The sequence below is a fragment of the Gordonia sp. 34D genome (assembly GCF_056682775.1).
In genome coordinates this window covers 1,331,090-1,388,445 of sequence record NZ_CM155293.1, presented here as the reverse complement: position 1 = coordinate 1,388,445, position 57,356 = coordinate 1,331,090, and the positions used below count along the sequence as shown (strand labels likewise).

Here is a 57,356-nt window from a genome sequence, read left to right as displayed (position 1 = left end):
GCTCTTCGGCAGCATCTACCTGACTGAAAAGCAAGGGCAGCCAGCGTTTACTGCGCTCGATGAGAAGATCGTTGCCGTGTTGGCGGTCGCCGCGGGGATCGCCGTTGACAATGCGCGAGCTTTCGAACGCGCTCAGGCGCGGCTCCGCTGGATGCAGGTCATCGCCGATCGTGGCTCTGAACCCCTCGCGGGCACCGACCTCACGAGAACGCTGGACGGATTATGCCGCGACATTTCGGCGTTGACCGGTGCCGTCGACGTCATGATCATGTCCGGCAGCGAAGTGGTCGGGCATACCGGATCCGAACCGGACACTGAAGACCTCCTCAATGTCGTCGACCCCGATGGCGAAGTAGCCAGCGGCAGGCTGATCTTGCGTGAATTGGCGGCCGGCTCCCAGAAGTGGCTGCGACGCGGAGCCCGCTGGGTCACCGTCCAACCCTTGCAGGCCGGACAGGGGACCAGTGCCATCGTCCTCACCAACGTCGACCGGCGGTATTGGACCGGCGAAGAAGTCGCCGGGTTGCAAGGGGCGGCGCGAGTTGCGTCGTTGGCGCTGGCCTACGCCGACCAGCAGCAACTGGCACACGACCTGCAACTCCTCGAAGACCGGCACCGGATCGGCCGGGATCTCCACGACCTGGTGATTCAGCGGCTGTTCGCGATCGGAATGTCGTTGCAGACAATGCAGGCCACGCCCGTGCGCGACGAAGCACGCATGGAGCAGGTCATTACCGACCTGGACAGCACCATCGCGCAAATCCGCACGTCGATCTTCGACCTGCAGGGTATGCCGTCGCACGGTGGGGCGGTGACCCTGCGACGCCGCGTGCTCGACGTAGTTGCCGAACTGGCCGCCCATGCGCCGATCATGCCGAGTGTCACGTTCCACGGGCCGGTCGACACCCTCGTGCCCGACGCCCTCGGCCCGCACATCGAAGCGGTTCTGCGGGAAGGGATCTCGAATGCCATTCGACATTCGGGTGCCGAACAGATTGCCGTGCGAATCGTGGCCGACGACGTGGTTGTTGTCGAGATCGCCGACAATGGCCGCGGTATTCCGCCGTTGGCCGAGCACTCCGGGCTGTCGAACTTGAACCGGCGCGCCGACGACTGCGACGGCGTGTTCACGATCGCTAGCTCTGCGGCGACCGGCACCACGCTGACCTGGACCGCGCCGCTGCAGTAGGGCCGTCGGTCTTGCCGAGGTCTACCGGTCTTTCGACCGCAACTCCGTCGCGAGCACTGCCACCTGCGTGCGGCGCTGCATGTCGAGCTTCGACAAGATTCGGGAAACGTAATTCTTAATCGTCTTCTCCGCCAAGAACATTCGATCGGCAATCTGCCGATTCGTCATGCCCTGGCCAATCAACGTGAAGACCTCACGTTCCTGGCCGGTCAGACGAGCGAGGGGATCGGATGGTTCGCCGTCGCGCAGACGCGTCAGAAGCGCCGCCGTACTGCGGTCATCGAGTAGCGATCCGCCAGAGCCGACAGTCCGTACCGCGGCGATCAGATTGTGGCCGAGAATCTGCTTGAGAACAAAACCGGACGCACCGGCGAGCACTGCGGCCAGGAGAGCGTCGTCGTCGGCGTAACTCGTTAGCATCAGACAGCGCACGGACGGCTGTTGACTGCGTACCGACCGGCACAGTTCCACACCGTTGCCGTCGGGTAGTCGTACATCCAGGACCGCGACGTCGGGGGAGGTCGCGGCGATCCCGACCTCGGCTTCGGCGACCGTGGCGGCTTCGCCGACCACTTCCAGATCGCCTGCGGTGCTCAGGAGATCGCGCAAGCCCCGGCGAACCAATTCGTGGTCGTCGACAAGGAAGACGCGATATTTGCGTTGGGGGTCAGCCATGCCACCACGCTACAACAGGCAACTTCGCGACTGGTGGCCCAATCCTAAAGGGACCTTTGCCCCCTGAAAATCCTGGTGGAAACCATGAAGCTGGGAACATGACCACTCTGATTGGAAAACCAATGAGCGGGAGCGACCTGCTCCGCGAACTTCTTCCCGTGTGCGAGACCGAGGTTGAGCGGCACATGAAGATGACCCGCGATTGGAACCCCCACGACTACGTCCCGTGGGACGACGGTCGCAACTTCGCCGCTCTCGGCGGCGTGGATTGGGATCCGGAGCAGTCGCAGCTGTCGGAGACTGCGAAAGCCGCGATGATCACGAACCTGCTGACCGAAGACAACCTGCCGTCATACCACCGGGTCATTGCCGACAACTTCAGTCTCGACGACGCCTGGGGCTACTGGGTGGGCCGCTGGACTGCCGAGGAAATGCGACATTCGATCGTGATGCGCGACTACCTCGTCGTGACGCGCGGGGTTGATCCCGTTGAGCTGGAACAGACCCGTATGGCGCACATGATCGGCGGCTTTAATCCGCTGCCCGAGGACGACGGCATGCGCGATCACAGCTACGACATGCTATTCGCCGTCGCCTACGTCTCGTTCCAGGAACTGGCGACTCGCGTCAGTCACCGCAATACGGGCAAGGCCTGCGGCGACCCGATCGCCGACCGGATGCTGCAGCGTGTCGCCGCCGACGAGAACCTGCACATGCTGTTCTACCGCAACGTGGTCGCTGGCGCGCTCGACCTGGTGCCCGACGAAGCCATGACCGCGATCTATGCGATCGTCGCGAACTTCCAGATGCCCGGCGCAACCATGCCCAACTTCCGCCGCAACGCAGTGCTGATCGCGAAGGGCGGCATCTACGACCTTCCCCAGCACATGACCGAAGTGGTGATGCCGGTGCTGCGCAAGTGGCGCATCTTTGAGCGGACCGACTTTGGTCCGGTCGGCGAGATGTACCGGGAAAAGCTTGCCGATTTCCTTGGCGAAATGGACATTAAGGTCGCTCGTTTCGAGGCATCGCGCGAGCGTGCCCTGGACCGGCAGCGACGACGCGGCGTGCCCGTCTAGCGATACCGGGCCACCGGTAGGCTGGTACCTCATGCAAGCCCATTACCTCGCTGGCCTGGATTTGAGCGGTCGCAAAGTGGTCGTCGTCGGTGGCGGCAGTGTCGCTCAGCGGCGCCTCCCCAACCTGATCGCCTCCGGTGCCGATGTACATGTGATCGCGATCGACCCCACGCCATCGATTGAGTCCGAGGTGGCGGTGACGGTTCACCGTCGGCCATACGCCGACGGTGACCTCGACGGGGCCTGGTATGCGATGGCATGTACCAACGATCCTGAGGTTAACGCCGCGGTGGGCACCGAAGCCGAGTTGAAACGGATCTTCTGCGTCCGTGCTGATGATGGCAAGGCGGGCACAGCCGTCACCCCCGCATCGGGTGTCTACCGCGACTTGCGTTTTGGGGTGCTCGCCAACGGTGACCACCATCGGTCGGCGGCGGTGCGCGCGGCCATCGCCGAGGCTCTCTCCGACGGCACCGTGCTGAAGATCGACAGCGATCGTCACCACGCTGCGGGTGTGGCTTTGGTGGGTGGCGGTCCCGGTGACGCCGACCTCATCACCGTCCGCGGTCGCAAGATGCTTGCCGAGGCCGACGTTGTCGTCGCCGATCGACTCGCCCCGTTGGCACTGCTCGATGAACTCGGACCCCAGGTGGAGATCATCGACGCCGCGAAGGTGCCCTACGGGCGCGCCATGCGGCAAGAAAAGATCAACGAGATCCTCGTCGAACGTGCCAAGGCCGGTAAGTTTGTCGTCCGACTCAAGGGCGGCGACCCGTACGTCTACGGTCGTGGTTTCGAGGAACTGCAGGCGTGCGTGGCCGCGGGCGTACCGGTGACGGTCGTCCCCGGCATCAGTAGTCCCATTGCTGCTCCCGCTTTGGCTGGCATCCCGGTGACGCATCGGAGCGTGACGCATGAGGTTGTCATTGTCTCCGGGCACGTCGCACCGGACCATCCGGACTCGCTGACCAACTGGACGGCGTTGGCGCAGATGCGCGGCACCATCGTGCTGATGATGGCCGTGAAGCGGATCGACGACTTCGCGACGGCACTGCTCGAGGGTGGCAGACCTGCCGATACGCCGGTCGCCTTTATCGAGAATGCCTCGCGCCCCGATCAACGTCTGCTGCGCACAGATCTTGCCCACGCGGCGCAGACCGCAACCGATGAGAAATTGATTGCCCCGGCGATCGCCGTGATCGGCCCCGTGGCGGGGTTCACCGACGCCGAACGAGTGGTGGAGTTTACGCAATGACAGCACGTGTGGCTGCTGGAATCTCCGGGATCTTGCTCCTGTGCGCGGCGATTGGCTCGTGGACCCTGCATCCGGCAATTACTGCCGTCATCGTGGGGTTTGCCGTCGTCGTGATGTCGCTGTGGCAGGTGTATCGCAAGCGCGCGGGAATTGAGCCGCTGCCGTCGACGGTGTGGACAACTTATGTGTGGCCGTTGACCTTCGGTGGTTTGGCAGTGGTCGCGTTGAACGGCTGGATTTACCGCATATCGGCCGACGCGGGTACCGACTCTGGCGAACTGCAGATGATCGTCGGACTCCTCACCGGCGTCGTCGGTATGGCTTCGGCGTACGGCTATGGCCGCATCCAGGCACAGAAGGCGCAACTCGGCGAAGTCGTCGAAGTGAACCTGGCCGACGACAAGAGCAAAGAAGTCGACGACCAACAGTGGTTCTTCCCGCAGTCGAAGTAGCCCCCGCACCCCGCCCCGGCCGTTCTCGCATGATGCGTTGATTCCCGCACTATGTCAGACATAGTGCGGGAATCAACGCATCATGCGAGAACGCCAGGGCGGGCTGGGTCGCTGGGCGGCTGGGTGGATGGGGGCTAGTGCGTGACGACGGTGATTTCGGTGGGGCCCGAGATTTCGATGCGTTGACCGGCGTCGGAGAGGACTGCGGCGACGGTGTTGATGTCGCGCACATTGCGGCGGGTCCGAACTAACTCGGCCGCCACCAAGCCCTTGTAATGCTTATTGAAATGGCTGACGACCTTGCGGGAACCGTCGGGAAACTCCGTGACGACCGTTGCTGTCACCGCCGCGTCGACCGGCCCCAACTTTTGGTAGACGCCAGAGCGTAAGTCGACGACGAAATCGTCGATCGAATCGAGCGCGGGCGACAGGCTCGGCTTCCACAGGGCGCCCAGTGTGCCGAAGCCCGGCAATTTCGATCCGCCCGACAGCCGATACGCCGGGATCAAGTCATTCGCACCGACAACACCGAACAGGGCCGAACCAATCATCAACCGGTCGCCGGCCTTGGTCTTAGTGGCTCGCGTCATGCCCGGGTAGTCGAGGGCGTCGTACAGGACACCCGTGTAGCGGGTGATCGCTGAACGCGTTGGGGCGTCCCACAGATCGGCATTGCGTTGCACTTCGTCGACCGCCGACGCGCCCAACCCCAGTGCCGTCCGAGACGTATCCAGATCGGCGGCCAAGTCGACGATCGCGTCAGCCAACTTTCGGCGAATTGGGTTCAACGACGGCAACACCAACGTGTCAAGGTCGAGGGGTGCGGCTTTGCCGCCGTCAGACTTGGTCTCCGAAGGAGGCAGGATCACGAACACGCGATCACCCTAACGAACCCCGCTGAGGAGCCCACAGTACCGGCCCCCGCACTGCGGCAGAATCCACCCGATTAAGCTGGTCATCGTGATCACACGGATGTCGAACCTCTTCCTGCGTACCCTCCGCGACGACCCCGCCGATGCCGAAGTGCCAAGCCATAAGTTGCTTGTGCGCGCCGGCTACATCCGCCGGGCCGCTCCCGGCGTTTACGAATGGCTCCCGCTGGGACTGAAGGTGCTCCGTGCGGTCGAGAACCTGGTACGCGAAGAGATGGACGCGATGGGCGCTCAGGAAATCCTGCTGCCCGCGCTGCTTCCGCGCGACCCTTATGAGACCACCGGCCGCTGGACCGAGTACGGTCCCTCGCTGTTCCGTGTCAAGGACCGTAAGGGTGCTGACATGATGCTCGGACCCACCCACGAAGAGGTCTTTACCCAGCTTGTGAAGGGTGAGTACAGCTCGTACAAGGATCTCCCCGTCACGCTCTACCAAATCCAGACCAAGTACCGCGACGAAGAACGCCCCCGCGCTGGACTCCTGCGTGGACGCGAATTCGTGATGAAGGACTCGTACTCCTTCGATATGGACGACGCGGGACTGCAAGCTTCCTACGATGCGCACCGCATCACCTACCAGCGGATCTTCGACCGACTCGGCATCGAGTACGTCATTGTCGCCGCGACGTCCGGAGCGATGGGTGGCAGCGCCTCGGAAGAGTTCCTGGCCGTCGCCGAGGTGGGCGAAGACACCTTCGTTCGCAGCACTGAATCGGACTACGCGGCCAACGTTGAAGCCGTCGTCACTCCGGTGCCCGCGGAGATCCCGTTCGACGGACTGCCCGCGGCGGTCGCACACAACACCGGTGACACACCGACCATCGACAGCCTGGTCGCCTGGGCCAACGAAGCACTTGACGGCACCTACACGGCCGCCGACACCCTCAAGAATGTGATGGTGAAGATCCGCAAGCCGGGCGGCGAGTGGGAAATCACCGCCGTCGCGGTCCCCGGTGACCGGGAAGTGGACATGAAGCGACTGGAGGCGTCCGTCGAACCCGCAGAGGTTGAACTCCTCACCGAGGCCGACTTCGCCGCCAACCCCACCCTGGTCAAGGGCTACATCGGGCCCAAAGCCGTGCAGGCCGCCGAATTTGCCTACCTTGCCGACCCCCGCGTGGTCAGCGGTACGTCGTGGATCACCGGTGCCGACAAGCCCGGCGAGCACTACGTCAACCTGGTGTGCGGCCGCGACTTCACACCCGACGGTGTCATCGAGGCCGCGCAGGTGCGCGCCGGCGATCCGTCACCCGACGGGAAGGGTGTCCTCCAGACGGCCAAGGGCATCGAGATTGGCCACATTTTCCAACTGGGCCGCAAGTACACCGATGCCTTCGCCTTCGACGTGCTCGGTGAGAATGGCAAGCCGGTCCGGGTCACGATGGGGTCGTACGGGCTCGGCGTTTCGCGCATGGTCGCGGTCTTGGCCGAGCAGTGCCACGACGACAAGGGCCTGCGCTGGCCGCGCGAGGTTGCCCCGTTCGACGTTCACCTGGTGATCGCAAACAAGGATGAGGCCGCTGTCGCCGGTGCTCAGCAATTGGCCGCCGACCTTGACGCCGCGGGTGTCTCGGTCCTGTTCGACGACCGCAAGGCGTCGCCTGGCGTCAAGTTCAAGGACGCGGAGCTGCTCGGCATGCCAACCGTGGTGGTTGTGGGTCGCGGGTGGGCCGAAGGCACCATCGAGATCCGTGACCGCTTCGCCGGTGAAGCCAATGCGGTGCCGGTCGACGGCGCGATCGATTCGATCATCGCCGCCGTCCGGGGCTAGAAGCCGCGGTTCGCTACTGGCCGGGGAAAGCCTCGGTCAGTGGCGACTGCTTTGCGATACCGCGCCAGTAGGCGGCGCGCAACGCCGAATCGGTGAGGCCGTCGACGGCAATCTGCCGCACGGGGTTGCTGTCGGCCTGCTCGAGCAGCACTCGGTAAGCCTTCTCGCAGTCGGTTTCGGCCGCCAACGCGGCCTGCGCCGCGGTGTTCTGATCGGTCACGTCGACGGGCAGCTTGTAGCCGGCGGCGGCGATCCGCTCCGGCTGACCTTCCTGGACGAGCACGTCGTTAAGTTGATCGCGCCGTACTCGATGTTCGGCGACCTGTTCAGCGACCGCTGCGCGCACGCTGCCGGTCGTGAACGCGGTAATGACGCCGAGCGTGAACACGGCGGCGTTCTCGGCATCGACGGCATTGTTGAGGGCATCGGTTGAAGTCATGCGAGCTGGACTTTCTGCAGGGTCTGGCACGAAGCGCTGATGGAGCCGAGGAGGCCCGCGGTGAAACCGGATGACGTGACGCACGCACGATTGGCGGATCTGGCGGACGCCGCAATGGCGGTCCGCAGCGCCTCGATCGACGCTGTTGGTGCCGGACTGCCGGCTTCGATCTGGTCGGCCGTGGACGAGTCGAGGCGATTAATTTCATCGCGCAACGCCTGCAGATGCTGACCGCGTTGATCGGCGACCGTCTTGAGGGCGTTCACATACTCGGTGATGCGCGGCGATAGTTCGGTCGCGGCACGCTGCTGCGCGAATGCAGCCTGCGCGTGGGGGAGCAACATCTGAGCGTCGAGTTCCCGTTGCGTCGGACCCGTGTTGCAGGCCGTCAACGACCACCCGGCCATCGCTGCGACGCCGATCACGGCACCGCCGCGCAACACCGCGCGACGGGAAAACCCGGAATCGATAGACCCCGTTCTGGAATTTGCGGAGGCCGCGGGGTGATTGCTGGCAGGGACGTCACGGGCAAGGAGGTGCACGGGGGCGGGGGTCACAAGGTGAGATTCTGCCAGCCCGCCGATCGACTACACTCAAAGCCCGGCCCGGCGCGCGTCGGAGCGATTCATTTTTACGACAACAGGAGGACCGCGGCATGGCAGGCGAAGCCCTGACCGGAAAGCTCGGCGATCTTGTGACGCCGGTGGTTGCCCAGCTCGGATTCGATCTCGAAGAGCTCGCCGTACTGACGCCCCCGGGACGGCGGGATGTGCGCATCATCGTCGACCGTGACGGTGGCAGCACCCTCGATGCGCTCGCTGAAGTCAGTCGCGAACTCGAGACGGTGATCGAGGCCTCGGGCCTCCTCGGCGACTCGCCGTATGATCTAGAACTCACCACGCCCGGCATTGGCCGTCCGTTGACACTGCCCCGCCACTGGCGTCGAAACCAGGGTCGCAAGGTTCATGTCGAGTATTCGCTCGACGGCGTCGACAAGAGTGGCGAGGCGCGCATCGGTGTCAGCGACGACAATCAAGTGACATTGGTGTTGGTCGACAAGAGCCGCATCAGTACCGTTGACGTGCCGTACACCAACATCACGAAGGCCGTCGGCGATGTGGACTTCACCAAACCCGGCGAAGCCGCGCTGCGGGCCTGCGGACTCGACGACGATGAGATCACTCGCCGTCGTCAATCTCCGCAAAACGCCGCGATCGACTAGTGCTTTCACTATTGCCGCACCACCAACAATTCAATCCGACAAGCGAATAGGAGTCGCCACCATGCAAATTGATATCAGCGCGCTCAGACTCATCGAAACCGACAAGGGCGTTCCCGCCGAGACTGTTCTCTCCGCGATCGAGTCGGCTCTGTTGACCGCCTACCGCCACACCGACGAGGCCGCCACCCACGCGCGTATCGACATCGACCGCAAGTCCGGCAAGGTCCGCGTGATGGGTCAGGAACTCGACGAAGACCGCAACGTGGTTCACGAGTGGGACGACACCCCCGAAGGGTTCGGTCGGATCGCCGCGACCACCGCGCGTCAAGTGATCTTGCAGCGTCTGCGGGACGCCGAAAACGAGAAGTCGTACGGCGAGCTCATCGCCCACGAAGGCGAAGTTGTTGGCGGCGTGGTGCAGGCCGACGCGCGGGCTAACGCTCGGGGCATGGTCATCGTCCAGATCGGTAGCGAGTCCAACTCCGCCGAGGGTGTTATCCCGCAGGCCGAGCAGGTACCGACCGAAACGTACAAGCATGGCGACCGCATCAAGTGTTATGTGGTTGGTGTTGTCCGCGGACCGCGTGGGCCCCAGATCACCCTGTCTCGGACACACCCCAATCTGGTTCGCAAGCTGTTCTCCCTTGAGGTGCCCGAGATTGCGGACGGTTCGGTCGATATCGTTGCCGTCGCCCGCGAGGCTGGCCATCGTTCCAAGATTGCCGTCCACACCGACGTTGCCGGGCTCAACGCCAAGGGGGCCTGCATTGGTCCCATGGGTCAGCGTGTTCGTAACGTGATGAGCGAACTGTCCGGCGAGAAGATCGACATCATTGACTTCGCCGCAGAACCGACCGAGTTTGTCGGGAATGCGCTTTCGCCAGCCAAGGTGATCTCGGTAACGGTCATGGATGAAGAGACCAAGGCCGCCCGGGTTATCGTGCCGGACTACCAGCTGTCGCTGGCCATCGGCAAGGAGGGCCAGAATGCCCGCCTGGCGGCCAGGCTCACCGGGTGGCGTATTGACATCCGGTCGGACGCTGGTGACGGCGGCCCGCGCGAAGCGAGCGCTGAGGATAGCGAAGGCGCCGGCGGTGCAGACGGTGATGGGGGCGACGTTCGCGGTGGCACCGATGAGCCCGGCGATACGCTAAACTGACCTGTGGCCCTTCGAACGTCGACACCTCCGATGCGCACCTGCATCGGGTGTCGCCAACGTGAACGAGCATCAGTGCTGGTCAGGTTGGTGGCGCTGCGTGGTATTGCAGATACCGCGCAGGTGACGATCGATGAACGGGGGAGACTGCCGGGCCGGGGCGCCTGGCTGCACCGTGACGAACGATGTTTGTCACTCGCGGTGCGGCGCAACGCTTTCGGAACGGCGCTACGGGATCGCGGCGTCGCCGTGAAACCCACCGATCTCGCCGAGCAACTTGGCGCGATCACGAGTGAGGGCTCCTAAATGGAGTCAGAACAGGTAGCAGATGACATGAGCACACCGTGAAGTCTCCACGATGAGCACGTTTACTGAATAAACCGAGGTCGCGCGGATCGCCCGCTCGACCTCCAAGTGAGGAGAGCAGTGGCAGGCAAGGCCCGCGTCCACGAACTAGCCAAGGAATTGGGGATCGCCAGCAAGGTTGTGCTGGAACGACTCAAGGAACAGGGCGAGTTCGTCAAGTCCGCATCGTCAACCGTTGAGGCCCCCGTGGCCCGACGGTTGCGTGAATCTTTTGAATCCGCCGGTGGTCCTGCCGCTGGCGAAGCCGCACCCGCTAAGGCTGCGGCGAAGCCGGGTGCCAAGCCCGGTCCCCGTCCCGGTCCCAAGGCCGCCAAGCCGGAGCCTGCCGCTCCCGCTGAAGCAGCCAAACCAGCTAGCTCCGGTGGTCCCAAGCCCGGCGCTCGGCCCGGACCCAAGCCGGCACCCAAGGCTCCGGAAGCCCCGGTTGTCGCCGAGGCACCCGCACCTGCGGAGACACCGACTCCGGCTCCGGCCGAAAAGCCTGCTGCCCCGGCAGCGGCCGCCGAGACCGCAGCACCGGCCGAATCGGCAGCGCCCGGCCCGCGTCCGGGTCCGCGTCCCGGCCCGCGCGCACCGCGTGTCGCCAACAACCCGTATTCCTCGGCTCCCGCTCCGCGCCCCACGGGCCCGCGTCCGGGTGCCGCTGGTCCTCGCCCCGGCGGTCGACCAGGTCAGGGCGGTCCTCGCCCCGGCGGTGCCAGTGGACCTCGTCCTTCCGGTCAGGGCTCACGGCCCGGTCCCGGTGCCGGTGGCCCTCGTCCCGGTGGTGCGGGCGGTCCCCGTCCCAACCCGGGTAGCATGCCCCCGCGCCCGAGTCCCGGCGCGATGCCGCAGCGTGCGGCCCGCCCTGACGCCCGTCCGGGTGGTCGCGGCGGAGGCGGCGGCCGCAATGGCGGCGGTGCCGGTGGCGGCTTCCGTCCCGGTGGCGGCGGAGCTGGCGGCGGCGGCGCAGCGCCCGGTGGCGGCTTCCGCGGACGCCCAGGTGGCGGCGGCGGCGGTCGTGGACGCGGTGGCACAGCAGGTGCCTTCGGTCGTCCCGGCGGCGCACCTCGACGCGGTCGCAAGTCGAAGCGTCAGAAGCGTCAAGAGTACGACTCGATGCAGGCGCCGAGCGTCGGTGGCATTCGGTTGCCGCACGGCGGCGGCGAGACTATCCGTCTCGCTCGCGGTGCCTCGCTGTCGGACTTCGCTGACAAGATCAACGCCAACCCGGCCTCGCTGGTCCAGGCGCTGTTCAACCTCGGCGAAATGGTCACCGCAACCGAGTCCGTCAACGACGAGACGCTGGAGCTGCTTGGCTCGGAGATGAACTACGTCGTCCAGGTCGTCAGCCCCGAAGACGAAGACCGTGAGCTTCTTGAAAGCTTCGACCTTTCGTACGGTGAAGACGACGGCGGCGATGACGACCTCCAGCAGCGTCCTCCGGTGGTCACCGTCATGGGTCACGTCGACCACGGCAAGACTCGACTTCTCGACACGATCCGTAAGGAAAATGTCGGCGAGGGCGAAGCTGGCGGCATCACCCAGCACATCGGTGCCTACCAGGTGCTGACGCACCTCAACGACCAAGACCGACTCATCACCTTCATCGACACCCCCGGTCACGAGGCGTTTACCGCCATGCGTGCCCGCGGTGCGAAGGCCACCGACATCGCGATCCTCGTGGTCGCGGCCGACGACGGCGTTATGCCGCAGACGGTGGAAGCGGTCAACCACGCGCAAGCGGCCGACGTGCCGATTGTGGTGGCGGTCAACAAGATCGATAAGGAAGGCGCCGATCCGGCCAAGATCCGCGGACAGCTAACCGAATACGGTCTGGTGCCCGAGGAATACGGCGGCGACACGATGTTCGTCGATATCTCGGCAAAGAAGGGCGAGAATATCGATTCGCTCCTCGAAGCCGTCCTGCTGACCGCCGATGCATCGCTCGACCTTCGTGCGAACCCGGACATGGACGCCCAGGGTGTTGCCATTGAGGCACACCTTGACCGCGGTCGTGGCCCGGTCGCCACCGTCCTCATCCAGCGCGGTACTTTGCGCGTCGGCGACTCCATCGTCGCGGGTGACGCCTACGGTCGCGTGCGACGGATGGTCGACGAGCACGGTGACGATGTCACCGAGGCATTGCCGTCGCGTCCGGTCCAGGTGATTGGTTTCACCTCGGTCCCGGGTGCAGGCGACAACCTGCTGGTCGTCGAAGAAGACCGCATCGCACGGCAGATTGCCGACCGCCGCAATGCGCGCAAGCGCAACGCGCTGGCCGCACGCAGCCGTAAGCGGATCAGCCTCGAGGATCTGGATTCGGCACTGCGCGAAACCAGCCAGTTGAACCTGATCTTGAAGGGTGACAACTCGGGTACCGTCGAGGCGCTCGAAGAGGCACTCCTTCAGATCGAGATCGACGATGAGGTGTCGTTGCGCGTGATTGACCGCGGCGTCGGTGGTATCACCGAAACCAACGTCAACCTGGCAGCGGCCTCGGACGCCATCATCATCGGCTTCAATGTCCGTGCGGAAGGTAAAGCCACCGAGCTTGCTAACCGTGAGGGCGTCGAGATTCGCTACTACTCGATCATCTACAAGGCGATCGAAGAGATCGAAGCAGCGCTCAAGGGCATGCTCAAGCCGATCTACGAAGAGTCGGAACTGGGCCGCGCCGAGATCCGCGCGATCTTCAAGTCGTCGAAGGTCGGCAACATCGCCGGTTGTTTGGTTCAGTCGGGCATTATGCGTCGCAACGCAAAGGCTCGCCTGCTCCGCGACAACGCCGTCGTCGCCGAGAATGTCACGATCAGCTCATTGAAGCGTGAGAAGGATGACGCCACTGAGGTCCGCGAGGGCTACGAGTGCGGTCTGACGCTCACCTACAACGACATCAAGGTCGGCGACGTCATCGAGGCGTACGAGATGATCGAGAAGGCACGGGACTAGTCATGGCAGATCCTGCACGGGCCGCGCGGCTCGCGAAACGGATCACCACCATCGTCGCTTCGGCGATCGGTGGCGAGATTAAGGATCCGCGTCTTGCTCACGTGACGATCACAGATTGTCGGGTTACCGGTGATCTGCACGATGCCACGGTGTTTTACACGGTGATGGGGGACTCAGTGGAGTCCGAACCCGATGTGGCGGAAGCGGCGGCCGGACTGGCCGCCGCGACCGGCGCGCTCCGCAGCAAAGTTGGTGCGGGGACCGGTGTTCGGTTTACTCCGACCCTGCGGTTCGAACTCGACATGGTTCCCGATGCCACTCGGGCCATGGACGAACTCTTGGCTCGAGCGAAAGCTCAGGATGAGTTGGTCGCCCAGGCGGCGCGCGATGCGCGTCCGGCTGGCGAGGAAGATCCGTATAAGCACGATGACCCTTCTGACGAGGAAGAGGACACCGTCGGGTGAATCCCGCGTCGACTGAGACAGTGGCCGCCGTGCTGACTGCTGCGGATTCCGTAGCGATCATCAGTCACGTGCGGCCCGACGCCGACACCATCGGCAGCGCTCTCGGATTGGGCCAAGCGCTCTCGGGGCTGGGGAAACGCGTGTACTGCGCGTTCTCCGGTCCCGAGGCGCTGCCCGGTCCGCTTCAGCGGCTGCCGGGTGTCGAGTTCATGGTCGCTGCCGGCGAGGTACCCGCGACTGATGTCACGGTCGCCGTGGATGCGGCGACGATTGATCGCCTCGGAGATCTGGTGGAGACGTTCCGCGCTGGTCCCCACTCGATTTGCATTGACCACCACGTCTCCAACGGTGGTTTTGCCGACCTGGATCTTATTGATCCGGAGTCTGATTGCACGGCGTCGATCGTGCTGGAACTTGTTGATGCGCTTGGCAGCGAGCTCACTGCAGACATTGCGACCTGCCTGTATGCGGGCCTCGTCACCGATACTGGGTCGTTCAAGTGGGCGCGTCCGGCGTCGTTCGCTGTGGCCGCACGGCTGCTTGAAGCGGGCGTCGACGGTGCCCGCTGGAGTCGCGAACTGCTTGATTCTCACCCGTATTCGTGGCTGCAGATGGTTTCCGAAGTTCTCGGTGCCTCGGTGTTGCGGAGCGATGTGCTTGACGGGCGCGGTCTCGTCTACGGCATTGTGAACGCCGAGCAGATGTCGGGAATGAACTGGGACGAATCTGAAAGCGTCATCGATATTCTGCGCACCGCGAACGAAGCCGAAATGGCAGCGGTCTTCAAAGAAGTCGAGGCGGGATCGTGGACGGTTTCGCTTCGCAGCAAGACCGACGTGAACGTCATGCCGATAGCCCGCAGGTTGGGCGGCGGCGGACATGTGCGCGCCTCTGGTTACAGTGATTCCGGTAGCGCCGAGGACGTTGTGGCGCACCTGCTTGCCGCCATCGAAGCCTGAGTCGGCGGTTTCCGCGACACCATGCTGAGACTGGCAGGTTCCGCTCTGGTCGTCCTGGTCGCGGCGCCGCTATACCTGATGCTCGACCTTGCCGTAGTTGGGCGACTCGGTGCGACCGAACTTGCCGCGCTTTCGGTGTCGACGCTGGTCCTGGCTGTGGTCAGTACCCAGCTCACCTTTCTTTCTTATGGCACCACAGCTCGCTCAGCGCGTGCTTTTGGGGCCGGTGACCGCGACCGCGCTGTCGCCGAAGGCGTCCAAGCGAGTTGGATTGCGGTCGGGGTTGGCGCCGCGATTGTCGCCGTTGTTTACACGTTGGCGCCGTGGATTACCGGTGCGCTGGTGCCCGACGCCGTGGTTGCTTCCGACGCTGCGCACTGGCTTCGAATCGCCGTGTTCGGGGTCCCGCTGATTCTGCTCGCCATGGCGGGCAACGGATGGATGCGCGGAGTTCAAGACACTCGTCGGCCGGTCTACTTTGTGGTTGGGGGACTGGCCGTTGCCGCAGTGCTGTGCGTGGGTTTGGTTCACGGTGTTGGTGGACTGCCACGGCTGGGGCTGAACGGGAGCGCTTGGGCCAACCTCATCGGGCAGTCGTTGACGGGTTTGGCATTTGTGGTGCGTCTCGCCACTGAAGCGCGAGGCAAGTTGGCGCTGGACTGGCCGGTGATCCGCGCGCAGTTGGTGATGGCTCGAGACCTCATCTTGCGGAGCTTGTCATTCCAGATTTGCTTTGTGTCGGCTGCGGCGGTCGCCGCCCGATTTGGGGTAGCGCAGGTAGCTGCGCACCAGGTGGTCCTTCAACTGTGGGAGTTCACGTCCCTGCTACTCGATTCATTGGCGATCGCCGCCCAGCAACTCGTCGGAGCGGCGCTGGGAGCTAAGGCTTTTCGGGGCGCTCAAGATGCCGCAAAACGGGCGACGGTGGTCTCCCTGGCGCTGTCGATTGGGCTAGCCGCAGTATTGGCGGCGACCGTGAACCTCATTCCGCGGATCTTCACGTCCGACCCGGCGATCCTCGAGGCAATGCGGACTCCGTGGTGGTTCTTCGTCGTCATGCTTCCGATCGCCGGTGTCGTTTTTGCCCTCGACGGCGTGCTCCTCGGTAGTGGCGACGCAGCCTTTCTGCGCACCGCCACCCTGGCTGGCGCACTCGGTGTCTTTCTCCCCATGATCTGGCTGTCTTTGGTGTTCAACTGGGGCCTCGCTGGCATCTGGGCCGGCCTGTTGGGATTCATGATTGCCCGACTTGCAGCCGTCGTCTGGCGAGTGCGCAGCGGTGCTTGGGTGAAGTAACTGGGGTTTCGCCCCGCTGTGCGAGCAGGCGAGGGACGACCTCCGGTCGTGTTAATCCTTGGCGACGAGCCGCTGATACTGCGGGAAGCGAGTGAGGAATCCCTGAACGTAGGTGCATACCGGGACGATGGGGGTTCCCGATGCGTCCAGTTCGTCTAAGACTTTCGACGTCAGCAGGCGAGCCAAACCGGCACGACCGTAATTCTCGGTGACGACCGTGTGCAGGAGGATCAGACTGCCGTCGCCGCGACGTTCGTAGCCTTCGACGCCGACCAATTCCTCGCCCGACCACAATTCATACCGGTCGCGGTCGGGGAAATGGCGCAGTTCCGGCACGGGGGACAGGGTGACGGTCGGCGGCGGGACTGGCACTGACGTGGTCATACCTCGAAGCTACCCCGGCGCTTCGGATAAGTCGCTGAGTCGAAGGTCATCTGATTGATGCTGCACAGACTTGTCGCTTGACATCGAGGGCACCGCGGATGCTGGCTCGGAGTCGGAACCGTGATGAGTGTTGGGGGACAAAGACGCACTGCTGCCGCTGCCCGACAGTTCCGATCACCGCAAGGGCTTACCCCACCTCACCGCATCGCGGACCTGACCTTTGACTATCTTGCCACCGGGATTACGGGGGAGCGGCTCGCTGATGACCGAAACATATTGGGGCACTTTAAAGTCCGCAATCTTTTCGGCGACCTGGGCGATCACCTTGCTGACGTCAAGGTTGGCGTCGTCGGTGTAGACCACTGCGCCGACCTTCTCACCAAGAACCTCGTCGGGAACGGCGATGACGGCCGCCTCCAACACTCCGGGCACCGCCATCAGCGCGGCCTCGACTTCGATACTTGAGACGTTCTCACCCCCGCGATTGATGATGTCTTTGGTCCGGTCGACAATCGTGATGCGACCAAAATCGTCGACTCGTACCACGTCGCCGGTATGCAGCCAGCCATCGATGAACGTATCGGCGGACGCATCGGGTCGTTGCCAGTAGCCGCCGGTGATATTGCCCCCGCGCGCGACGAGTTCGCCCAGGGAGGGCTCGTCGTCGTCGAATGGTGCGACGCCGAGTTCCACTGAGGGCACGGCGTAGCCAACCGAATCGGCATGGTCGACGGCATCTTCGTGTGGCAAGACCGTCATCAGGGATGCGGTCTCGGTCATGCCGTAGCCATTGGCGACGCGAGCCTTGGGGAAGGCTTCCTTGAGCGCTTCGACCAGGGTTGGCGCGATGGGGGCCCCGCCGTACGACACCCAGTTGACGATCGAGGTATCGACCTCGGCGAATGCCGGATGCCGCAATAGCAGCGCATAAATCGCGGGCACCGTAACCATGAAGTTAATCCGTTCGGCGCCAATGGAATTGGCGAGCGCGGCCACATCAAGCGTTGGCATGATCACGGCAGTTCCGCCGTAGAGGGCCGCCACCAGCATCTGCGAGTTGCAGCCCGTCACATGGAACAGCGGCACACAGATCAACGTGCGCATGGCCGAACCAATGTCCGACGGGATAGCGAAACACCGCGAGACGTTGGCGGTATTGGTCAGGAACGCTTCGTGCGTGGTCGGCACGCCCTTTGGGCGACCGGTTGTTCCGGACGTGTAAAACAGGGCGGCAATATCGCTGTGTCCCAACGACTCGTCAACGAACGGATCCGCGTCGGGGAGCGGGATCCCCGGTGTCAGGTCGACGATCGCGCCCGAGTCTGACAGCAGAAACTCCACCTCGGTCTCACTTGAGCGGGTGTTCACCGCGACGACGATGGCTCCAGCGAAGATGGTTCCCCAAAACCCGAGAACCCAGTCGACGCCCGCCGCGTATCGGAGCGCGACGCGGTCACCGCGACTCACACCGCCGGCTCTCAGGCCGCCAGCCACCCGTGCGGCCCGGTCCCACAGTTGCCGATAGGTGAGGCGTTCGCCGCCGAGTTCGACGATCGCCTCCGCATCGGGCCGTTGGTCAGCGTGCTCGGCGAGCATGGCGACCAACGACGCGGGAAGGTCGTCGAAGTGGGGGACGCCCGACTCGTCGACGGTGACACCGTCAATCGGAAAGGGATTGTGTTCTCGGCTGATCGGGACGATCGGAGTCATTACTGAGCCTTGGTGAAGTACGCGCGTGGATTGTCGACGAGCATGGTGGTGATCTGCTCATCAGTGACACCGCGTTCACGGAGCGCGGGCAGCACATCGTCGTGGATGTGGGTGTAGTGCCAGTTTGGCAGTGCTGCGGCACGAGCGGCTTCGGGGTAGAAGTCCGAATAGCAGGAGGCATCGTGCGACAGTACGAGTTGCGAGACGAACCCGGCATCCACCATTTCGGCGACCATCCGCACTCGCTCCTCAAACGGCGAGAAGGCGTCGATTCCGAAGCGATCCATGCCGAGGACGGCGCCGGTGGCGGCAAGACGCTTGAGGTAGTCAAGGTCGGTGGTGTCGCCGCTGTGGCCGAGAACCACCTTGCTCATGTCACAGCCTTCCTCGGCGAACACGGCCGCCGCGAGGAGCCCGGTCTCGCCGCCGACGTGCGTGTGGACGGTGATTGGGGTGCCGGTTTCGACGTGGGCCTGAGCGACGGCGCGCATTACGCGTTCGACGCCCGGCGTCATACCGGCTTCGTCGATGGCGCACTTGAGGAGTCCGGCCTTCACCCCGGTGTCGGCAATACCGTCGCGGATGTCGCCGATAAATAGTTCGGTCATCGGGTCGATCCCGAAGTCGAAGACCTTGCCCGGTCCGGTGAAATGAAACTGCACGGGCTCGTCGTGGTAGGTGTAGATGCCCGTTGCGGCCACAATATTGATATCGACCTGCGCATTGATCTGTTGGATTCGCGGGATGTAGCGACCCAGTCCGATCACCGTGGGGTCGACGATGGTTCGCACTCCGCGAGTCGTCACTTCGGTGAGCTTGTTGACCGCGTCGGAAACGCGATGGTCCTCGTCCCAGGGGTCGGGATAATTGGGGTAGTTCTCGCGGATCTCCGTACCGATGGTGAACACGTGCTCGTGCATGAGGACCTGGCCCAGTTCGCTGACGTCGACCTGACCGCGGACAGTTTCAATGCTGCTCAAAGTTCCTCCTGGATCCGGATGGACTACGTGACGACTGTCACTGTCTCCATGATGCACTGTTGGGTTAGAAGATTGCGCCGAACAATGTAACTAAGCGCTTAGTCGCCGGTTTTTGCTGCGAGGGCCTGCGCCAAAAGTTTGTAATACGGCGGCCGTGGCACCATGGTTGGCATGCCAACGCTTTGGGCAATCAGTGATCTGCATGTCTCGCACCGAGGCAATGAATCAATTCTCGAGCAGATCAAGCCGACCGACCCCGGGGACTGGCTCATTGTCGCCGGTGACGTCGCCGAGCGCACTGACGACATCATCGACACCTTGCGCCGGCTCAAGAACCGTTTCCACACGGTGGTTTGGGTGCCCGGGAATCACGAGTTGTACACGACAGCAAAAGACCCGCTGCAAATCTTCGGCGTCGCCCGCTACGACTACCTCGTGCAGGCGTGCCGCGACCTCGGCGTCATCACACCGGAAGATCGGTACCCGCTGTTCGACCCCGGCGACGGCCTAGCGCCGCTCCGAGTGGTGCCGATGTTCCTCCTGTACGACTACACGTTCCGCCCGGCAGGAACGTCGACGGCACTCCAGGCGTTGGCCGTCGCGCGGGAAGCGAACGTAGTCGCGACTGACGAATTCCTGCTGTCGCCGGAACCCTTCGGGACGCGAGATGCCTGGAGCAGGGCGCGAATTGCCGCGACGCAGGAGCGGCTTGAGGCATTGGACCCGAGTGAGCAGACCATCCTGATCAACCACTGGCCGCTGCGTCGTGAACCGTGCGATGCCCTCATGTATCCGGAGTTCGCTCTGTGGTGCGGGTCCGAACTGACAGACAACTGGCACACCCGATTTAACGCCGCGTGCTGCGTATATGGTCACCTCCACATTCCGCGGACCACCTGGTACGACGACGTCCGCTTCGAGGAAGTGTCGGTCGGGTACCCGCGCGAGTGGAGCAGACGGGGACTGCCGAAGCCGCTGTTGCGGAAGATTGCCCCCGACGATGGTTTGCGACCGGAAGATCTGCACGAGTTCGGTGCCCGCTTCGACCTGCCTCCGGACTATGCGGAACGAGCCGCTGAGTTTCGGGAAAAGGTGGAGCGGAATCGGGCTCGCCGCGACGAGGCGAAGAAGGCGAAAGCTTTGAAGCTCGCAGCGGAGAAGGAGGCCGGCCAATGATCGAAGACCTTATGCCCAAGGGCGTTGGGACGGCGGAGGCTTTCGGCGACCCCGAGGGACTCACGGTATTGCCCGCCGAGGAACCGCTCATTTCGCAAGCCGTCGAGAAGCGGCGACGTGAGTTCACGACCGCTCGACACTGCGGTCGAATGGCGTTGGCCGAGTTGGGTATTGAGCCCGTCCCAATCTTGCGCGGCGAACGCGGCATGCCGCTGTGGCCCCGGCAGGTGGTCGGCAGCATGACCCACTGCGACGGTTATCGCGGTGCCGTCGTCGCCTATGCCATGCAGGTTCGTTCGCTCGGGATTGATGCCGAACCGCATCAGGCCCTGCCCGACGGAGTGCTCGACCACACGAGCCTCGAGGCCGAACGCGAAGTCCTCGCCGCCCGCGACAATGAAATCCACTGGGACCGACTGCTGTTCTGCGCCAAAGAAGCCACCTACAAGGCGTGGTTTCCACTAACGCAGCGCTGGTTGGGCTTTGAAGACGCCCACATCACCTTCGAGCGCGATGACACGATTGGCACGGCGGGCGAACCTGCCGGTACCTTCACCTCGACCATCTTGATCGACGGCGCGACGATCGACGGCGGACCCCCGCTGTTGACGATGCCCGGCCGCTGGCAGGTTTCCCGCGGTTTGATCCTCACCACGATTGCACTCACCTGACATGGCAGACGCCTCCATCGAAAACGCCGGACTCCTCGTCATCGACAAGGATGCCGGAATGACCAGCCACGATGTGGTTGCCAAGTGCCGCAAGGCGTTCAACACTCGGCGCGTGGGTCACGCGGGCACCCTCGACCCTATGGCGACCGGTGTGCTCGTCATCGGTATCGAACGCGCCACCAAGCTCCTCGGATTGCTCTCGCTCACCACGAAGTCGTATTCGGCAACGATCCGGTTGGGGCAGTCGACCTCGACAGACGATGCCGAAGGTGACGTCCTGACGGCGGCAGACGCTTCGGGGGTTCGGGATGAGGAGATCGCAGCGGTGATCGCCACCTTGACCGGCGACATCGAACAGATTCCAGCAAGAGTCAGTGCGATTAAGGTCGACGGTCAGCGCGCCCACAAGCTCGTCCGGTCCGGCGAAGACTTTGAACTCAAAGCGCGACCGGTGACCGTGCAGAGATTCGACATTGCGGAGATCCGTAGGAGCGGTGAGTTCGTCGACATTGACGTGGCAGTCGACTGCTCAGCGGGTACCTACATCCGCTCGCTCGCACGCGATCTCGGTGGCGCTCTCGGCGTCGGCGGGCATCTCACGAGCCTGCGGCGTACGGCTGTTGGACCGTTCACGCTGGAGCATTCACGCCGCATGGATGAGGTGTCCGCTGAACCGGGCCTCAGCCTGGGGATCGACGACGCCGCCAAGCTGTGCTTTCCGCACCGCGAGATCAGCGACGATGACGCTGAGTCAATTAGTCAGGGCCGCTGGCTCACGCCGGTGGGCATGAAAGGCATCTACACCGTGATTGACCCGTCGGGGCACGCCATCGCCCTGGTCCAAGAAAAAGGGCGCCGAGCGAGTTCAGTGATGGTCGTGCGGCCTGCCACCTTGCGCTAGGCACCCAGTCGAGGCGTGACCTATCCGTCCAAGAAGATGGCGCGGGCGGCAATATCGCCGAGGTGGATTGGCTCGGCATCGTCGACGCAGATGGTGATGGTCCCGGCGAACGGTCGCTTCTCGGTGACCCGAACCTGGCAGTCGAGGTTGATCCCAATCTCTTGGAAGTAGCGCAACATCTCGGGGTCGGCGTCGGAAATGCGTGTGATGACTCCGGTTTCGTCGACTTCCAGGTCCGACAGCAGGGCGGAACCGGCTTGGGGGACGGTGCCGTCGTCGGCGGGGATGGGGTCGCCGTGCGGGTCGCGCTTCGGATGGCCGAGTTTGGTGTCGATATGACGCAGCAATTGTTCGGACACGGCGTGCTCAAGGATTTCGGCTTCGGCGTGGACTTCGTCCCAGCCGTAACCCAATTCGCGCACCAGGAAGGTCTCGAGGAGACGATGCCGACGAACCATGCCGACGGCAGCCACGCGCCCGGTTTCAGTCAGGGTGACGGCACCGTAGGGTGCGTGATCGACGAGGCCCTGGTCGGCGAGCTTCCGGATTCCCTCCGACGCTGTTGAGGGAGACACGCCCAGGCGATCGGCGAGCAATTTGGTGGTGACCTTGGTGTCCGACCACTCCTGAGCGGTCCAAATGACCTTCAAATAATCCTGGGTAACCGAGGTGAGTTCGTTCACCGGGCGAGCGTCGGGCATACGTATGACCTTACCTATCCCTGCACTGACTGGCGCTGGGTCGTACTCTTGGAGGCGTGTTGCGTTGGCGAGGGTTGGACGAGATTCCTGCGGGCTGGGGTCGGTGCGTGGTCACGATCGGCGTATTCGACGGCGTGCACCGAGGTCATGCTCAGTTAATTGCGGCGGCCACCAAGGCTGCCGCTGAGCGAGGGGTGCCATCGGTGGTGATGACATTCGATCCCCATCCCTCCGAAGTGGTGCGGCCGGGCACGCATCCGCCGCAGCTGTCTTCTTTGCGTCGACGCGCCGATCTCGCCGAGGAACTCGGTATTGACGTCTTCTGTGTTTTGCCCTTCACGGCGACGCTGCAAGCTCAATCGCCGGAAGAGTTCGTCCACTCGGTTCTCGTCGAAGAACTGCACGCCGCCGAAGTGGTTGTCGGTAACAACTTCACCTTTGGTCATCGGGCTGAAGGAAACGTCGACAAACTCCGCGAGCTGGGGGAGCGCTTCGGCTTTGAGGTGACCGGCATTTCCCTCTTTGGCGAACACGCCGTTACCTACTCGTCTACCTACATCCGCTCCTGCATTGCCGCTGGCGATGTGGAACTGGCAGCAGAAGCGCTCGGCCGCCAGCATCGGGTGGAAGGCGTTGTGGTGCACGGTGAACGGCGCGGCCGCGACCTTGGATTCCCGACGGCCAACGTTTCGCCACCGATTCACGCGGCCATCCCCGGCGACGGTGTGTACGCGGCGTGGTTCACCGTCCTCGACAGCGCAACCAAGCCGCAAGGCATTGTCCTCGGCGAGCGCTACCCGGCGGCTGTTTCCGTCGGCACCAACCCAACGTTCTCCGGCCGGAACAGGACGGTCGAGGCTTACGTCATCGACGTCAATGCCGATCTCTATGGACAGCACGTGGCTGTCGATTTTGTTGCACGACTGCGCGGGATGGAACCCTTCGACAGCGTCGACGCGCTCATTGCCGCCATGGGCAATGACGTCGAACGGACCCGCACCCTGCTCGACGGACAGTGACGGTCGTCTCGCCCGAGCATTCCCCGCCCGACGATTTCCCTGCCCGACGATTTCCCCGCCCGACGATTTCCCAGCGCTGCGCCGTGACTGGTAACGTAGCGCGCTGGTGCTAGCTGCGGTCCGTGGCGGCGCGCCTTCCGCCGGTGCGGAATTTCTTGTACACGGGACTGAAAAGGAGACTCACATGGCATTGACCACTGAGCAGAAGAAGACCATCTTGGCCGAGTACGGCCTGCACGAGACCGACACCGGTTCTCCCGAGGCGCAGATCGCGATGCTCACCAAGCGCATCACCGATCTGACCGAGCACCTCAAGTTCCACAAGCACGACCACCACAGCCGTCGTGGCCTGCTGCTGCTCGTCGGCCGTCGCCGTCGCCTGCTCAAGTACTTGGCCAGCGTCGACATCACCCGCTACCGCTCGCTGATCGAGCGCCTGGGCCTGCGTCGCTAGTCGCACAGATTTCAGAACCGGCCGCATCACCACACGGTGATGCGGCCGGTTCTCTTTTGTCCATGAGTCGCCATTGGACGTTCGTTAAGTACGTCTTGATATCACCGAAGCCGAAGTGGTGAAGCGGCCATTGGGAGGCCGGTGATGGCGGCCGATTGGAACGGAGCTCTCACAAGCCGGGCAGTTAGCTGCGGAAATGCTAGGCTGTTATGCGGACGATCGGTGCCTGACGGCACATCGGATGTGATAGTTGGATCGGTCCTCGGTAGTGGCCGCCGGAAATGTGTTTCAAAATGTTCCGGCCGCTTCAATCGAAGGCCGTCTGCTCACAGCGCGGGTGCGCTGTACTTCCGGTGCGAATCTAGCGCCAATCATCTTGAAGACTCGACGCGTCTTGCGTGAGTCGCATGCTGCATACCCGGTCGCAGCCCCACCCTTGAGGTGCACTGTGGCCGCAATGAAAGGGAATACCTCTTGACTGATGTCAACGCCGACTTCGACGATTCGATCACCGAAGTCTCCGCCGTCATCGATAACGGATCGTTCGGTACTCGGACGATTCGTTTCGAGACTGGCCGCCTGGCCCTGCAAGCTGCGGGCGCCGTCGTCGCGTACCTCGATGAGGGCACGATGATCCTCTCGACCACGACGGCTTCGAAGTCGCCGAAGGAGCACTTCGACTTCTTCCCCCTGACCGTCGACGTCGAAGAGCGCATGTACGCCGCGGGACGCATCCCCGGATCGTTCTTCCGCCGTGAAGGTCGCCCGTCAACCGACGCCATCTTGACCTGCCGCCTGATCGACCGTCCGCTGCGCCCGTCGTTCGTCGACGGCCTGCGTAACGAGATCCAGATTGTCGAGACCATCCTCTCGCTCGATCCCAAGGATCTCTACGACGTCCTTGCCATCAACGCCGCATCGGCATCGACCCAGATCTCGGGTCTGCCGTTCTCCGGTCCGGTCGGCGGCGTTCGCGTCGCACTGATCCCGACCGATGAGAACAAGGCCGGCCAGTGGGTTGCGTTCCCGACCGTCGAGCAGTTGGAAGGCGCCGTGTTCGACATGGTTGTCGCTGGCCGCCTCGTCGAGAACGATGTCGCGATCATGATGGTCGAGGCGGAAGCTACCGACAATGTGCTCGCCCTGATCGCCGATGGCGCACAGGCTCCGAACGAAGCCATCGTCGCCGAAGGCCTCGAAGCTGCCAAGCCGTTCATCGCTCAGCTGTGTGAAGCACAGAAGAGCCTCGCCGACGCCGCTGCCAAGGAAACCCGCGAGTTCCCGCTGTTCCCGGCCTACCAGGAAGACGCTTTCGAAGCTGTCTCCGAGGTTGCCGCGGCACGCCTGGGCGAAGCCCTCGCAATCGCTGGCAAGCAGGAGCGCGACAACGCTACCGACGCACTCAAGGGTGATGTCCTCGAGGCCCTGGGCGAGCGTTTCGCCGGCCGCGAAGGCGAGCTCGGTGCTGCTTACCGCTCGCTGACCAAGAAGCTGGTCCGTCAGCGCATCCTGACCGACCACTTCCGCATCGACGGCCGCGGCATCACCGATATCCGCGCACTGTCGGCGGAAATCGGCATCATCCCGCGTGCACACGGCAGCGCCCTGTTTGAGCGTGGCGAAACCCAGATCATGGGCGTCACCACCCTCGACATGGTCAAGATGGCCCAGCAGATCGACTCGCTCGGACCCGAGACCAGCAAGCGCTACATGCACCACTACAACTTCCCGCCGTACTCGACCGGTGAGACCGGTCGCGTCGGTTCGCCGAAGCGCCGCGAAATCGGCCACGGTGCTCTCGCTGAGCGCGCCCTGGTTCCGGTGCTCCCGAGCGTTGAAGAGTTCCCGTACGCGATCCGCCAGGTGTCCGAGGCTCTCGGCTCCAACGGCTCCACCTCGATGGGCTCGGTCTGTGCCGCAACCATCTCGCTGCTGAACGCGGGCGTCCCGCTGAAGGCACCGGTTGCCGGTATCGCCATGGGCTTGGTTTCCGATGAGGTCACCATCGACGGCAAGACCGAGACCCGTTACGTTGCCCTCACCGACATCCTCGGTGCGGAAGACGCCTTCGGTGACATGGACTTCAAGGTCGCCGGTACCAAGGACTTCGTGACGGCCCTGCAGCTCGACACCAAGCTCACCGGCATCCCGTCGAAGGTGCTCGCCGGTGCCTTGAGTCAGGCCAAGCAGGCTCGCCTCACCATCTTGGACGTCCTGGCCGAGGCCATCGACGAGCCCGATGAGATGAGCCCGTTCGCTCCCCGCATCACCACCATCAAGATCCCGATGGACAAGATTGGCGAGCTGATCGGCCCCAAGGGCAAGACGATCAACGGCATTACCGAAGAGACCGGCGCCAACATCTCGATTGAAGATGACGGCACCGTGTTCGTCGGCGCATCCGACGGTCTGTCGGCTCAGGCCGCGATCGACATGGTCAACGCCATCGCTAACCCGCAGTTGCCGAAGGTCGGCGAGCGCTTCCTCGGCACTGTCGTTAAGACGGCGGCCTTCGGTGCATTCGTCTCGCTGCTTCCGGGTCGCGACGGTCTGGTCCACATCAGCAAGCTGGGCAATGGCAAGCGAATCGGCAAGGTCGAAGATGTCGTGAAGGTTGGCGACAAGCTTCAGGTTGAGATCGCTGACATTGACGAGCGCGGCAAGATCAGCCTCGTCCCGGTTCGCGAGGAAAAGGCTGAGGCTGACGCCTAAGCGCCAGCTGCTTTAACGCAAGCATCCGCGTCGTACACACGGTGTACGACGCGGATGTTTTTGTTTGTCGGGCAGCGGGTAAACCCGGCATCTGGCGTTTGGGCCCAAGGGGGAGTCGAAGCCGGGGCGGTCGTGGCTCACGGGCTGCCTCGGAAGCAGAAATTCCCCGCTCAGCGACGGCGTCGCTGGGAGGGACGACGCCGTCGCGGAACGGGGATCAATTCGTGACCGCGGTGGTGCGAAGCTCTTGGGAGGGCTCTGTGATGAGACTATCCTGACTTGATCGTTCGATCAAGAGTCGACTGTATTGGTTTCTGTGACAAACCTCGGTGGATCGGGTGACACCGGAGCGTTGACCTGCTTGTCGCAGGATTCGAACGCTAATTGCCTGCTGAAGCGGCCCTTTCGTGAAAGGCTGGTGGACGGCGGACTTGCGAAAATGGTCCGCCTTGCGCGTACCTTCCCCTTGCGAACCACCTTGAGAGGACAGCAATACTGTGTGCACCCGTGTGATGTGGCCGGACGCCGACGGCTCAGTAATCGTCGGTCGGAATATGGATTTCCACCAGGATCTCCACACCAACCTCTGGAAACTTCCTCGCGGAATCAACCGTGATGATCGTGTCGAGGGCAACCTCAGTTGGACGGCTAAGTACGGCAGCGTCATCGCCGGGGTCTACGACATCTTGTCGACGGACGGGGTCAACGAGCGGGGCCTGGCCGCGCACCTACTGTGGCTGGCCGAGTCGGACTATGGAACCGCCGATGAGTCACGGCCGCAATTGGCTATGTCAGTCTGGCTGCAGTACTACCTCGACAACTTCGAGACGGTCGGTGAAGCCGTTGCCTGGTCGCAGAAGCACCAGCCGCAGGTGATCCCGATGGCCGACCCGACCGGTGGCAGCAAGCCAGCACTTCACCTGGCCATCGAAGATGCGAGTGGTGACTCCGCGATCTTCGAGTACATCGATGGCGAGCTGAAGATCTATCACAGCCGCGACTACTTGGTCATGACGAATTCACCAACCTACGATCAACAGCTAGAACTGGTCAAGAAGTACACCGGACTCGGCGGAGACCAACCCCTGCCCGGTACCTGCGCGGCCGCGGATCGGTTCGCGCGGGCCCTCTACTACGTCCAGGACCAGCCGGTGCCGACGTCGCAACTGCAGGCCATGGCAGCAATGTTCAGCATTGTGCGCAACTGTGCGCAACCCTTCCGCAATCCGGAGCCGGGGAAGCCCGACGCATCGCAAACCCTGTGGTCGGTCGTGATCGATCTGACCAACCTGCGTTATGCCTTCGAATCAACGACGCGGCCCAACGTCGTCTGGGTAGACCTCAAAGACCTCGACTTTTCCGAGGGGGCGGGTGAAGCCAAGCTCGACCTGCTGAGCGATCTCGCGCTGGAGGGCGGCGTTGCCGGAGAAGTTCACGACCACTTCGATAAGCATCACCGGTTCCACATCGTGTCGATCAAGCAGGCCGAGCTGATCGGTGAAGCCGTCGGGAAACTCCTGTCTGCGGTCGACGGCGCAAAGCAAGACGAGATCCGTGCTCAGGAGATCCAAGATCGGGTGCAAGCGAAACTAGTCGAGTTCGTTAAGTCCGAGTAGGTCCGCAGCAAGGCCTAGGCGCCCCTGCGTATCGGCAAGACCGGCGGGAATGAGTGGCCATCGGCCCGCGGCACTAGACTGGTGGGCGATTCTCCACACGAAAGGTTCCTCCATGGGCAGCAGCATCCGCGTGGGTGTGTTGGGCAGTAACGGCAAGGTTGGCAAAGCCATCGTCGAAGGCGTCGAAGGCGCGGCCGACGCGGGATTTACCGTCGGCGTCGACAAGGGTGATGCGCTCACTGACTTCGTCGAATCCAAGACGCAGGTCGTCGTCGACTTCACCCATCCCGATGTTGTGATGGGCAACCTGGAATTCCTGATCAACAATGGGATTCATGCGGTTGTCGGTACGACGGGCTTCACCCAGGAGCGCCTCGACACGGTTCAAGGTTTGGTTGACGCCAACCCCGGTGTCGGTGTCCTGATCGCCCCCAACTTTGCCATTGGCGCAGTCCTGTCGATGCACTTCGCGCAGCAGGCAGCCCGATTCTTCGATTCGGCCGAGGTCGTCGAACTGCACCACCCCTTCAAAGCCGACGCACCGTCGGGTACCGCTGGCCGCACGGCACAGTTGATTGCTGCTGCCCGCGCCGAAGCCGGTTTGGGCGAGTGCCCGGACGCGACCTCGACCGGGCTGGAGGGCGCTCGAGGGGCCGACGTTGACGGCGTACGGGTGCATTCGATTCGCCTTGCCGGACTCGTCGCACATCAGGAAGTTCTCTTCGGCACGCAGGGGGAGACCCTGACAATCCGCCACGACTCGATCGACCGCAACTCGTTCGTCCCCGGGGTTTTGTTGGGTGTCCGCGAGATCGTTGGTCGTCCGGGCCTGACGGTGGGCCTCGAATCCTTTATGGATCTGTAGGTCGTCGTGGCAGCGAAGAAGAAGTCGGACGCGCGCCCCGTTATATGGGTGATTGCGTTCCTGGTGGTCGCGCTCTGCGTCTACTTTGTGCTCCTGAGTCGCACGGCGATCGGACTGATTGGGACCGGAACCGTGGTGTCCATTGGTCTCGGGATCGGCGTGCTATTGCTGCCGCTTCTTGGCGTTTGGATGGTCGTATCGACGCTGCGTTCGGGAATCGAACATCAGCGGATGGTGGCCGCAGCCCAGGAGTTGGGTCGCGACCTCGACGTCGACGATCTGCCACGCCGACCATCCGGGCGCATCGAAAAGGATGCGGCACTCGCGCGATTTGAAGAGGTGAAACTCGAGTGGGAAGCCGACCCGTCTGACTGGGTCAACACCTACCGCATCGCCCGTGCCTACGACTATGCCGGCGACCGGTCCCGTGCCCGCGAGATGATGCGGCGGGCTGGCGAGCAGTACCGGTCGGCGAGCGAGAAGTCGGCCAACTAATGGCGCGCCTGCTGGTTGTGCACCACACACCGTCGCCGCACTGTCAGGAAATGTTTGAGGCCGTGATTGCCGGGGCCACCGACCCAGAAATTGCTGGCGTCGAAGTGATTCGACGTCCGGCGCTGACGGTGTCGGCGGTGGAGATGCTCGATGCGGATGGCTACCTGCTGGGTACCCCGGCGAACCTCGGGTACATGAGCGGTGCGCTGAAGCACGCATTCGATACTTGCTACTACCCGATCTTGGACTCCACACGGGGTCGTCCCTACGGGTTGTTTATGCACGGGAATCTCGGGACCGAGGGTGCCGAGAAATCCGTGCATTCCATTGCTGGCGGCCTCGGCTGGGAGAGGGTTGCCGCCGACGTCGTCGTTTCGGGCAAGCCGACCAAGCAGCAGTTGGCAGCTTGTTGGGAGTTGGGCGCGACCGTCGCAGCGGGGCTAATGGCGGACTGAGGGTCCCCCTGAACTGCGCCCGGGCCTGTTCTCGCATGATGCGTCGATTCCCGCTCCATGTCTGACATGGAGCGGGAATCGACGCATCATGCGAGAACGCGCACGCGAGGTCTTTTCGGTTGGGGGACGAAAGGTCCCGAGCCACCCCGCGAGGGCTCGGGACCTTTCGTCAGCGGGCGGGCAGTTAGCCGCCGGGCGTGAGATTCACGTCTGCAGTCCGTCGCCAATTTCGCTTGGCGGGTTTTGCCGGTCCGAGGAAATCGTCGATGACCGGACCGAAGGTATCGGCGTTCATCACCAGATCGATGTGGCCACCGTCGTGGACGTGGAGGGTGGGGCGCGGCAGACCGGTCTTGAGGATGCGGGCATTGACCATCGGAATGATTGGGTCGTCAGTACCGGCAATAATCAATGTCCGCTGACGGATGGTGGGAAGTGCAAACAGTGAAGTCCACACGGCCCCAGCCATCAACTGGTGCACGTAACCCTTGAACGAACCGGCATGCAGCTGCCGAATGAAGAGTTCGGCAACATCCTGGCCGCTATTGCGGACCACGCCGCCGTACAGTTCACCTGCGATCTTCGCACTGTAGGCGGGATCGCTGAATCGCTTGGGCGTCAACATCTTCGACAGCACCTTGGGACTGCCCGGCACCATGATGGCACCGGTACCGGTGCCGACCAGAATCAGCCGGCGGCATCGACGTGGGTTCTGAAACGCGAACTGCTGCGCGAGCGCACCGCCCCACGATAGCCCCAAAATGTCGACAACCCCGATGTGGAGGCGGTCGAGGACCCGACCCAGCACCCATGCCAGATATGGAAATCCGTACGGCAGCGGCGAGGTCGGAGATTCGCCGGTGCCTGGAACGTCGAACCGGACGACAGGCCGATTCGGATCCAAGTTTTCGACGAGGGGGTCCAGCACTTCGAGGCTCGCACCGATCCCGTTACACAGCACGAGCGGAATGCCGATTCCGCGACGGTACCGGATACGAATCCGCTGGCCACCGGTGGCGAGATAGATGTCGCCGGAAGCGATGTCGGCTGTCTGCGACGAGGGGGGCACGACATCTCCAGTCGTTGTGGGGTCGGTGTTCTCGGTGATTCCGGTATCAGTGGTCATCAGCCTGATCAGTCCTCAAGAACGTACGTGCCGGGGGCCGGTGCGAGGGGTTCGAAACCTGCAGCGCCGAGGGCGGACGGAGCGTCGACCTCTGCGCCACCGTGAGCGGCAAGCCAGGCAAGGTGATCGGGCCACCAGGAGTCCGACTGCTTCTCGGCGGTCTTGAGCCACTCGTCGGCGTCGAGTTCATGGTCTACCTGCGCCGTGTGGAACGAGGCGCGCGGGTTGCCGGGCGGGTTGACCAGCGACGCGATGTGCCCACTGGTTGACAAGACGTACCGGTTGTCCTTGCCACCGAGCAGTGCGGCGCTGCGGTAGGTGGCTTGCCACGGGCAAATGTGATCGGCAATTCCGCCGATGACGTACGAATCGCATTCGACGGTGCCGAGATCGATGGGCGTGCCCAGCATTGTGGCCTGACCAGCGGTGATCAGATCGTTGTTGATCGCCATCGGGACCATGTCCTTGTGCAGGGCGGCGGTCATGCGGGTGGTGTCGGCGTTCCAGAACAGGACATCGAAAGCGGCTGGTGGTCGGCCCTGGATGTAGTTGTTCACCCAGTACCTCCACACCAGATCGGTAGGCCGTAGCCACGCGAACATCTCGGCCATCGCCCGTCCATCCAGGTAGCCCTTGCTCGACGATTGGCGAATCGCGGCCTCGGCAGCGCGCTCACTGATCGACGCGGCAAAGCCCGCCTGATTCTGATCGAGCACGGTGACGGCGAGCGACAGCGAGGCAACCTTGTCGGCCTTGCCGATTGCCGACAGGTGCGCCACGACCATCGAGGCGAGGATGCCGCCCGAGCAGGTACCCGAAAGGTTGGTCTGGTCGGCACCGGTAATGGTCTGGGTCGCGTCGATCGCATCGATGATGGCTTGGCCGTACTCGTCGAAGCCCCAGTCGCGATGGCGGGCCTTTGGGTTGCGCCAGGAAATGACGAAAACCTGCTGGCCACCTGCCACGTAGTACTCGATCATGCTGCGCTTCGGAGCAATGTCCATGATGTAGTACTTGTTGATCACCGGCGGGACCATCAGCAGCGGCACTTCGCTGACTTGCTTGGTCCGCGGGGCGTACTGGATCAACTCGAACATCCGAGTCCGCAGCACCACGGTGCCTTTAGTGGCGGCGACGGTTTCGCCGACGTTGAATGCATCGGGTTCCACCATGGCGGGCACACGCGGCTTGGAAGCCATGTCGCGAACGAATGCCTTAAAGCCGCGGTAAGCGGAGATGCCGCCGGTGTCGATGAGCGCCTTCCAACCGAGCGGATTAAGCGCCAGGTTGTTGGTCGGCGAGAGTCCTTCGATGATGTTGTCGAGAACGAAGCGGACCTTTTCCGCGTCACGCCAGTCGAGATCGGCCGCCGCGTACAACTGCTCCACAGTATCGGACGCGGCCAGGTAGGCCTGTTCGACGCGGTGCAGCACCGGATTATGAGTCCATGCCGGATCGCTGAAGCGCTTGTCCGACCGGGCGGGGGCGCGGTTGGAACGCCCGGCAACGATGTTGCCGAGTTCTTTCGCGAGGCCGCCACCTCTCTCAGCGAGTGTCACCGGTTGCTTCGCCAACGACAGGCCAAACCGGGCGAGTGGCGCGACCGGTGCCATCCGACCGGCGAACGACTTGGTGGAGTTGGTGAGAAGCAGGTCTAGGGGAGCGGCGATCTCGTTGGCCGCATGTTGGTTTTGTGCGATGGTCATTGCTCAAACACCTGAAGTCGTTGCGGATGGGACTGAGATCTCGCGCTTCATGATCTTGCCGGTGGCACCGGTGGGGAGCGCTTCGACAAACCAAATCTGGCGCGGGTACTTGTAGGCGGCGACGCGTTCCTTGACGTAATTGCGGAGTTCGTCTTCGGTGACGGTGGCACCTGGCTTCAGAGCGACGGCGGCACCGACGTCCTCACCAAGTGATTCGTGGGGAACAGCGACGACGGCTGCCGCTGCGACATCCGGGTGCTCGTACAGGACTTCTTCCACCTCGCGCGGGTAGATGTTCATTCCGCCACGAATGATCATGTCCTTGGTGCGGTCGACGATCCGGTAGTAGCCGTCGGCGTCCTTGGTGCCCACATCTCCGGTTGAGAACCAGCCCTGGCTGTCAATGGCCTCGGCGGTCGCTTCGGGAAGCTGCCAGTAGCCCTTCATGACGTTCTGGCCCTTGATCTGGATCTCGCCCGGCTCGTCGACCGCAACTTCGTTGCCTTCGGTGCCGATGATGCGCATCTCGACGCCCTCGATGGGGGTGCCGATGGTGCCGGCCTTGCGCTCGAGGTGGGGGTGGTTGAAGCAGGCGACTGGCGACGTTTCCGACAGGCCGTAGCCTTCCAAGATGATGGCGTCGAAAATGCTCTCGAAATCGGTGATGACCTGAGCGGGGAGTGCAGCGCCACCGGAGACGCACACACGCAGTGAGCTGGTGTCGTCGGAGGGGCGGCGTGCCGCGATCAGCGCGGAGTACATGGTCGGGACGCCGATGAAGACGGTCACCTTATCTGCGGCGATCGAATCCAACACGGCGACCGGATCGAATCGGGGAACCAAGGCGAGCGTGGCCTGCGCGGTGACAGCAGCGTTCAGCCCACAGGTAAGACCGAAAACGTGGAACAGCGGCAGGCAACCCATAACGATGTCGTCGGAGGTCTCCTTGATCAGGGTGCGCGCAGTGATTTCCGCGTTGCTGACCAAACCGAGATGAGTGAGTTCGGCACCCTTCGGCTTACCGGTGGTACCGGACGTGTGCAGGATGACAGCGGTGTCGGAGCCTGCGCTGGGGTACGGGGCTACCTGCGGCGCGACGGCGTCGATGGCCTTCTGCAGTTCATCGTCGACGAGGAAGCATGTCGCGCCCGCGGACTCGGCACCCGCCTTGGCCTCGTCGGCGAAGGTGGGGGTCGCGAGGAGGATCGACGCGGTGGTGTTCGACAGGTAGAACGAAATCTCCCGTGACTTGAGGAGCGGGTTCATTGGAACGGCAACCGCGCCAGCGCGGAGGATTCCGTAAAAGAGCGTTGCGAACTCGGGGACGTTCGGCATCATGAGCCCGACACGATCACCGGGGCGAATGCCGCGATCGTTGAGCCACGTGGCGACCTTGGCTGCGGCCTGGTCGAACTCGGCATAGGTCATGGCGATATCGCCGCACTTGAGCGCAGTCTGATCGGGTCGTGCTCCGGCTGCTTCGACCAGGTTGAGGCTGAGGTTCGCCACGGGGTGCTCGCTTCCAATTTGGGGAGATCTTTGCTTCTCCTCAATGGTGCGCTCGTCCTCGATCATTACCTATGGTGCGGACGCTAACGTACTGGCCGGTTAGGTGTGCATACGCACAATGCTTGGGAGCGTGTAAGCCCGTTCACTCTTTGTTGACGGCTAATCGCGCATCGACCTCGAAGGCGAGGCACAGTTCGGCCACCTCTCGCGGTGACGATGTCGATCGCAGTGTCAGTTCCTCGATCCGACGCAGTCGGTGTCGGATGGTGTTGCGGTGGACAAACAGTTCTTCGGCGGTGGCGTTGACATTGCCGTCGGCGTTGACCCAGGCCCGAAAGGTCTCGAACAGTGGTTTTCGGTCTTCTTCAGGGAGCGCGTATAGGTTGTGCAGCACCGACTTTGCCAGACCGGTGCTGACCTCTGGCGTGCTGACCGCAGCGATCCCGAGCACCGAACCGTCGAACTCGGTGACCCCGGAACCGGGGGCGTGCAGGGCCAGTCGGGCGAACTTCAACGCCGAAGCGGTCTCCAAGAGATCGTCGAACAGTGCGCTGACGCCGATCCGCCCGGGGGTGAGTCTGGCGAACAGATTGAGGGTTTGGCGGCGATGCTCGGCCGTTGGAACATGCACGAGCCCAATCTGCTCGCCGGGGAGCAGCCGCCATGCCGAGTAGACGTCCAGCCCGCGCAGTTGGCTTTCGATGGTGGGGAGCGGCTGCTTGCCGATTCCGTCGGTGGCGGCGGCGACCACCATGTAGGGACCGCGTGTGGGGAGCCGCAGCAGCGCCGCAATTTCCCACAGTGTGGTGCGCGAGGCGATGCGTCCTTCCAAGAGGTGCTCGGTGAGAGCGGCCCGTTCGGCGGCGTCGTCGAGGATCTGCTCGGTGGTGTGGGCGCGGTGGGCGTCCGCGACCTCGCGGGTAAAGGTGTCGTACGCGTTCCACACTCGCTCGGTCGCGGCAAGTACCGCGTGCCGCGAGAACGATCGGTCCGCTTCGGCGATGGTCCGGAGCTCGCGCCACAGGTCTTGAAATGCAATGCGGTAGGCGTGCATTAAGGCCGGCAACGGCACACCGAGTTCGGCGCGGGAGGCTCCGGTCCGGCGAGCGGACTCGGTCACGAAGTCTTCGTCGCCGACGATGCCGGAGATCACGTCGTTCAGGTTTGCCCGGACGACGCTGGCGGTCAACTCGCTGGTGACGGTGCCCGAGCTGGAGTAGTAGTCGATCTCGGATTTGATGGCCTTGGTGACTCGGTCAACCAACAGGTCGAGACGCGAGGACAGGACTTCACCCAGTCGGGCGAGTTCCGCAACGACCGCGGGTGGTTCCGGAGAGCGGGCAGACCGCGACGAAACTGGGGACACTCCTCGATTGTCCCCGGTGCCCACGTCTTGATGCTGGGAAATGGCTAGCCGGGCGTGTTCGGCCGGGTGATCGGCGCGGTGGGGTGTGCGATGGTGCTTCGTCAGTAGACTCGACGGCGTGAGTAAGCCAATTCCCACCCCGTATGAGGATCTGCTTCGTCAGGTGATGGAGACAGGTACGCCGAAAGCCGATCGGACCGGCACCGGAACCCGCAGTGTTTTCGGCCATCAGATGCGGTTTGATCTGTCTGAGGGCTTCCCGCTGATCACCACCAAAAAGGTGCACCTGAAGTCGATCATCTACGAACTGTTGTGGTTTCTGCGCGGTGATTCCAACGTGCGTTGGCTGCAAGAGCGCGGCGTCAGCATTTGGGATGAATGGGCATCACCGGAAGGCGAACTCGGACCGGTTTATGGCGTGCAGTGGCGCAACTGGCCGACCCCCTCGGGGGAGCACATCGACCAGATCGCAACAGCCCTTGCGACGTTGCGCACCAACCCCGATTCGCGGCGAAACATTGTGTCGGCGTGGAACGTTGGCGAGATCCCGCAAATGGCGCTGCCACCGTGTCATGCCTTTTTTCAGTTTTACGTTGCCGACGGCAAGCTGAGCTGCCAGCTGTATCAGCGCAGTGCGGACCTGTTCCTCGGTGTGCCTTTCAATATCGCCTCGTACGCATTGCTCACGCACATGATGGCGCAGCAAGCAGGCCTGGAGGTCGGGGACTTTGTCTGGACGGGCGGCGACTGCCACATCTACGACAACCATGTCGATCAAGTGCGTGAACAACTCTCGCGCGATCCGTTGCCATACCCGACATTGGAACTGCGCCAGGCCGACTCAATTTTCGACTACGACTTCGACGATTTCCAGGTCGTCGGTTATCAGTCGCACCCGGCAATCAAGGCGCCGGTTGCTGTTTGACGCGCGTTAGGAGGCTGACATGAGCATCGCATTGGTTTGGGCGCAGGATCGTGCTGGCGCCATCGGTAAAGCCGGGACCATTCCGTGGCGCGTCCCGGAAGACATGAAGCATTTTAAGGAGATCACCGGGAACGGCACGGTGATCATGGGTCGTAAAACGTGGGAGTCACTGCCCGCTTCGTTCCGCCCACTTCCCGGACGCCGGAACATTGTCATCACCCGCACCGCTGACTATCAGGTCGATGGCGCGGAGATTGCCGATGGCCTGGACTCGGCACTCGCGGCGGCCGGTCATGTGGCAGCAGTGATCGGTGGCGGCCAGATTTATGCCGCGGCCATGGACTTGGCGACTCACCTCCGGGTTACGGAGATCGATGTCCTTGTCGAAGGCGCGGATGCGTTCGCGCCGCCGGTCGATCCGGACCGCTGGACCGCGGTATCGGTCGGGGACTGGCTGTACTCGTCGACCGGCACCATCTACCGCTTCGTCGACTACCTTCGACGCTGACTCCTTCGATCAGTCTCACCTGCAATGATGCGGTCGAGATTGTCGTCGTCGTCCGCTATGGTCGGGTCGTCAGGAGGGTGAGTAGAGGTGCTGAATCTTGAGCTCGAGATTGGCGATTGGGCCACGTGGGTCGGCTCGCTGGGAACGTTGGGTGCGTTCACCGTGGCGTTCTGGCAAATTCACCGTGAACGCAGTGCGCGAAAGACCAGGGAGGCGTACGAGGCCCAGGCTCGAAGACGCGAACACGTTGACCGCGTGTCAGTGTGGGTCCACGACGGCAATGTCCATGTCAATAATGGGTCCGGCCACTCGCTGCATGGAGTACGTGTTCACGACGGCAAGAACACCATCGCGGAGTGGTCACACCTCCCGCCGGGCCTTCACAGCCGCGGACCCACAGATGTTGCCGAAGGCACCCCGCACGTCGTCTTCACTGACGTGCGCGGAGACCGGTGGTCTCGGGCGCCGGGTGCCCACCCGAAACTTGAACCCGGGGCCGCGCGGACAACTTCTGAGTCTTCCTGATCGAATGGGCCGATGAGCTGGTTTGAGAACGGTGACGACTACGCCGCGCATCGCCCGACGTACCCGACTGGGCTGGTCGATGCCCTCCTAGCCGTAGTCCCGACAACCGATCTTGCCGTCGACGTGGGTTGCGGTACTGGGCAGCTCACGGCAATGCTCAGCTCGGCGTTCGACACAGTTATCGGTCTGGACCCGTCGGAGGACCAAATACGGCATGCACAGCCCGCCGCCAACATCGATTACCGGGTCGGGACGGCCGACCGTTTGGACGTTGAGGACTCGGCAGCATCGTTGATCACCGTCGCACAGGCGGCGCACTGGTTCGACCTTCCGGCGTTTTACCGCGAGGTGCGCCGGATCGCCGCCGCAGATGCGATTATCGCGTTAATCACCTACGGCGTCGTCGTGCTGGACGATGACCTGACCGCGCGCTTTTCTCGCTTTTACCGTGACGAGATTGGACCGTACTGGCCGCCGGAGCGGTGTCACGTTGATAACGCGTACGCCGACCTCGACTTTCCCTTTCCGCGGATCGAGGCCCCCTCCGTGGTAATTGAACGATCGTGGACCCTCGCTGATTTCGTGGGCTATCTCAATACTTGGTCTGCGGTGCGTCGAGCGCGCGAAGCCGGGGTCACCGACCTCGTCGATCGCCTCGCAACTGACTTGCAGCCTCAATGGGGAGCGCAGCGACGCCCAGTCCGCTGGCCAGTCACGATCCTGCTTGGGCAGATCTTGTGAGTGGGCTAATCAGGTCGCACAGTCCCGGAGTTGGGGACCTCTCGGGGTCGCAGGCTCGTCGAATTGCGCTCGCCGCACAGGGATTTATCGATAGACGACCCGCCGGAGAGCCGACGCGGACGCATCTGAAGCGGGTCATCGATCGGACGCGGCTGCTCCAAATGGACTCGGTGAACATCTTGGCCCGCGCGCACTACCTGCCCGCATTCTCACGGCTCGGTTCGTACGATCCCGACCTCCTCGATCGTGTGGCCTGGCGTCCAACGGCACGCAGGCCGCGTCTGCTGGTGGAGTACTGGGCGCACGAGGCGGCCTTGATTCCGGTCGACGATTGGCCGCTGTTTGGCTGGCGCATGGATGAGTACCGCGACGGTCGCTACCGTCATACCCGAGAAATCTTGCAGCGCAACCGCTCGCAAGCGAATGATGTGCTTGCCGTCATCACTGAAAGTGGCCCGATGATGCCGCGCGATATAGAAGCGGTACTCGGGGTGGTGCGGTCGAAGAGTGAACGTGGGTCGTGGTGGACCCGCGGCGAGGTCAAGCACCTGTGCGAGGCGCTCTTCGCGTCCGGCACCTTATCGGCCGTTCGCAGTGAACACTTTCACCGGTTCTACGATCTCGCCGAGCGGGTAGTCGGACCCGAACGCCTGAGCGTCACGGTCGATCGACGAGATGCGCACCGCGAACTTGTCGCGCGGGCCGCCGCCGCCCACGGGATTGCGACTGTGGCCGACCTGGCTGACTACTACCGACTCAAGGCGGCCGAGGTTCGGGAGGTGGTAACTGACCTCGTCGACGTCGGTGTGGTGCAGCCGGTCACGGTCGAAGGCTGGGACGAGACTGGCTATCTGCACCGAGACGCGCGAGTGCCCAAGACGGTGGACGCCTCCGCACTTCTATCGCCCTTCGATCCGCTGGTCTTCTTCCGCCCACGCACTCAGCGGCTATTTGGCTTCCACTACCGCATCGAGATTTATGTTCCGGCGCACAAGCGGATCCACGGCTACTACGTGCTGCCGTACTTGATGGGCGAGGATCTCGTCGCACGCGTCGACCTCAAAGCAGATCGGGCAGCGGGCGTTCTCCGCGTACTGTCCGCGCATGTGGAGCCGGGCGTCGATCGCGTCGAAGTCGCACGGTCATTGACCGCAGACCTGGCCAAGCTGGCGCACTGGCGAGGGTTGAGTGCCGTCGACGTAATCGACAAAGGGGAGCTCGGTCCGCACTTGCGCGCTGCGGCAACACAATAGGGTGGAGTCATGGATCCCAAGATGGACCGGAAGCCGCATCTGCCGCTCGATGGCGTCCGTGTGCTGGAGCTCGGAAACTACATCGCCGCACCCACCGCCGGGCGCATGCTCGCCGATTTCGGCGCCGAAGTCATCAAGATTGAACGTGAGAGCGGCGACGAACTACGCAACTGGCGGTTGTACGACGGCGACACCTCGATGCTGTTTCGGACGATCAATCGAAACAAGAAGTCGGTCGTCCTCGACCTGCGCACCGAGGAAGGCCGCGAGGACGTGAAGACCCTTGCGGCACAGTGCGATGTGGTTCTCGAGAACTTCCGTCCGGGGACCCTCGAGAAGTGGGGGATCGGTCCCGAACAGCTCAGCGAAGCCAACCCGGAACTGATCTTCGTGCGGATCTCGGCGTTCGGCCAGACAGGGCCCTACTCGGAGCGTCCGGGTTTTGCCGCCGTCGCCGAGGCGTACGGCGGATTCCGCGAACTAGTGGGTGACCCGGACCGACCGCCCGTGCGGGTCGGTGTCTCGATCGGGGATTCCATCGCCGGACTGTATGGGGCGTTCGGTGCCGTCATGGCCCTTTACGAGCGACTCCGTATCCGCGACACCGAAGATAGGCCGCTACCGTTGGCGGACCGCATTGTTGACGTGGCGTTGAATGAGGCGATCTTCTCGATGATGGAGTCGCTGGTGCCCGACCTCGGGGCGTACGGCGTGAAGCGCGAACGCACCGGCGGACGGATGGAGGGCATCGCGCCGTCGAACGGCTACCTGTGCGTGGACGGCAGTTCGGTGGTGATCTCAGGTAACGCCGACGCGATCTTCCCGCGCTACATGCGTGCCATCGGACGGGACGATCTTGCCGACGATCCCGACCTTGCCAACAACGATGGTCGTTGGCGACGGCGCGATGAGATCGATGACGCGATCGGTGCGTGGACGGGTACGCGCTCGCGCGCAGAAGTCCTCGCCGTGCTCGATGAAGCGGCGGTCCCGGCCGGACCGATCTATACGGCCGCAGACATCGTCGGCGACGAGCAGTACAAGGCGCGCAACATGATTCAGGAGTTCCACGTTGATGCCGGTGGGGCTGAGCCCACCCGCGTCGCGTTCCCCGGCATTGTGCCGGTGCTTGGCGGGCAGTCGTTGCCGATCCGGTCGGTCGGACCCGATCTCGGCGAGCACACGGACGAGATCCGGGAGCGTTTCCTGAGCGATAGGGACCGGCAATGACCGACTATTCCCGCGTTTCCCTCCGCGATGTGACCTTGCGCGACGGGCTCCAATTGACGGGCAAGGTTCTCGACGTTGACGTGCGCGTCGACCTTGTTCGCACCTTGCTGACCGCCGGGATTCCAGAACTGGAGATCGGTTCCATGGCACGCCCGGATCTGGTGCCGCCGATGGCTGGCAGTCTCGACATCGTCGCCGCGTTGACGCCGGAAGAACTTGAGCACTGCTGGGTGTGGGTCGCTACTCCGCGTCACGTTGCGAAGGCAGCGGCCGCGGGCGTGCGGAACTTCCAGTACTGCCTGTCGGTTTCGGATGCGCACAACCGAGCCAATATCGGCCGCACCGCAGAAGACAGCGTGGCGGCCATGCCGGAGGCGATCGCGATCGCGAAAGAGGTCGGTGGGCGAATCCAGTTGACGCTCGCCACGTCGTTTACGTGCCCGTTCGACGGTCCCGTGGATCCAGATCGGGTCCGCGGGATTGTCGCCGATCCGCGGACGGCGGGTGCTGACGATGTGGTCCTGGCCGACACCCTCGGCCAGGCATACCCGAGCGAGGTTCGGGAACTGTTCTCGACCATCGAAGCAAAGGACCGTCGGCTTGTATTCCACGGCCACGACACGTGGGGGATGGGTGTCGCGAACTCCCTGGCGGCTGCCGACGGCGGTGCCGAAGTGGTCGATGGCGCGCTCGGCGGTCTGGGCGGCTGCCCCTTCGCGCCCGGTGCCAGCGGTAATACGGCCAGCGAGGACCTGCTTTTTGCGACCCGCCCCGACTATCTGACGCCGGACGTCCTCGCCGACCTGGTGAAGGCAGGGGAGAAGCTCCTGACGCGGGTTGACGAGCAGTCGCGGTCACGGACGGCGCAGGGCGCGAGGTCTAAGGCGGACGCTTTCGCCTGGGTGATCGGGGAACAGTAGACTTCCACCCGCATACCAAAGGAAGGGTGGACAGTTGTCTGTCACGCACAACGGCAAGACCTATCAGCTCGTCATGTTCGACCTCGATGACACGCTTGCGCCGTCGAAGACGCCGATGAGCGACGAGATGGTCGACCTGTTCCGCGAATTGCTGGCCGACAGCATGGCCTGCATCATTTCCGGTGGTCAGTACGGCCAGTTCCAGTCGCAGGTCCTTGATCGGCTGGGCGAATTCCCGGACCGGGGCAACCTGCACCTGATGCCGACCAACGGCACTCGCTACATTCGGTGGTCGGGCAGCGACTGGGAGACGGTGTACGCCGAAGACCTTTCCGAAGATCAGAAGTCCCGCGCGATGAGCGTCGTCGAAGAGGGTGCCCGCAGCCTCGGTTTATGGGAAGAGAAGACGTGGGGTCCGATCCTCGAGGATCGCGGTAGCCAGGTCACCTTCTCCGCGCTGGGACAGGCCGCACCCGTCGACGCCAAGGCCGCGTGGGACCCGGACGGCCGCAAGAAGGAATCGCTTCGCGTCTATGCGGCCGAACGACTGTCGGACCTGGAAGTTCGCAGCGGTGGTTCGACATCGGTCGACATCACCGCCAAGGGCATCGACAAGGCCTACGGCGCGCGTCGACTCATGGAAATCGTCGGCCTCAACCTCGACGACATCCTGTTCTTCGGCGACCGGCTCGACGAAGGCGGCAACGACCGTCCCGTCGCTGACCTGGGCATCGACTCGATCCACGTTCACGGCTGGGAAGACACATACGCCCAACTCGGAGCCATCGTTCGTCGTTAGTCCCGCTAGCGTTCATCCGTACTTTGGGCCCAATATGTGGGCCCAAAGTACGGATGTAGCAGTACCCGTCCGGTCTGAGAGGAATTGACTTGTCTGAATTGGTGCCACTGAAGGTTCAGTTGGTTGCGGCAACGCAGTTCATGCCTCCGGCCGTCGACTGGGAGACGGACTCGGACGGTGCCGAAGCGCTCATCGAATTTGCCGGTCGTGCCTGCTACGAGAGCTGGGCCAAACCGAACCCGCGCACAGCCACCAACGCCGGGTACCTGCGGCACGTTCTCGAAGTGGGCCACACCTCGTTGTTTGAGCACGCAACCTGCACTTTCTACATCACCGGGATCTCGCGGTCGTGCACACACGAACTGATCCGGCACCGACACTTTTCGTACTCGCAGCTCTCGCAGCGGTTTGTGCCCGAACACGACTCCAATGTGGTGGCACCGCCCGCGATCAGAGGAGATGACGAACTTGAAGGGCTTTTCATCAAGGCGACCGACGCCGCCCGCGAGGCCTACAGCGAACTCCTAGCTGGCCTGGAAGCCAAGTTCGCTGACGTCCCCAACGCCATCCTCCGGCAGAAGCAGGCACGACAGGCAGCACGCTCGGTACTGCCGAATGCGACCGAGACTCGCATCGTCGTCACCGGCAACTTTCGGGCATGGCGACACTTCATCGGGATGCGAGCCACCGAGCACGCGGACGTCGAAATTCGTCAACTCGCGATCGAATGTCTTCGGCAACTGCGCGAGGCCGCACCGACAGCGTTCGGAGACTTCGAAATCAGCGAACTCGCCGACGGCAGCGAAGTGGCGACTTCGCCCTTCGTTTTTGAGGGCTGATCGCTGCATTATCCGTGTCAGAAGGTAGCGTGAGCGGCATGAACTCCGCTGACTCAGGAACCTCGGAACACCCGTTCGGGACAGTCTCGGTGGCAATGGTGACCCCGCTCACCGCGCAGGGCGCAGTTGATTTCGACAAAGCAGCTGAATTGGCAACGCACCTGGTTGACAACGGATGCGATGCCATCGTCGTCAACGGCACCACCGGCGAATCTCCGACCACTACCGTCCAAGAAAAGAACGACCTTTTGCGCGCCGTCAGCCAGGCCGTCGGCGATCGCGCCAAGATCGTCCACGGAGCTGGAAGCTATGACACGGCCGAATCGGTCCGGCGAGCCCGGGAGGCCGAAGCTCTCGGCGCTGACGGACTGCTGATCGTCACGCCGTACTACAGTAAGCCGCCGCAGTCCGGGGTCCTCGCGCACTTTCGCGCGGTAGCGGACGCCTCCAGTCTGCCGGTGATGCTCTACGACATTCCGCCGCGTTCGGTGATCCCCATCGAAACCGAGACGATCCTCCGGCTCGCCGAACACCCAAACATTAAGGCGGTGAAGGACGCGAAGAGCGACCTGCACGCCGCCGCCAAGATCATGGCCGCCACCGACCTGGAATACCTGTCGGGGGAAGACGCGCTGAACCTGCCCTGGTTGTCGATTGGGGCCACCGGTTTCGTTAGCGTGATCGGCCATCTGGTTCCGGGCCGCCTGCGGGACATGCGTGCGGCAGTGCTGGCTGGCGATCTGGCGACCGCACGGACTCTGGCGACCTCGATGTCGCCACTCGTCGACGCGATGGGCCGCCTCGGCGGCGTGACCATGGTGAAGACCGCTTTGCGCATTACCGGTCTGGAGGTGGGGAATCCGCGATTGCCGCAGGTCGCAGCCGAACCCACTCAGATCGAATCTCTCATCTCCGACCTGCGCGCAGCAGAGGTGATCTCTTAATGTCAGAATCTCGTTCGTCCGGCGACAGTAATTCGCAAGATGGAGCTAAGCAGTCGCGTCGCCGGGTTTCCCGCAAGGCGGGCCCGCCCGTCCAGAAAGAGGCGAAGAAGGGTGCCGCCAAGAAGTTGTCGCCGCAGGTCGCAGCGGCGACGGGGTCCGGCGTGACCGGCGACGTCATTGATCGACTACCGGCCCCGCCCAAGCTTCCGCAGGGTGGTCTGCGAATCGTCGCGCTCGGCGGTATCGGCGAAATTGGCCGCAACATGACGGTTTTCGAGTACGGCGGCAAACTGCTTATCGTCGACTGCGGCGTGTTGTTCCCCGAAGACCAGCAGCCGGGCGTCGACCTGATCCTGCCCGACTTTAGCTACATCGAAGACCGGGTCCAGGACATCGAAGCGGTCGTCTTGACCCACGGCCACGAAGACCACATCGGTGCCGTGCCGTTTTTGCTCAAGCTCCGAGCTGACATCCCGATTGTCGGCTCGCGATTCACCCTCGCCCTGGTGGCCGCGAAGAGTCGCGAACACCGGTTGCGCCCCAATCTCATCCAGGTCGTCGAAGGCGATCGGCAGAGCTACGGCGTGTTCGACTGCGAGTTTTTTGCCGTCAACCACTCCATTCCCGATGCCCTCGCCGTCGCGATTCGTACCCCCGCCGGCCTCGTCCTGCACACCGGCGACATCAAACTCGACCAGTTGCCGCTCGACAACCGCCTCACCGACCTCGCGGGCTTCTCCCGACTGGGCGACGAAGGTGTCGACCTATTCCTGGTGGACTCGACCAACGCCGAGGTGCCGGGTTTCGTGATGCCCGAGCGTGAGATCGGTGGTGTCCTCGACAATGTGATCGGCAAGGCTCGACAACGCGTGATTGTGGCGTCGTTTGCCAGCCACGTGCACCGCATCCAGCAGATCGTCGACGTTGCGCATCGACACGGCCGCCGCGTCACGTTCGTGGGCCGCTCGATGGTTCGCAACATGCAGATTGCCCAAGACCTCGGGTACTTGACGGTCCCCGAGGGCGTCATCGTCGATATGGACACGGCGGCAACCCTGCCGGATCACCGTCTCGTCCTTATCTCGACGGGCTCGCAGGGGGAACCGCTGTCGGCGCTCTCGCGGATGGCCCGCGGCGAGCACCGCCAAATCAACATTCGGGCCGATGACCTTGTTGTCTTGGCATCGTCGTTGATCCCCGGAAATGAGAACTCGGTCTTTGCCGTCGTGAACGGGCTCGCCAAGCGCGGCGCGACGGTCGTAACTCAGGCGAGTGCCAAGGTGCACGTGTCCGGTCACGCCTCGGCTGGCGAACTGTTGTACCTGTACAACGCCGTCCGACCGTCCAATGCGATGCCGGTGCACGGTGAATGGCGTCACCTGCGCGCCAACGCCGCGCTCGCTGAGGCGACGGGTGTTCCCGCCGACCGGATTGTGCTTGCCGAGGACGGTGTTGTTGTCGATCTCGTGGACGGACGCGCGCAGATCACCGGTCGTGTGCCCGTCGGTTACGTCTACGTCGATGGCCTGTCCGTCGGTGATGTTGGCGATTCGACCCTTTCGGACCGCCTGGTCCTGGGGGAGGGCGGTTTCATCTCGATCTCGGTCGCCGTGGATGCGGCGACCGGTGCGCGCATTTCCAAGCCGACGGTGTCCGGACGTGGCTTCTCCGATGATCCCGGGGCCCTGTCGGCCGCCGCGGATCTCGTGGACAAGGCGCTGACCGAACTCGCGAACGAGGGAGTCACCGATACCCATCGAATCGCACAAACGGTCCGGCGCGTGGTTGGCCGCTGGGTGGCTGAAAAGTACCGCCGTCGTCCGATGATTGTCCCGACCGTGATCGCAGTGGGGGAAAACAGGTGAGTCTTGCCCGGTCGGAGCGGTCGGCCCTCGTCGATACGATGCGTGCGACGGGTCCGGACGCACCGACCCTGTGCGCGGGGTGGAACACCCGCGACCTGGCGGTGCACCTGATTATGCGGGAGCGTCGCCTCGACGCGACCGCGGGCATCTTTGTGGGTGCGCTCGCCTCGCACACGGCTGCCGTCACCGAGAGTTACGCGGATACACCGTGGGAAGAGTTACTGGTTCAACTGGCGCAGGGACCTCCGTGGTATTCGCCGTTCCGGGTAGCCGATCGCTACCTGAACCTCGCCGAGATGTTTGTCCACCACGAGGACGTGCTGCGCGGAGCCGAGGCCCCCGACGCTTCGGTGACACCGCGCGATCTCTCTCCAGAGTTGGTGCAGGCACTCAGTTTCCCGCTGCGCACAGTCGGCAAGCGGATCATGGCGGCCTCTCCGGTGCGGGCCACCATGACGACCGCAGATGGTCGCGAAGTGATGTCCGTTGGTCGGGGAGAGCCGGTCTCGGTGACCGGAACGATCGGCGAGTTGCTCTTGTTTTCGTTTGGTCGGGCACCCGTCGATGTGAAGTTTGCGGGTCCTTCCACGGCAATCGCGAGTCTTCGGAGCGCGCAACGTCGGTTGTGATCAGGTCACGGAATCGACACAAGCGACACCATCGCGTGTTGCCAGTGTGATTGTTGTGATCAATGGGCACTAGGCTGGGGGCCATGGCTTCCAATGCTTCTACGCGCAGCCGCTCGGGTTCCACGAGCGGTAAACCACGCAGCGGCGCCGCACGCGGGGGAACTCGAGCGAGCGCAACTGGGTCAAAACCTTCTGCGTCAAACCGATCCGGATCAAACCGAAGCGGATCGTCGAAGAATGGAGCCACCGCCCGCGGCGGGGCGCGCAAGCAGCCAGCCCAAGGCGGTTCGACCGCACGTCGACCTGCGCATTCGCAAGATCTCAAGCGCGCCCCCGCAGCACATCGACCTTCGGTGGCCCAAGGCCTGGGACGCGCCGCGGTTGGCAGTTGGAATCTGGCGGCACGCGGTCTCGGTAGCCTCGCCCGCATTGGCGCACACCGCGACGACGAGCCTTCTCGTCGGCGTGACGGCGTCGGGCTTGCCCTGGTCCTGGTGGCGGCGCTCATCTCCATCGGCGTGTGGTTCCGCGCATTTGGGCCGGTCGGTGGCTTCCTCGATGCCCTAGTCCGCGCCGGATTCGGCACTTTGGCTTACGTGGTGCCCGTCGTGCTGCTGGCTGTCGCTGTGCTCATCATGCGTCTGCCCGCGAACCCCGCACGACGCCTTCGCAACACCGTGGGATCGCTGCTGTTGGTCATTTCCACACTCGGACTCGCCCACCTCATGTACGGGGCACCCTCGGACTATGACGCCCGCGCGCAGTCGGCAGGCTTCTTCGGCTACATGCTGGGATCGCCGCTGACCGACGCGGTCACCGTGTGGCTGACCGTGCCGCTGTTCCTCGCGCTCGCGGGCTTCGGTTTGCTGGCACTCAGTGGCCGCACAGCCGGTGAAGTTATCGCCGCGGTGTCGTCGTACCTCGGACTCGGCATCGAGTACGACGACACTGAGTACGACGATTATGAGGACGACGAGTATGGCGACGGCGAGTACGGCGACGAGTATGCCGACGATGGCGACTACGGCCAGGCCGACGACGACCGAGGTGCCGACGCCGAATACGACAGTTACGCCGACGACAGCTACGGCGACAGCGACACCTACGAGAGCGACACCTACGGCAGCGACAACCATGGCGGCGACCGAGGGGCCCTCACCACGCGCAACTCCGACCCCTACCTGAACTATCCGCCCGACACTCGCCGGCGCGCGCGCCCAGCCGGTTCTCGTGCACGGACGCGACCGACCGCGGGTGAAGACCGCGATGCGCACATTCCGGACCTCGTGACCGAGCCCATCGAGCGCGGCGGGATGGACTTTGACGACGTCCCCGTGGACGACAATCCGACCGTCGCCTTCGATGATTTGCCCGCAGCAGTCCCGGCCGCTCCGGTCAGTCCGGCTGAGGGGTCGCGGGCGCGTCGCCGACCGGCACCGGCGACAGCACCCGACGCGTCGGTCGAACCAGAACCGCGCGCCATGCCAGCCTCGTTCGCCGACCCGTCCCTGGACTCGGACTACATCCTGCCGCCAGCGAACTTGCTGATTGCCGGCGAGCCGGCCAAGCAGGGGACCTCCGCGAACGACGAAATGATTGACCGCATCAATACGGTCCTCGAACAGTTCAAGGTCGATGCCGCTGTCACCGGGTACACGCGCGGCCCGACGGTCACCCGGTACGAGGTGGAATTGGGTCCGGCCGTCAAGGTCGAGAAGATTACCCAACTGCAGCGCAATATCGCGTACGCCGTCGCCACCGATAACGTTCGACTGCTGGCACCAATTCCGGGTAAGTCAGCCGTCGGTATCGAGGTACCGAACTCCGACCGCGAGATGGTTCGACTGTCGGATGTGCTGGCCGCGCCAGCCGTTCGGAAGGAACGACATCCCCTCGTCATCGGTCTCGGCAAAGACATCGAGGGCGACTTCGTCAGTGCGAATCTCGCGAAAATGCCGCACTTGCTGGTGGCCGGTTCCACCGGCTCGGGTAAGTCGAGTTTCGTCAACTCGATGCTTGTTTCGCTGTTGTCCCGGGCGACGCCGGAAGAAGTCCGACTGATCCTGATCGACCCCAAGATGGTGGAACTGACCCCCTACGAGGGCATTCCGCATTTGATCACGCCGATCATCACCGAGCCAAAGAAGGCAGCCGCCGCGCTGTCGTGGCTGGTCGACGAGATGGAACAGCGCTACCAGGACATGAAGGCCTCCCGTGTCCGCCACATCAACGACTTCAACGACAAGGTTCGCTCGGGTGAGATCAGCACCCCGTTGGGCTCCGAACGCGTGTACAAGCCTTACCCGTACATCGTGGCGATCGTCGATGAGCTCGCCGACCTGATGATGACCGCCCCTCGCGATGTGGAAGACGCGATCGTGCGCATCACGCAGAAGGCACGCGCCGCGGGCATTCACTTGGTCTTGGCCACCCAGCGCCCGTCGGTCGACGTCGTCACCGGGCTCATCAAAACCAACGTGCCCAGTCGTCTGGCGTTCGCGACCAGTTCGTTGACGGACTCGCGCGTGATCCTGGACCAGCCGGGCGCGGAGAAGCTAATCGGCATGGGCGACGGGCTGTTCCTGCCGATGGGTGCCAACAAACCCGTCCGCATGCAGGGCGCGTTCATTACCGACGAAGAAATCTCGGCGGTTGTCGAATTCACCCGCGAACAGTCCGAGCCGGAATACACCGAGGGCGTTACCAGTGCCAAGGCTGGCGATAAGAAGGACATCGACGCCGATATTGGTAACGACCTCGATGACCTGCTGCAGGCGATCGAACTGGTTGTGTCGAGCCAGTTCGGGTCAACGTCGATGTTGCAGCGAAAGCTCCGCGTCGGGTTCGCCAAGGCCGGCCGTCTGATGGACCTGATGGAGACCCGCGAAATCGTCGGCCCCAGCGAAGGCTCGAAGGCCCGCGAGGTCTTGGTGAAGCCCGAGGATCTGGCCGGTGTGATTGCCTCCATCACCGGCGGCGGCGACATGCCCGCCGCCGACAGCGACCCTGACAGTTCAGGGGCCTACTGATGATGACGATCACCGACTTTTTCGGTAGGCTTACACCGATCTTGGAGGGGAGTATCCCCGACTCGTAGACGTTCCCGTCAGTACGGGCCGTTGTTTCGCGCCGCCATCGGTGGCGATCAACGTTCCCGGGACCGTCGCCAGCCATCACTTCGGCTGGTGGGAGAGACCTTCAACATCGTCGCTTCGTGCTACGTGTTGGAGGATTCCTTATGGATGTTTCATTGTTGACCTGGGTCATCACGATTGTGGTGATCCTCGGGCTGTTCGTCTTCGACTTTTTTGCGCACGTGCGGACCCCGCACGAGCCAACCCTGCGTGAGTCGGGTTTCTGGTCGGCCGTATACATCACCATCGCTGTGGTGTTCGGGCTCTTCGTCTGGTGGCAATGGGGCTCGACCTCCGGCGGGGAGTATTTCGCCGGTTACGTCACCGAGAAAGCGCTCTCGGTCGACAATCTCTTTGTCTTCGTTGTGATCATGACGAAGTTCGCGGTTCCTCGGGTGTACCAGCAGAAGGTGTTGTTGCTGGGCATTGTGATGGCCCTGGTGATGCGTGCTGGCTTCATCGCCCTCGGTGCGGCCGCGATCAACGCCTACAGCTGGGTGTTCTACCTCTTCGGTCTGTTCCTGCTGTTCACCGCCGTGAAGCTTGTCTCGGAGTCGGACGATCCCGCGGGACACGAAACCGCGCGCAATAGTCGCATTTCGCAGATCCTCAAGAAGTACTTCCGGGCCAGCGACACCTACGACGGTGACAAACTGTTCAGCAAAGTCGACGGCAAGCGCGTGATGACTCCGCTGTTGGTGGTCCTGATCGTCATCGGCTTTACTGACGTCCTCTTCGCGCTCGATTCAATCCCGGCGATCTACGGTCTCACGCAGGAGCCCTACCTGGTCTTCACTGCAAATGCCTTCGCACTGATGGGACTGCGCCAGTTGTACTTCCTGCTTGGTGGACTGCTTACCAAGCTGATCTACCTGTCGTATGGCCTGTCGTTGATCTTGGCGTTCATCGGCGCGAAGCTGATCCTGCATGCACTGCACGAAAACACGCTGGGCTTCATCAACGGCGGTGAACCGGTCTCTGTGCCGGAGATCAGTACCGGCCTGTCGTTGGCCGTTATCGGCGGCACACTCGTGGTCACCACGATTGCCAGCCTGGTCGTCAGTAAGCGCCGCGAGCAGAAATCGCTCGACTCGAACTCGACGCTATAGGTGCGCGATCATCCGCGTGTTGCCGAGGGTATTGGGCTTGACGTAGCTCAGGTCCAAGAACTCGGCGACACCGGTGTCGTACGAGCGGCACATCTCGTCGAAGACTTCTCGCGAGACTGGCGTTCCTTCAATCTCGACGAAGCCGTGACGGGCGAAAAAGGTTGTCTCGAAGGTCAGGACGAAAACGCGGTCCAATTCCAGTTCGCGCGCTACATCCATCAGACGGGCGACGATTTTGTGGCCGACGCCGCGCCCGGCGTAGGCGGTGTCGACGGCAACGGTGCGGACTTCTCCGAGGTCAGTCCACATCACATGCAGCGCACCGCAGCCGACGACCTGCCCGGCGACTTCGCCGACCCAGAACTCTTGGACCGACTCGTAAAGCGTGACGAGGTTCTTCTCAAGGAGAATTTCGCCAGCATAGATGTCGATGAGCTCTTTGATTCGGGGAACATCCGAGGTCCTGGCACGTCGGACGAGCACCGCGGTGGGCTCGCCGGTTCGCGGGTCGGGATGTTCAATCATCATGTTTCAAGGATAGTCGCAGGTAATCAATGCGCCCTTTGGGAGGGCCCGAATGCCAGGACGTTAGGCTTAACGACGTGACTGAGCCCGTACACCGAGCAATCGGCGATGATGCCGTACCGGTGCTGAACATCGCGAACGCATTAACTGTGTTCCGGATCGTGTTGGTTCCAGTCTTCGTGGTGGTGATGTTTGCCGACGGCGGAGATTCGACCGGATGGCGGATTGCAGCGTTTGTCATCTTTGTTGTCGCAGCCGTCACCGATCAACTCGACGGCAAACTGGCGCGGCAACTGAACCTGGTGACCGACTTCGGGAAGATGGCCGACCCGATAGCAGACAAAGCGTTAATCGGTGCGGCGCTGCTGTCCCTGTCGATCTTGGGCTTGCTCCCGTGGTGGGTCACGGTGGTCATCCTGGTTCGCGAAATTGGCGTTACCGCTTTGCGGTTCTGGGTGCTTCGGTACGGGATTATTCCGGCTAGTCGCGGTGGCAAACTTAAGACTTTGCTGCAATCGGTGGCCATCGGTTTGTTCGTCTTGCCGTTGACGGGCGCGTGGCATGTGGCCGCCTGGGTTCTGATGATTGCGGCGGTCGTGGCGACCATCGTGACCGGCCTCGACTATCTGTGGCGGGCGTGGTCCATGCGGCAGCGGCAGGAACCGTCGCCGGTCGAACGTAAGACGCCGGAATAGTCGCTTACCCCGGGGACGTTGATGATCAGTGGTGTGGAGCCGAAGTTTCCGGCGCGAGCGTCGCGAATGTCGGCGGCGATCGCCCCGTAATTCCGCTAGTCTCGACGGCACAGGCTTCTGGAATGAGCCGCAGGATTTTCAGAGAGATCGATGGCCCGCATTGCGGGTCGATGAATTGCAATCGTGAGGAGGTTCGCGCGTGACATTGCTCTTGCGTGAAGCGATTGGCGACGAGTTGCGCCGAGTTCGAACAGGTCAGGGACGCACGCTGCGTGAGGTCTCGACCGACGCGAGGGTCTCGCTCGGCTACCTGTCGGAGGTGGAGCGCGGGCAAAAGGAAGCGTCAAGCGAACTGCTGGCGTCGATTTGCGGCGCCCTCGAAGTCCCGATCGGCGATGTGCTGTTTCAGGTCGCGGGAGTGTTGAGCCCGGCCGGTACATCGATGATCTCGCCGGATACGCTCGTCGAGATTCCCGACACGGTCGGCGACCGTGTCGTCGAAGTGCCAGATACGGTTGTTGAAGTGCTTGCCCCCCAAGAAGTTTCGGTGGACGGCGCGGGAATTCCCGCGGCTCTCGCCGCCGCATAATCGACTGACCTGAACGCCGACAGCGCGTTCCGAGGAGTGTGGAAAACAGATGGCCAACCCGTTTGTGAAGTTCTGGAATTACCTGATGGCGCTCGGCAACGCGAAGATTGACGAGCATGCCGACCCGAAGGTGCAGATCCAGCAGGCGATCGAGGATGCGCAGCGCCAACACCAGGCGCTTTCGCAGCAGGCTGCCGCCGTGATTGGCAACCAGCGCCAATTGGAAATGCGTCTGAACCGGCAACTCGAAGAGATCGAGAAGTTGCAGGCCAATACGCGCCAGGCGCTCACGTTGGCAGATCAGGCGGCGACCGCTGGCGACGCAGCCAAGGCCACCGAGTACACCAATGCGGCGGAGGCCTTTGCGGCCCAGTTGGTGACGGCCGAGCAGAATGTCGAAGACCTCAAGACCTTGCACGACCAGTCGCTGCAGGCGGCGGGGCAGGCCAAGCAGGCCGTTGAGCGCAATGCGCTGCAGCTGCAGCAGAAGCTCGCCGAGCGCTCCAAGCTGCTCAGTCAGCTCGAGCAGGCCAAGATGCAGGAGCAGGTAAGCGCCTCGCTCAATCAGATGGGCGAGCTTTCGGCCCCGGGTAACACCCCCAACCTCGATCAGGTTCGGGAGAAGATCGAGCGCCGATACGCCAACGCCCTGGGTTCGGCGGAGTTGGCGAAGGGGTCGGTTGCCGGTCGGATGGCCGAAGTCGAGGCCTCTGGTGTGCAGATGGCGGGCCACGCTCGCCTCGAACAGATCCGCGCCTCCATGGGCGGGTCGCTGACGCCCGGGCAGTCGGCCGCCAATGCGCCGCAGGTCGAGAAGGGTGCGGCAGCGCCCGCACCGAATTCCGCGGAAACCAACTGACTCTTCAGGCTGTCGGCCGGTCACCGGCCGACAGACAGGGGCGCACACCGCTCACGGTAGCGATCGTGGCCGGATCGGACGCCGGGCACGCATTCCCGGCGCTCGCACTAGCAACCGCCTTTGCGGCGGGTGGTGACAAGCCGATCGTCTACACCGGCGAAAAGTGGGCAGCGGCGGGGGAGAGCTTCCACCTCGACGTCCGTCCACTGCCGGGGTTGGCGCCCCGACCCGGTGACGACGACGACGATGCCGGTGCCAAGCTCAGTGTTCGAGCTGCGCGCATGGCTTTGGAGTTGGCCCCGGAACTCGCGGCGGCTGACGTAGATATCGTCTTGAGTGACGCCATCACCCTGGCAGGTGGGTGGGCGGCCGAGTTGGTCGGAGTTCCATGGATCGAGGTGTCTCCTCATCCGCTCTATGACAACTCTCTCGACCTGCCTCCCATCGGTGCGGGCATGGTGCCGGGAACTGGGATCGGCGGCAAGTTTCGCGACATCGTCCTTCGGGCCGGGGCGAGCCGCTCGACCGCGAAGGGGCACCGGCAACGCGTGGCTGCCCGTCGCAGTATTGAACTGTCCGACGTGCCACAACCCATCGCCCGCTTCGTGGCGACACTGCCAGGGCTTGAATTAGCCCGGTCGGACTGGCCGGTCAATGCCCATCTGGTGGGTCCCTTACTGTTTGAACCCACGACGCAACTGTTCGACCGGCCCGCTGGTGAAGGTCCGCTGATCGTGGTCGCGCCTTCCACGGCGGCGACCGGCTCGGCGGATTTGGGGTCCGTCGCCCTCGCCGCTTTGGCGCGACTGCAGGCGTCCCGTCCGCTGCGCGTGGTGTATTCGGCACTCCACCCACCACAGGGGGAAACGATGCCGGAAGGCCTGGTTGCCGCGACTGCCCGCCAGGACGAACTGCTACCTGATGCAGCTCTCGTCGTGTGCGGTGCGGGGCACGGCATGCTGGCGAAGACGTTGATGGCTGGCGTGCCGGTGGTGACAGTTCCCGGCGGAGGCGATCAATGGGAGTTGGCCAATCGGGTGAACCGGATTGGCTGCGGCGTGCTGGTTCGTCCGGCCACCGAGGAGGCCTTGATGGAGGCGATCGTCGCAGTGCTCGACGATCCCGGTTACGTCGCAGCGGCGGAAGGTGTCGCGGCGACTGCGGCGGGTGTTGTCGATCCTGTGGTCGTGACTCATCGCGCCTATGCCGATGCGGTCAACGGGTATTACGCTGGTTGATCGCAAGCGGGGGAACTCTAGATCGTGAGGGGCAGTTGTGCGACTGACTGAGTTCACTGAGCTCGCCGAAGAGGAGTTCGGTAGCGAACGCATCGCCATGCTGCTCGAAGACCTGGTATTGACTGAGGTCGGAGGGCAAACTGGCAATGAGGCAATCGCCGCCGGGGTTGATCCCAAGCTGGTGTGGCGTGCGCTTTGCCGAGAGTTTGAGGTACCCGCCGAACGTTGGTAGAGCCAAGCCAATTTCGGCGTGTCGAATTGCTATCGAACATCTGTTCGCTATTCTAGAAAGTGGAACCGGAGCACGCTCTGGTGCGTCTAATTAATGACCGCGCGAAGCAGAATTGTCAGACCCTGCTCCTAATGTGTGGTCCGACAGCAAGAAAGCTCGACCACAACAGCTCGGCAACAGCAGTTCGATCCACACAGAGCACCCGGAGGAGAGAGAAGATGGCACCCACCAATGATCGGCAGAAGGCGCTAGATCTGGCGCTGGCCCAGATCGACAAGAACTACGGCAAGGGTTCGGTGATGCGCCTCGGTGAAGACACGCGCCCGCCGATGGAGGTCATTCCGACCGGCTCGGTCGCTCTCGACATCGCGCTCGGCATCGGTGGCCTGCCCCGCGGTCGCATTGTCGAGGTGTACGGCCCGGAGTCCTCGGGTAAAACCACGGTGGCCCTGCACGCAGTTGCCAATGCTCAGGCTGCCGGCGGTATCGCCGCCTTCATCGATGCCGAGCACGCCCTCGATCCGGAGTACGCCGCCAAGTTGGGAGTCGATATCGACGCTCTGCTGGTGTCTCAGCCCGACACCGGTGAGCAGGCGCTCGAAATCGCCGACATGTTGATCCGCTCCGGGGGTATCGACATCCTGGTTATCGACTCCGTGGCAGCGCTGGTCCCTAAAGCTGAAATCGAAGGCGAGATGGGCGACAGCCACGTCGGTCTGCAGGCACGCCTGATGAGCCAGGCCCTGCGGAAAATGACGTCCGGCTTGAACAACACCAACACCACCGCGATCTTCATCAACCAGTTGCGTGAGAAGATCGGCGTCATGTTTGGCTCGCCGGAGACCACGACCGGCGGTAAGGCTCTCAAGTTCTATGCGTCGGTCCGCCTCGACGTTCGCCGTATCGAGACGCTGAAGGACGGCACCGACGCGGTCGGCAACCGTACCCGTGTCAAGGTCGTGAAGAACAAGGTTGCTCCGCCCTTCAAGCAGGCCGAGTTCGACATTCTCTACGGCCAGGGCATTAGCCGGGAGGGCTCGCTAATCGACCTCGGCGTTGCCGAAGGCTTCATCCGGAAGTCGGGTTCGTGGTTCACCTACGAGGGCGACCAATTGGGGCAGGGCAAGGAGAACGCACGCAAGTTCTTGCTGGCGAATCCGGATGTGGCAGACGAGATCGAGAACAAGATTAAAGACAAGCTCGGAATTGGTCGTCCGGCAGTCGAGGCCGACGAGGTCGCACCCGAACCGGTCGAATTCTGAGGACCTAGCTCCGTGTGAGCTTGGTGTGCGCGATGGTTGACAGTAACAACACCGCGTCGCGTTCGGCCCGGCCCGGTCCGACTCCCTGGGATGTCGCGTTGCGACTTTTGGGGGTCCGTGCCCGGAGCCGGGCCGAAATGCGTCAGCGGCTGCAGCAGCGGGGCTTTACGTCCGACGAGATTGAGACGACCATGGGCCGACTCGAGAAGGCCGACCTCCTCAACGACGCCGACTTCGCCACGGAGTGGGTGCGGTCGAGGCATGCCACATCGAGTCGCGGGCAACTGGCGCTCAAACGTGAATTGCGAACAAAGGGCATCGCCGACGACCTGGCTGCCGAGGCCCTCTCGCAAATAGAGCCGGAAGACGAGCGGGCGAGTGCCCTCGCCCTGGCCCGCAAAAAGCTGAACGTGTCAGGGGAGGACCTGCACGATCACGCGCTACGCAGTAAAGCCTATCGTCGACTAGCGGGAGCACTTGGCCGACGAGGTTTTCCGCCGGAC

The 57,356-nt window shown here is 63.2% G+C and carries 56 protein-coding genes (2 of these 56 running past the window's edge); 43 read left to right on the top strand and 13 right to left on the bottom strand.

Going from position 1 to position 57,356, the window contains the following annotated elements:
- A protein-coding gene (locus AC1L34_RS06425) for a GAF domain-containing sensor histidine kinase (RefSeq protein WP_424295252.1) crosses the window boundary here: on the top strand, positions 1-1,189 show its 3' portion. The gene continues 434 nt to the left of window position 1, outside the view; the window shows 1,189 of its 1,623 coding nt (coding positions 435-1,623); its start codon lies off the left edge, out of view; the stop codon is at positions 1,187-1,189.
- A gap of 21 nt (positions 1,190-1,210) precedes the next feature.
- On the opposite strand, the gene AC1L34_RS06420 is transcribed toward AC1L34_RS06425, so the two are convergent.
- Positions 1,211-1,864: a response regulator transcription factor gene (locus AC1L34_RS06420; RefSeq protein WP_424322871.1), complete on the bottom strand. Its 654-nt coding sequence runs from the start codon at positions 1,862-1,864 to the stop codon at positions 1,211-1,213.
- A gap of 98 nt (positions 1,865-1,962) precedes the next feature.
- Here AC1L34_RS06420 and AC1L34_RS06415 point away from each other — a divergent pair, with 98 nt between their 5' ends.
- The 3 genes from AC1L34_RS06415 to AC1L34_RS06405 are packed head-to-tail and all read left to right on the top strand — an operon-like array spanning position 1,963 to position 4,650.
- A complete protein-coding gene (locus AC1L34_RS06415) occupies positions 1,963-2,943 on the top strand; it encodes an acyl-ACP desaturase (protein WP_424295293.1) in 981 nt (326 codons plus the stop codon).
- A 31-nt stretch (positions 2,944-2,974) separates the two neighbouring features.
- Complete coding sequence (gene cobA / locus AC1L34_RS06410; RefSeq protein ID WP_424295295.1) at positions 2,975-4,198, top strand: uroporphyrinogen-III C-methyltransferase; 1,224 nt, start codon at positions 2,975-2,977, stop codon at positions 4,196-4,198.
- Positions 4,195-4,650, top strand: coding sequence for a hypothetical protein (locus AC1L34_RS06405; protein ID WP_424295296.1), 456 nt, complete (start codon positions 4,195-4,197; stop codon positions 4,648-4,650). The genes cobA and AC1L34_RS06405 overlap by 4 nt, the downstream gene beginning before the upstream one ends.
- Positions 4,651-4,784: 134 nt before the next feature.
- Here AC1L34_RS06405 and yaaA read toward each other — a convergent pair whose 3' ends face one another.
- Positions 4,785-5,525, bottom strand: a complete 741-nt coding sequence (gene yaaA, locus AC1L34_RS06400; protein ID WP_424293124.1) for a peroxide stress protein YaaA — start codon at positions 5,523-5,525, stop codon at positions 4,785-4,787.
- A gap of 97 nt (positions 5,526-5,622) precedes the next feature.
- Between yaaA and AC1L34_RS06395 the strand changes: the two genes are divergently transcribed.
- Positions 5,623-7,353 (top strand): proline--tRNA ligase, encoded by a 1,731-nt coding sequence (locus AC1L34_RS06395; protein WP_424293133.1) that lies wholly within the window; start codon positions 5,623-5,625, stop codon positions 7,351-7,353.
- A 13-nt stretch (positions 7,354-7,366) separates the two neighbouring features.
- Here AC1L34_RS06395 and AC1L34_RS06390 read toward each other — a convergent pair whose 3' ends face one another.
- Together AC1L34_RS06390 and AC1L34_RS06385 are read right to left on the bottom strand one after the other, a co-directional pair.
- Positions 7,367-7,792, bottom strand: a complete 426-nt coding sequence (locus tag AC1L34_RS06390; protein WP_424293125.1) for a ferritin-like domain-containing protein — start codon at positions 7,790-7,792, stop codon at positions 7,367-7,369.
- Entirely contained in the window at positions 7,789-8,235 is a 447-nt protein-coding gene (locus AC1L34_RS06385) for a hypothetical protein (protein ID WP_480035194.1), read from the bottom strand. The genes AC1L34_RS06390 and AC1L34_RS06385 overlap by 4 nt, the downstream gene beginning before the upstream one ends.
- Before the next feature lie 212 nt (positions 8,236-8,447).
- Between AC1L34_RS06385 and AC1L34_RS06380 the strand changes: the two genes are divergently transcribed.
- The 7 genes from AC1L34_RS06380 (at position 8,448) to AC1L34_RS06350 (ending at position 16,186) form a co-directional block, all read left to right on the top strand.
- Entirely contained in the window at positions 8,448-9,014 is a 567-nt protein-coding gene (locus tag AC1L34_RS06380) for a ribosome maturation factor RimP (protein ID WP_424293129.1), read from the top strand.
- A gap of 61 nt (positions 9,015-9,075) precedes the next feature.
- On the top strand, positions 9,076-10,173 hold the full coding sequence (nusA, locus tag AC1L34_RS06375; RefSeq protein ID WP_424293130.1) for a transcription termination factor NusA: 1,098 nt from the start codon (positions 9,076-9,078) through the stop codon (positions 10,171-10,173).
- Between the two features lie 30 nt (positions 10,174-10,203).
- Complete coding sequence (locus AC1L34_RS06370) at positions 10,204-10,476, top strand: YlxR family protein (RefSeq protein ID WP_424293131.1); 273 nt, start codon at positions 10,204-10,206, stop codon at positions 10,474-10,476.
- Between the two features lie 120 nt (positions 10,477-10,596).
- Positions 10,597-13,467 (top strand): translation initiation factor IF-2, encoded by a 2,871-nt coding sequence (gene infB, locus AC1L34_RS06365; protein ID WP_480035193.1) that lies wholly within the window; start codon positions 10,597-10,599, stop codon positions 13,465-13,467.
- 2 nt (positions 13,468-13,469) lie between these two features.
- On the top strand, positions 13,470-13,931 hold the full coding sequence (gene rbfA, locus AC1L34_RS06360; RefSeq protein WP_424293228.1) for a 30S ribosome-binding factor RbfA: 462 nt from the start codon (positions 13,470-13,472) through the stop codon (positions 13,929-13,931).
- Positions 13,928-14,890, top strand: coding sequence for a DHH family phosphoesterase (locus AC1L34_RS06355; RefSeq protein ID WP_424293227.1), 963 nt, complete (start codon positions 13,928-13,930; stop codon positions 14,888-14,890). The genes rbfA and AC1L34_RS06355 overlap by 4 nt, the downstream gene beginning before the upstream one ends.
- 21 nt (positions 14,891-14,911) lie before the next feature.
- Positions 14,912-16,186, top strand: coding sequence for an MATE family efflux transporter (locus AC1L34_RS06350; protein ID WP_424293226.1), 1,275 nt, complete (start codon positions 14,912-14,914; stop codon positions 16,184-16,186).
- A gap of 51 nt (positions 16,187-16,237) precedes the next feature.
- On the opposite strand, the gene AC1L34_RS06345 is transcribed toward AC1L34_RS06350, so the two are convergent.
- The 3 genes from AC1L34_RS06345 to AC1L34_RS06335 all read right to left on the bottom strand — a co-directional run bounded on the left by AC1L34_RS06345 (position 16,238) and on the right by AC1L34_RS06335 (position 19,260).
- Positions 16,238-16,570, bottom strand: a complete 333-nt coding sequence (locus AC1L34_RS06345) for a GNAT family N-acetyltransferase (RefSeq protein WP_424293225.1) — start codon at positions 16,568-16,570, stop codon at positions 16,238-16,240.
- A gap of 174 nt (positions 16,571-16,744) precedes the next feature.
- Positions 16,745-18,280, bottom strand: coding sequence for a class I adenylate-forming enzyme family protein (locus AC1L34_RS06340; protein WP_424293224.1), 1,536 nt, complete (start codon positions 18,278-18,280; stop codon positions 16,745-16,747).
- Positions 18,280-19,260: a phosphotriesterase family protein gene (locus AC1L34_RS06335; RefSeq protein WP_424293223.1), complete on the bottom strand. Its 981-nt coding sequence runs from the start codon at positions 19,258-19,260 to the stop codon at positions 18,280-18,282. The genes AC1L34_RS06340 and AC1L34_RS06335 overlap by 1 nt, the downstream gene beginning before the upstream one ends.
- A 171-nt stretch (positions 19,261-19,431) precedes the next feature.
- Here AC1L34_RS06335 and AC1L34_RS06330 point away from each other — a divergent pair, with 171 nt between their 5' ends.
- Genes AC1L34_RS06330 through truB form a run of 3 tightly spaced genes read left to right on the top strand, consistent with a single transcriptional unit; the run spans position 19,432 to position 22,008 of the window.
- Positions 19,432-20,436, top strand: coding sequence for a metallophosphoesterase family protein (locus AC1L34_RS06330; protein WP_424293222.1), 1,005 nt, complete (start codon positions 19,432-19,434; stop codon positions 20,434-20,436).
- Positions 20,433-21,107, top strand: coding sequence for a 4'-phosphopantetheinyl transferase family protein (locus AC1L34_RS06325; RefSeq protein ID WP_424293221.1), 675 nt, complete (start codon positions 20,433-20,435; stop codon positions 21,105-21,107). The genes AC1L34_RS06330 and AC1L34_RS06325 overlap by 4 nt, the downstream gene beginning before the upstream one ends.
- A 1-nt stretch (position 21,108) precedes the next feature.
- Positions 21,109-22,008, top strand: coding sequence for a tRNA pseudouridine(55) synthase TruB (gene truB / locus AC1L34_RS06320; protein ID WP_424293220.1), 900 nt, complete (start codon positions 21,109-21,111; stop codon positions 22,006-22,008).
- Positions 22,009-22,028: 20 nt separating this feature from the next.
- On the opposite strand, the gene AC1L34_RS06315 is transcribed toward truB, so the two are convergent.
- Entirely contained in the window at positions 22,029-22,709 is a 681-nt protein-coding gene (locus tag AC1L34_RS06315; protein ID WP_424293219.1) for a metal-dependent transcriptional regulator, read from the bottom strand.
- A 56-nt stretch (positions 22,710-22,765) separates the two neighbouring features.
- On the opposite strand from AC1L34_RS06315, the gene AC1L34_RS06310 reads away from it, so the two are divergent.
- From AC1L34_RS06310 to AC1L34_RS06280, 7 genes are all read left to right on the top strand, one after another.
- The gene (locus AC1L34_RS06310) at positions 22,766-23,728 is read left to right on the top strand and encodes a bifunctional riboflavin kinase/FAD synthetase (RefSeq protein WP_424293218.1); all 963 of its coding nucleotides are present in this window, start codon (positions 22,766-22,768) and stop codon (positions 23,726-23,728) included.
- Positions 23,729-23,912: 184 nt separating this feature from the next.
- The gene (gene rpsO / locus AC1L34_RS06305; protein ID WP_424293217.1) at positions 23,913-24,182 is read left to right on the top strand and encodes a 30S ribosomal protein S15; all 270 of its coding nucleotides are present in this window, start codon (positions 23,913-23,915) and stop codon (positions 24,180-24,182) included.
- Between the two features lie 474 nt (positions 24,183-24,656).
- Positions 24,657-26,894 carry a polyribonucleotide nucleotidyltransferase gene (locus AC1L34_RS06300; RefSeq protein ID WP_424322509.1) on the top strand — a complete coding sequence of 746 codons (2,238 nt, stop codon included), beginning with the start codon at positions 24,657-24,659 and terminating at the stop codon, positions 26,892-26,894.
- A gap of 497 nt (positions 26,895-27,391) precedes the next feature.
- On the top strand, positions 27,392-28,510 hold the full coding sequence (locus tag AC1L34_RS06295; RefSeq protein WP_424296786.1) for a linear amide C-N hydrolase: 1,119 nt from the start codon (positions 27,392-27,394) through the stop codon (positions 28,508-28,510).
- A 112-nt stretch (positions 28,511-28,622) separates the two neighbouring features.
- Positions 28,623-29,375 (top strand): 4-hydroxy-tetrahydrodipicolinate reductase, encoded by a 753-nt coding sequence (gene dapB / locus AC1L34_RS06290; RefSeq protein WP_424296788.1) that lies wholly within the window; start codon positions 28,623-28,625, stop codon positions 29,373-29,375.
- A gap of 6 nt (positions 29,376-29,381) precedes the next feature.
- The gene (locus AC1L34_RS06285; RefSeq protein ID WP_424296790.1) at positions 29,382-29,870 is read left to right on the top strand and encodes a hypothetical protein; all 489 of its coding nucleotides are present in this window, start codon (positions 29,382-29,384) and stop codon (positions 29,868-29,870) included.
- Positions 29,870-30,325 carry a flavodoxin family protein gene (locus AC1L34_RS06280; RefSeq protein ID WP_424296792.1) on the top strand — a complete coding sequence of 152 codons (456 nt, stop codon included), beginning with the start codon at positions 29,870-29,872 and terminating at the stop codon, positions 30,323-30,325. The genes AC1L34_RS06285 and AC1L34_RS06280 overlap by 1 nt, the downstream gene beginning before the upstream one ends.
- 184 nt (positions 30,326-30,509) lie before the next feature.
- On the opposite strand, the gene AC1L34_RS06275 is transcribed toward AC1L34_RS06280, so the two are convergent.
- The 4 genes from AC1L34_RS06275 to AC1L34_RS06260 form a co-directional block, all read right to left on the bottom strand.
- Positions 30,510-31,451 (bottom strand): alpha/beta fold hydrolase, encoded by a 942-nt coding sequence (locus tag AC1L34_RS06275; protein WP_424293653.1) that lies wholly within the window; start codon positions 31,449-31,451, stop codon positions 30,510-30,512.
- A gap of 8 nt (positions 31,452-31,459) precedes the next feature.
- Positions 31,460-33,157, bottom strand: coding sequence for a PHA/PHB synthase family protein (locus tag AC1L34_RS06270; protein WP_480035192.1), 1,698 nt, complete (start codon positions 33,155-33,157; stop codon positions 31,460-31,462).
- Positions 33,158-33,160: 3 nt separating this feature from the next.
- Positions 33,161-34,666, bottom strand: a complete 1,506-nt coding sequence (locus AC1L34_RS06265; protein WP_424293651.1) for a long-chain-fatty-acid--CoA ligase — start codon at positions 34,664-34,666, stop codon at positions 33,161-33,163.
- A 142-nt stretch (positions 34,667-34,808) separates the two neighbouring features.
- On the bottom strand, positions 34,809-36,032 hold the full coding sequence (locus tag AC1L34_RS06260; protein ID WP_424293649.1) for a PucR family transcriptional regulator: 1,224 nt from the start codon (positions 36,030-36,032) through the stop codon (positions 34,809-34,811).
- 166 nt (positions 36,033-36,198) lie between these two features.
- Here AC1L34_RS06260 and AC1L34_RS06255 point away from each other — a divergent pair, with 166 nt between their 5' ends.
- The 14 genes from AC1L34_RS06255 (at position 36,199) to AC1L34_RS06190 (ending at position 51,453) form a co-directional block, all read left to right on the top strand.
- Positions 36,199-36,957, top strand: coding sequence for a thymidylate synthase (locus AC1L34_RS06255; protein WP_480035316.1), 759 nt, complete (start codon positions 36,199-36,201; stop codon positions 36,955-36,957).
- A 19-nt stretch (positions 36,958-36,976) separates the two neighbouring features.
- Positions 36,977-37,465, top strand: coding sequence for a dihydrofolate reductase (locus AC1L34_RS06250; protein ID WP_424293647.1), 489 nt, complete (start codon positions 36,977-36,979; stop codon positions 37,463-37,465).
- Positions 37,466-37,552: 87 nt separating this feature from the next.
- Positions 37,553-37,990 carry a hypothetical protein gene (locus tag AC1L34_RS06245; RefSeq protein WP_424293646.1) on the top strand — a complete coding sequence of 146 codons (438 nt, stop codon included), beginning with the start codon at positions 37,553-37,555 and terminating at the stop codon, positions 37,988-37,990.
- A gap of 12 nt (positions 37,991-38,002) precedes the next feature.
- Positions 38,003-38,731, top strand: a complete 729-nt coding sequence (locus tag AC1L34_RS06240; protein WP_424293645.1) for a class I SAM-dependent methyltransferase — start codon at positions 38,003-38,005, stop codon at positions 38,729-38,731.
- Between the two features lie 161 nt (positions 38,732-38,892).
- Entirely contained in the window at positions 38,893-39,984 is a 1,092-nt protein-coding gene (locus tag AC1L34_RS06235) for a winged helix-turn-helix domain-containing protein (protein WP_480035191.1), read from the top strand.
- A 9-nt stretch (positions 39,985-39,993) separates the two neighbouring features.
- Positions 39,994-41,214: a CaiB/BaiF CoA transferase family protein gene (locus AC1L34_RS06230; RefSeq protein WP_480035190.1), complete on the top strand. Its 1,221-nt coding sequence runs from the start codon at positions 39,994-39,996 to the stop codon at positions 41,212-41,214.
- A complete protein-coding gene (locus AC1L34_RS06225) occupies positions 41,211-42,134 on the top strand; it encodes a beta/alpha barrel domain-containing protein (RefSeq protein WP_424294544.1) in 924 nt (307 codons plus the stop codon). The genes AC1L34_RS06230 and AC1L34_RS06225 overlap by 4 nt, the downstream gene beginning before the upstream one ends.
- A 34-nt stretch (positions 42,135-42,168) precedes the next feature.
- The gene (locus AC1L34_RS06220) at positions 42,169-42,933 is read left to right on the top strand and encodes an HAD-IIB family hydrolase (RefSeq protein WP_424294545.1); all 765 of its coding nucleotides are present in this window, start codon (positions 42,169-42,171) and stop codon (positions 42,931-42,933) included.
- Positions 42,934-43,022: 89 nt separating this feature from the next.
- Positions 43,023-43,772, top strand: a complete 750-nt coding sequence (gene thyX, locus AC1L34_RS06215) for an FAD-dependent thymidylate synthase (RefSeq protein ID WP_424294546.1) — start codon at positions 43,023-43,025, stop codon at positions 43,770-43,772.
- A gap of 38 nt (positions 43,773-43,810) precedes the next feature.
- Positions 43,811-44,716: a 4-hydroxy-tetrahydrodipicolinate synthase gene (dapA, locus tag AC1L34_RS06210; protein ID WP_424294547.1), complete on the top strand. Its 906-nt coding sequence runs from the start codon at positions 43,811-43,813 to the stop codon at positions 44,714-44,716.
- A complete protein-coding gene (locus AC1L34_RS06205; protein WP_424294548.1) occupies positions 44,716-46,581 on the top strand; it encodes a ribonuclease J in 1,866 nt (621 codons plus the stop codon). The genes dapA and AC1L34_RS06205 overlap by 1 nt, the downstream gene beginning before the upstream one ends.
- The gene (locus tag AC1L34_RS06200) at positions 46,578-47,210 is read left to right on the top strand and encodes a TIGR03085 family metal-binding protein (protein ID WP_424294549.1); all 633 of its coding nucleotides are present in this window, start codon (positions 46,578-46,580) and stop codon (positions 47,208-47,210) included. The genes AC1L34_RS06205 and AC1L34_RS06200 overlap by 4 nt, the downstream gene beginning before the upstream one ends.
- A 365-nt stretch (positions 47,211-47,575) precedes the next feature.
- Positions 47,576-50,239 (top strand): FtsK/SpoIIIE family DNA translocase, encoded by a 2,664-nt coding sequence (locus tag AC1L34_RS06195; RefSeq protein WP_424322663.1) that lies wholly within the window; start codon positions 47,576-47,578, stop codon positions 50,237-50,239.
- Positions 50,240-50,448: 209 nt separating this feature from the next.
- Positions 50,449-51,453, top strand: a complete 1,005-nt coding sequence (locus AC1L34_RS06190) for a TerC family protein (RefSeq protein WP_424294550.1) — start codon at positions 50,449-50,451, stop codon at positions 51,451-51,453.
- Here the strand turns inward: AC1L34_RS06190 and AC1L34_RS06185 are convergent.
- The gene (locus AC1L34_RS06185; RefSeq protein WP_424294551.1) at positions 51,448-51,981 is read right to left on the bottom strand and encodes an amino-acid N-acetyltransferase; all 534 of its coding nucleotides are present in this window, start codon (positions 51,979-51,981) and stop codon (positions 51,448-51,450) included. The genes AC1L34_RS06190 and AC1L34_RS06185 overlap by 6 nt on opposite strands.
- Positions 51,982-52,055: 74 nt before the next feature.
- On the opposite strand from AC1L34_RS06185, the gene pgsA reads away from it, so the two are divergent.
- The 7 genes from pgsA to AC1L34_RS06150 form a co-directional block, all read left to right on the top strand.
- Positions 52,056-52,673: a CDP-diacylglycerol--glycerol-3-phosphate 3-phosphatidyltransferase gene (gene pgsA / locus AC1L34_RS06180; RefSeq protein ID WP_424323623.1), complete on the top strand. Its 618-nt coding sequence runs from the start codon at positions 52,056-52,058 to the stop codon at positions 52,671-52,673.
- A 199-nt stretch (positions 52,674-52,872) separates the two neighbouring features.
- The gene (locus AC1L34_RS06175) at positions 52,873-53,262 is read left to right on the top strand and encodes a helix-turn-helix domain-containing protein (RefSeq protein WP_424294553.1); all 390 of its coding nucleotides are present in this window, start codon (positions 52,873-52,875) and stop codon (positions 53,260-53,262) included.
- Positions 53,263-53,311: 49 nt separating this feature from the next.
- Positions 53,312-54,121 (top strand): PspA/IM30 family protein, encoded by an 810-nt coding sequence (locus AC1L34_RS06170; protein ID WP_424294554.1) that lies wholly within the window; start codon positions 53,312-53,314, stop codon positions 54,119-54,121.
- A 65-nt stretch (positions 54,122-54,186) separates the two neighbouring features.
- Positions 54,187-55,359 (top strand): glycosyltransferase, encoded by a 1,173-nt coding sequence (locus AC1L34_RS06165; protein ID WP_424294555.1) that lies wholly within the window; start codon positions 54,187-54,189, stop codon positions 55,357-55,359.
- 37 nt (positions 55,360-55,396) lie between these two features.
- The gene (locus AC1L34_RS06160; RefSeq protein WP_424294556.1) at positions 55,397-55,591 is read left to right on the top strand and encodes a DUF3046 domain-containing protein; all 195 of its coding nucleotides are present in this window, start codon (positions 55,397-55,399) and stop codon (positions 55,589-55,591) included.
- A gap of 218 nt (positions 55,592-55,809) precedes the next feature.
- Positions 55,810-56,853 carry a recombinase RecA gene (gene recA, locus AC1L34_RS06155; protein WP_424294557.1) on the top strand — a complete coding sequence of 348 codons (1,044 nt, stop codon included), beginning with the start codon at positions 55,810-55,812 and terminating at the stop codon, positions 56,851-56,853.
- 32 nt (positions 56,854-56,885) lie between these two features.
- On the top strand, positions 56,886-57,356 hold the 5' portion of the coding sequence (locus tag AC1L34_RS06150; RefSeq protein ID WP_424294558.1) for a regulatory protein RecX. 60 nt of this gene lie beyond the right edge of the window; 471 of the gene's 531 nt are visible here — the first part of the coding sequence; its start codon is at positions 56,886-56,888; the stop codon falls past the right edge of the window.

Bases quoted from the DNA above. Each gene is read 5' to 3' on its own strand.
- AC1L34_RS06420 (WP_424322871.1), bottom strand. From the start codon at position 1,864: ATGGCTGACCCCCAACGCAAATATCGCGTCTTCCTTGTCGACGACCAC.
- AC1L34_RS06415 (WP_424295293.1), top strand. From the start codon at position 1,963: ATGACCACTCTGATTGGAAAACCAATGAGCGGGAGCGACCTGCTCCGC.
- cobA (WP_424295295.1), top strand. From the start codon at position 2,975: ATGCAAGCCCATTACCTCGCTGGCCTGGATTTGAGCGGTCGCAAAGTG.
- AC1L34_RS06405 (WP_424295296.1), top strand. From the start codon at position 4,195: ATGACAGCACGTGTGGCTGCTGGAATCTCCGGGATCTTGCTCCTGTGC.
- AC1L34_RS06395 (WP_424293133.1), top strand. From the start codon at position 5,623: ATGTCGAACCTCTTCCTGCGTACCCTCCGCGACGACCCCGCCGATGCC.
- AC1L34_RS06390 (WP_424293125.1), bottom strand. From the start codon at position 7,792: ATGACTTCAACCGATGCCCTCAACAATGCCGTCGATGCCGAGAACGCC.
- AC1L34_RS06380 (WP_424293129.1), top strand. From the start codon at position 8,448: ATGGCAGGCGAAGCCCTGACCGGAAAGCTCGGCGATCTTGTGACGCCG.
- nusA (WP_424293130.1), top strand. From the start codon at position 9,076: ATGCAAATTGATATCAGCGCGCTCAGACTCATCGAAACCGACAAGGGC.
- AC1L34_RS06370 (WP_424293131.1), top strand. From the start codon at position 10,204: ATGCGCACCTGCATCGGGTGTCGCCAACGTGAACGAGCATCAGTGCTG.
- rbfA (WP_424293228.1), top strand. From the start codon at position 13,470: ATGGCAGATCCTGCACGGGCCGCGCGGCTCGCGAAACGGATCACCACC.
- AC1L34_RS06350 (WP_424293226.1), top strand. From the start codon at position 14,912: ATGCTGAGACTGGCAGGTTCCGCTCTGGTCGTCCTGGTCGCGGCGCCG.
- AC1L34_RS06345 (WP_424293225.1), bottom strand. From the start codon at position 16,570: ATGACCACGTCAGTGCCAGTCCCGCCGCCGACCGTCACCCTGTCCCCC.
- AC1L34_RS06340 (WP_424293224.1), bottom strand. From the start codon at position 18,280: ATGACTCCGATCGTCCCGATCAGCCGAGAACACAATCCCTTTCCGATT.
- AC1L34_RS06330 (WP_424293222.1), top strand. From the start codon at position 19,432: ATGCCAACGCTTTGGGCAATCAGTGATCTGCATGTCTCGCACCGAGGC.
- AC1L34_RS06325 (WP_424293221.1), top strand. From the start codon at position 20,433: ATGATCGAAGACCTTATGCCCAAGGGCGTTGGGACGGCGGAGGCTTTC.
- truB (WP_424293220.1), top strand. From the start codon at position 21,109: ATGGCAGACGCCTCCATCGAAAACGCCGGACTCCTCGTCATCGACAAG.
- AC1L34_RS06315 (WP_424293219.1), bottom strand. From the start codon at position 22,709: ATGCCCGACGCTCGCCCGGTGAACGAACTCACCTCGGTTACCCAGGAT.
- rpsO (WP_424293217.1), top strand. From the start codon at position 23,913: ATGGCATTGACCACTGAGCAGAAGAAGACCATCTTGGCCGAGTACGGC.
- dapB (WP_424296788.1), top strand. From the start codon at position 28,623: ATGGGCAGCAGCATCCGCGTGGGTGTGTTGGGCAGTAACGGCAAGGTT.
- AC1L34_RS06280 (WP_424296792.1), top strand. From the start codon at position 29,870: ATGGCGCGCCTGCTGGTTGTGCACCACACACCGTCGCCGCACTGTCAG.
- AC1L34_RS06275 (WP_424293653.1), bottom strand. From the start codon at position 31,451: ATGACCACTGATACCGGAATCACCGAGAACACCGACCCCACAACGACT.
- AC1L34_RS06270 (WP_480035192.1), bottom strand. From the start codon at position 33,157: ATGACCATCGCACAAAACCAACATGCGGCCAACGAGATCGCCGCTCCC.
- AC1L34_RS06255 (WP_480035316.1), top strand. From the start codon at position 36,199: ATGGAGACAGGTACGCCGAAAGCCGATCGGACCGGCACCGGAACCCGC.
- AC1L34_RS06250 (WP_424293647.1), top strand. From the start codon at position 36,977: ATGAGCATCGCATTGGTTTGGGCGCAGGATCGTGCTGGCGCCATCGGT.
- AC1L34_RS06240 (WP_424293645.1), top strand. From the start codon at position 38,003: ATGAGCTGGTTTGAGAACGGTGACGACTACGCCGCGCATCGCCCGACG.
- AC1L34_RS06235 (WP_480035191.1), top strand. From the start codon at position 38,893: ATGGACTCGGTGAACATCTTGGCCCGCGCGCACTACCTGCCCGCATTC.
- AC1L34_RS06230 (WP_480035190.1), top strand. From the start codon at position 39,994: ATGGATCCCAAGATGGACCGGAAGCCGCATCTGCCGCTCGATGGCGTC.
- AC1L34_RS06225 (WP_424294544.1), top strand. From the start codon at position 41,211: ATGACCGACTATTCCCGCGTTTCCCTCCGCGATGTGACCTTGCGCGAC.
- dapA (WP_424294547.1), top strand. From the start codon at position 43,811: ATGAACTCCGCTGACTCAGGAACCTCGGAACACCCGTTCGGGACAGTC.
- AC1L34_RS06205 (WP_424294548.1), top strand. From the start codon at position 44,716: ATGTCAGAATCTCGTTCGTCCGGCGACAGTAATTCGCAAGATGGAGCT.
- AC1L34_RS06190 (WP_424294550.1), top strand. From the start codon at position 50,449: ATGGATGTTTCATTGTTGACCTGGGTCATCACGATTGTGGTGATCCTC.
- AC1L34_RS06185 (WP_424294551.1), bottom strand. From the start codon at position 51,981: ATGATGATTGAACATCCCGACCCGCGAACCGGCGAGCCCACCGCGGTG.
- AC1L34_RS06170 (WP_424294554.1), top strand. From the start codon at position 53,312: ATGGCCAACCCGTTTGTGAAGTTCTGGAATTACCTGATGGCGCTCGGC.
- recA (WP_424294557.1), top strand. From the start codon at position 55,810: ATGGCACCCACCAATGATCGGCAGAAGGCGCTAGATCTGGCGCTGGCC.